The sequence below is a fragment of the Bradyrhizobium sacchari genome (assembly GCF_002068095.1).
GTDB lineage: Bacteria > Pseudomonadota > Alphaproteobacteria > Rhizobiales > Xanthobacteraceae > Bradyrhizobium > Bradyrhizobium sacchari.
Genome location: NZ_LWIG01000033.1, coordinates 162,742 through 206,105 on the forward strand (window position 1 = coordinate 162,742; position 43,364 = coordinate 206,105).

39 protein-coding genes and 2 pseudogenes are annotated in these 43,364 nt (G+C 64.6%); 11 read left to right on the plus strand and 30 right to left on the minus strand.

All coding sequences use genetic code 11. The features are described 5' to 3' along the window. From A5906_RS28780 to A5906_RS28795, 4 genes are all read right to left on the minus strand, one after another. Positions 1–640: methionine ABC transporter permease (locus A5906_RS28780; protein WP_080138815.1), on the minus strand; the 640-nt coding region annotated here is incomplete at its 3' end. After that, the gene (locus tag A5906_RS28785) at positions 630–1,760 is read right to left on the minus strand and encodes a methionine ABC transporter ATP-binding protein (protein WP_167523407.1); all 1,131 of its coding nucleotides are present in this window, start codon (positions 1,758–1,760) and stop codon (positions 630–632) included. The genes A5906_RS28780 and A5906_RS28785, both read right to left, overlap by 11 nt. 219 nt (positions 1,761–1,979) lie before the next feature. Then, positions 1,980–3,464 (minus strand): DASS family sodium-coupled anion symporter, encoded by a 1,485-nt coding sequence (locus A5906_RS28790; protein ID WP_080138590.1) that lies wholly within the window; start codon positions 3,462–3,464, stop codon positions 1,980–1,982. 143 nt (positions 3,465–3,607) lie between these two features. Then, complete coding sequence (locus tag A5906_RS28795) at positions 3,608–4,366, minus strand: hypothetical protein (protein WP_080138591.1); 759 nt, start codon at positions 4,364–4,366, stop codon at positions 3,608–3,610. A 62-nt stretch (positions 4,367–4,428) separates the two neighbouring features. Here A5906_RS28795 and nthA point away from each other — a divergent pair, with 62 nt between their 5' ends. The 4 genes from nthA (at position 4,429) to A5906_RS28815 (ending at position 7,481) form a co-directional block, all read left to right on the plus strand. Then, positions 4,429–5,055, plus strand: coding sequence for a nitrile hydratase subunit alpha (gene nthA, locus A5906_RS28800; protein ID WP_080138592.1), 627 nt, complete (start codon positions 4,429–4,431; stop codon positions 5,053–5,055). Continuing rightward, the gene (gene nthB, locus A5906_RS28805) at positions 5,052–5,711 is read left to right on the plus strand and encodes a nitrile hydratase subunit beta (RefSeq protein WP_080138593.1); all 660 of its coding nucleotides are present in this window, start codon (positions 5,052–5,054) and stop codon (positions 5,709–5,711) included. The genes nthA and nthB overlap by 4 nt, the downstream gene beginning before the upstream one ends. After that, positions 5,711–6,088: a nitrile hydratase accessory protein gene (locus A5906_RS28810; RefSeq protein WP_080138594.1), complete on the plus strand. Its 378-nt coding sequence runs from the start codon at positions 5,711–5,713 to the stop codon at positions 6,086–6,088. The genes nthB and A5906_RS28810 overlap by 1 nt, the downstream gene beginning before the upstream one ends. A 226-nt stretch (positions 6,089–6,314) precedes the next feature. Then, positions 6,315–7,481, plus strand: coding sequence for a hypothetical protein (locus tag A5906_RS28815; protein WP_080138595.1), 1,167 nt, complete (start codon positions 6,315–6,317; stop codon positions 7,479–7,481). A 100-nt stretch (positions 7,482–7,581) separates the two neighbouring features. On the opposite strand, the gene queC is transcribed toward A5906_RS28815, so the two are convergent. Continuing rightward, positions 7,582–8,295: a 7-cyano-7-deazaguanine synthase QueC gene (queC, locus tag A5906_RS28820; protein WP_080138596.1), complete on the minus strand. Its 714-nt coding sequence runs from the start codon at positions 8,293–8,295 to the stop codon at positions 7,582–7,584. Between the two features lie 125 nt (positions 8,296–8,420). On the opposite strand from queC, the gene mazG reads away from it, so the two are divergent. Further along, a complete protein-coding gene (gene mazG / locus A5906_RS28825; protein ID WP_080138597.1) occupies positions 8,421–9,281 on the plus strand; it encodes a nucleoside triphosphate pyrophosphohydrolase in 861 nt (286 codons plus the stop codon). 54 nt (positions 9,282–9,335) lie between these two features. Here mazG and hflX read toward each other — a convergent pair whose 3' ends face one another. The 13 genes and pseudogenes from hflX to A5906_RS28885 all read right to left on the minus strand — a co-directional run bounded on the left by hflX (position 9,336) and on the right by A5906_RS28885 (position 23,613). Beyond that, positions 9,336–10,715 carry a GTPase HflX gene (gene hflX, locus A5906_RS28830; RefSeq protein ID WP_080138598.1) on the minus strand — a complete coding sequence of 460 codons (1,380 nt, stop codon included), beginning with the start codon at positions 10,713–10,715 and terminating at the stop codon, positions 9,336–9,338. Positions 10,716–10,726: 11 nt separating this feature from the next. Further along, positions 10,727–10,975 (minus strand): RNA chaperone Hfq, encoded by a 249-nt coding sequence (gene hfq, locus A5906_RS28835; protein WP_007591126.1) that lies wholly within the window; start codon positions 10,973–10,975, stop codon positions 10,727–10,729. A gap of 292 nt (positions 10,976–11,267) precedes the next feature. Continuing rightward, a complete protein-coding gene (ntrX, locus tag A5906_RS28840) occupies positions 11,268–12,638 on the minus strand; it encodes a nitrogen assimilation response regulator NtrX (RefSeq protein WP_080138599.1) in 1,371 nt (456 codons plus the stop codon). Between the two features lie 17 nt (positions 12,639–12,655). Beyond that, positions 12,656–15,046, minus strand: a complete 2,391-nt coding sequence (locus A5906_RS28845; RefSeq protein WP_080138600.1) for a sensor histidine kinase NtrY-like — start codon at positions 15,044–15,046, stop codon at positions 12,656–12,658. A gap of 205 nt (positions 15,047–15,251) precedes the next feature. After that, positions 15,252–15,716, minus strand: coding sequence for a hypothetical protein (locus A5906_RS28850; protein WP_080138601.1), 465 nt, complete (start codon positions 15,714–15,716; stop codon positions 15,252–15,254). Then, the gene (locus tag A5906_RS28855; RefSeq protein ID WP_080138602.1) at positions 15,700–16,620 is read right to left on the minus strand and encodes a DUF2950 domain-containing protein; all 921 of its coding nucleotides are present in this window, start codon (positions 16,618–16,620) and stop codon (positions 15,700–15,702) included. Before A5906_RS28855 ends, A5906_RS28850 begins: the two co-directional genes overlap by 17 nt. Further along, positions 16,617–16,995: tail fiber domain-containing protein (locus tag A5906_RS45240; protein WP_245326958.1), on the minus strand; the 379-nt coding region annotated here is incomplete at its 5' end. The genes A5906_RS45240 and A5906_RS28855, both read right to left, overlap by 4 nt. 1 nt (position 16,996) lies before the next feature. Further along, positions 16,997–18,325: pseudogene (locus A5906_RS28860) on the minus strand (DUF3300 domain-containing protein); the annotation flags it as partial. A 116-nt stretch (positions 18,326–18,441) separates the two neighbouring features. Further along, positions 18,442–19,437 carry an ABC transporter substrate-binding protein gene (locus A5906_RS28865; protein WP_080138603.1) on the minus strand — a complete coding sequence of 332 codons (996 nt, stop codon included), beginning with the start codon at positions 19,435–19,437 and terminating at the stop codon, positions 18,442–18,444. A 110-nt stretch (positions 19,438–19,547) separates the two neighbouring features. Then, positions 19,548–21,425 carry a sensor histidine kinase gene (locus A5906_RS28870; protein ID WP_080138816.1) on the minus strand — a complete coding sequence of 626 codons (1,878 nt, stop codon included), beginning with the start codon at positions 21,423–21,425 and terminating at the stop codon, positions 19,548–19,550. A gap of 101 nt (positions 21,426–21,526) precedes the next feature. After that, positions 21,527–21,937 (minus strand): hypothetical protein, encoded by a 411-nt coding sequence (locus tag A5906_RS28875; RefSeq protein WP_080138604.1) that lies wholly within the window; start codon positions 21,935–21,937, stop codon positions 21,527–21,529. Between the two features lie 22 nt (positions 21,938–21,959). Then, positions 21,960–23,192, minus strand: coding sequence for an HlyD family secretion protein (locus tag A5906_RS28880; RefSeq protein ID WP_080138605.1), 1,233 nt, complete (start codon positions 23,190–23,192; stop codon positions 21,960–21,962). Continuing rightward, complete coding sequence (locus tag A5906_RS28885) at positions 23,185–23,613, minus strand: hypothetical protein (protein ID WP_080138817.1); 429 nt, start codon at positions 23,611–23,613, stop codon at positions 23,185–23,187. The genes A5906_RS28880 and A5906_RS28885 overlap by 8 nt, the downstream gene beginning before the upstream one ends. Before the next feature lie 164 nt (positions 23,614–23,777). On the opposite strand from A5906_RS28885, the gene A5906_RS28890 reads away from it, so the two are divergent. Then, positions 23,778–24,233, plus strand: coding sequence for a hypothetical protein (locus A5906_RS28890; RefSeq protein ID WP_080138606.1), 456 nt, complete (start codon positions 23,778–23,780; stop codon positions 24,231–24,233). 23 nt (positions 24,234–24,256) lie between these two features. Next, a complete protein-coding gene (gene ppk2, locus A5906_RS28895) occupies positions 24,257–25,057 on the plus strand; it encodes a polyphosphate kinase 2 (protein ID WP_080138607.1) in 801 nt (266 codons plus the stop codon). Between the two features lie 69 nt (positions 25,058–25,126). Here the strand turns inward: ppk2 and A5906_RS28900 are convergent, their stop codons facing one another. From A5906_RS28900 to A5906_RS28920, 5 genes are all read right to left on the minus strand, one after another. Beyond that, the gene (locus tag A5906_RS28900) at positions 25,127–25,561 is read right to left on the minus strand and encodes a hypothetical protein (protein ID WP_080138608.1); all 435 of its coding nucleotides are present in this window, start codon (positions 25,559–25,561) and stop codon (positions 25,127–25,129) included. 15 nt (positions 25,562–25,576) lie between these two features. Beyond that, positions 25,577–27,277, minus strand: a complete 1,701-nt coding sequence (locus A5906_RS28905) for an aspartate:alanine exchanger family transporter (protein WP_080138609.1) — start codon at positions 27,275–27,277, stop codon at positions 25,577–25,579. An 18-nt stretch (positions 27,278–27,295) separates the two neighbouring features. Continuing rightward, positions 27,296–30,049, minus strand: a complete 2,754-nt coding sequence (locus A5906_RS28910; RefSeq protein WP_080138610.1) for a beta-eliminating lyase-related protein — start codon at positions 30,047–30,049, stop codon at positions 27,296–27,298. Positions 30,050–30,198: 149 nt separating this feature from the next. Further along, complete coding sequence (locus A5906_RS28915) at positions 30,199–31,902, minus strand: SulP family inorganic anion transporter (RefSeq protein WP_080138611.1); 1,704 nt, start codon at positions 31,900–31,902, stop codon at positions 30,199–30,201. Beyond that, positions 31,899–32,579 (minus strand): YoaK family protein, encoded by a 681-nt coding sequence (locus A5906_RS28920; protein WP_080138818.1) that lies wholly within the window; start codon positions 32,577–32,579, stop codon positions 31,899–31,901. The genes A5906_RS28915 and A5906_RS28920 overlap by 4 nt, the downstream gene beginning before the upstream one ends. Positions 32,580–32,716: 137 nt before the next feature. Between A5906_RS28920 and A5906_RS28925 the strand changes: the two genes are divergently transcribed. Beyond that, positions 32,717–34,405, plus strand: coding sequence for an aspartate:alanine exchanger family transporter (locus A5906_RS28925; protein ID WP_080138612.1), 1,689 nt, complete (start codon positions 32,717–32,719; stop codon positions 34,403–34,405). A 123-nt stretch (positions 34,406–34,528) separates the two neighbouring features. Beyond that, on the plus strand, positions 34,529–35,113 hold the full coding sequence (locus A5906_RS28930; RefSeq protein WP_080138613.1) for an invasion associated locus B family protein: 585 nt from the start codon (positions 34,529–34,531) through the stop codon (positions 35,111–35,113). Between the two features lie 12 nt (positions 35,114–35,125). Here A5906_RS28930 and A5906_RS28935 read toward each other — a convergent pair whose 3' ends face one another. After that, entirely contained in the window at positions 35,126–35,449 is a 324-nt protein-coding gene (locus tag A5906_RS28935) for a response regulator transcription factor (RefSeq protein ID WP_245326959.1), read from the minus strand. A 196-nt stretch (positions 35,450–35,645) separates the two neighbouring features. Beyond that, a complete protein-coding gene (locus tag A5906_RS28940) occupies positions 35,646–36,269 on the minus strand; it encodes a response regulator transcription factor (RefSeq protein WP_167523440.1) in 624 nt (207 codons plus the stop codon). 303 nt (positions 36,270–36,572) lie between these two features. Here A5906_RS28940 and A5906_RS28945 point away from each other — a divergent pair, with 303 nt between their 5' ends. Next, the gene (locus A5906_RS28945) at positions 36,573–37,256 is read left to right on the plus strand and encodes a helix-turn-helix domain-containing protein (protein WP_080138616.1); all 684 of its coding nucleotides are present in this window, start codon (positions 36,573–36,575) and stop codon (positions 37,254–37,256) included. Positions 37,257–37,265: 9 nt separating this feature from the next. On the opposite strand, the gene A5906_RS28950 is transcribed toward A5906_RS28945, so the two are convergent. Next, the gene (locus A5906_RS28950; RefSeq protein ID WP_080138617.1) at positions 37,266–37,718 is read right to left on the minus strand and encodes a potassium channel family protein; all 453 of its coding nucleotides are present in this window, start codon (positions 37,716–37,718) and stop codon (positions 37,266–37,268) included. Positions 37,719–37,743: 25 nt separating this feature from the next. Beyond that, positions 37,744–38,855 (minus strand): annotated as a pseudogene (locus tag A5906_RS28955) (AI-2E family transporter). A gap of 233 nt (positions 38,856–39,088) precedes the next feature. On the opposite strand from A5906_RS28955, the gene A5906_RS43270 reads away from it, so the two are divergent. Beyond that, positions 39,089–39,235 carry a hypothetical protein gene (locus A5906_RS43270; protein ID WP_167523411.1) on the plus strand — a complete coding sequence of 49 codons (147 nt, stop codon included), beginning with the start codon at positions 39,089–39,091 and terminating at the stop codon, positions 39,233–39,235. 186 nt (positions 39,236–39,421) lie between these two features. On the opposite strand, the gene ntrC is transcribed toward A5906_RS43270, so the two are convergent. The 3 genes from ntrC to dusB are packed head-to-tail and all read right to left on the minus strand — an operon-like array spanning position 39,422 to position 43,047. Then, the gene (ntrC, locus tag A5906_RS28960) at positions 39,422–40,864 is read right to left on the minus strand and encodes a nitrogen regulation protein NR(I) (RefSeq protein ID WP_080138618.1); all 1,443 of its coding nucleotides are present in this window, start codon (positions 40,862–40,864) and stop codon (positions 39,422–39,424) included. Between the two features lie 9 nt (positions 40,865–40,873). Beyond that, the gene (locus tag A5906_RS28965; protein WP_080138619.1) at positions 40,874–42,049 is read right to left on the minus strand and encodes a two-component system sensor histidine kinase NtrB; all 1,176 of its coding nucleotides are present in this window, start codon (positions 42,047–42,049) and stop codon (positions 40,874–40,876) included. Beyond that, positions 42,046–43,047, minus strand: coding sequence for a tRNA dihydrouridine synthase DusB (gene dusB / locus A5906_RS28970; protein WP_186465138.1), 1,002 nt, complete (start codon positions 43,045–43,047; stop codon positions 42,046–42,048). Before dusB ends, A5906_RS28965 begins: the two co-directional genes overlap by 4 nt. Positions 43,048–43,364 lie beyond the last annotated feature (317 nt).

Genomic DNA, 43,364 nt, shown 5'->3' on the forward strand with positions numbered 1-43,364 from the left:
CCCGCCGCGCCAGATAATCTCCGGCGCTCTGCACGAGCTGCACCAGCGCGATCAGCACGACCACGACGGCGAGCATCATCTCCGGCATGAAACGCTGGTAGCCATAGCGGATGCCGAGATCGCCCAGTCCCCCACCGCCGACCGCGCCGACCATGGCGGAGTAGCCGAGCAGGCTGACCACCGCGAGCGTCAACGCCAGCAAGAGACCGGGCAGCGCCTCGGGGATCAGCACCTTGAGCACGATCTGCATGGGCGAGGCGCCGAACGAGGACGCAGTCTCGATCAGGCCGCCGTCGACCTCGCGGATCGCGGCCTCGACGAGGCGCGCAATGAAAGGCGCCGAGGCGATGGTCAGCGGCACGATCGCCGCGGTCGAGCCGATCGAGGTGCCGGCAACGAGCCGGGTGAACGGGATGATGGCGACGACGAGGATGATGAAGGGCGTGGACCGCGTCGCATTGACGACGGCGCCGAGCACGCGATTGACGAGTGGCGCGGCAAACAGCTCGCCTTTCCGGCTGGTCGCGAGGAAGACGCCGAGCGGCAGGCCGAAGGCGGTGCCGAGAGCTGCCGCGATGCCGACCATGTACAGGCTCTCGCCCGTGGCCTGGATGATCAGATTGATGAGTTCAGGCGACATAGCCGAGATGCTCCGCCGAGAATTGATATTGAGACAGCCAGCCAAGGACCCGCGCCTGCACGTCCTCGCTGCCGGGGACACCGAGAACGAGCGAGCCGACGTGCTGGCCGCCGATCTCGTCGATGCGGGCCGACAGCAGCGCGACGTCGAGACTGAGATCGCGCGCAAGGCGCGCCACCACCGTGTCGCCGGCCCCTGCCCCGCGCACTTGGATGCGGATCACGGCCTGCCCGCCAGCGGATCGCTCCGGAACGATCCGGCTCGCCAGCGACACCGGCAGGCTGTCGCCGATCACCTCCGCCAGGAAGGATTGCGTGATCGTGTGCTTGGGATGAGTGAAGATGTCGGCGACATGGCCGCTCTCGACCACATGCCCGGCGTCAAGCACGACAACTTCCTTGGCGAGCTGGCGCACCACGGACATTTCGTGGGTGATCAGCACGATGGTCACCCCCAATTCGCGGTTGATGTTGGCGAGCAGGTCGAGGATCGCGCGCGTGGTCTGCGGATCGAGCGCCGAAGTCGCCTCGTCCGACAGCAGCACGCTCGGTCGCGTGGCGAGGGCTCGCGCGATGCCGACGCGCTGCTTCTGGCCGCCGGAGAGTTCCGACGGATAGCGATCATGCTTGTCCGCGATGCCGACGAGCGCGAGCAGCTCAGCGACGCGCGCGCGGATGTCGGCCTTGGTCCAGCCGGCGATCTCGAGCGGCAGCGCGATGTTGTCGGCGGCGGTGCGCGAGGACAGCAGGTTGAAGTGCTGGAAGATCATCCCGATCGAGCGCTGCGCCAGCCGCAGCTCGCGGCCTGCGAGCGCCGAGATGTCCCTGTCGTCGACGATGACGCGGCCCGTGCTCGGCTTCTCCAGCCCGTTGATCAGGCGCACCAGGCTCGACTTGCCGGCGCCGGAGCGGCCGATCACGCCGGTGATGGAGCCGCGCGGAATCGCGAAATCGATGTTTTGCAGCGCGTTGACGCCGGGCTTGCCGCGATAGGCCGGATAGGTTTTCGAGACGCCTTCGAAACGGACCATGGCGTCCGGTTCGGCGGCGATCGCCGGGCGTGTCTCGATCGGCTCTCCGACCAGCAGCGATGGGCGCGCGTTCATGGAAACAGCTTTCATGCACGATATCTAGCTCGCCTGCCCCGAAGGCGCACAGACGAGGTCGCAGCAGCGACGGGGGTGGAACAGCAGCAGGATCGTCGGGGGCGGCGCGCTGCACTGCAACACACTATCGCCTTTTCTGATCTTTCTTGCAATTTCAGACATTTGCGGGGAGTTGGACGAAGTTTCCCCAATCCCTCCCCGGAGAAGAATATTCTCCCGCGAGGGGGTATCAGCCTAGGGGCCGGCTGAGCGGACCTGCAACCAGGGCAGCACGATCAGCAGAAGCCCGGCGAAATAAAGCACCCCGAAGATCAGCCCAAAACCCCAGAACTGCCCTTTCCCGATATAGCCGCTGCCGAAATACATCGGCGCCGGTCCAGTCGCATAGGGCGAGATCACGCCCATCAGGCCGAGCGAATACATGCAGAGCATGGCCAGCGTCGTGACCGGCAGACCGGGGATGCCGGAGCCGACCGCGAGCACCACCGGCAGCACGGCGGCGGCATGCGAGGTGATGCTCGAGAAGAAATAGTGGATCCAGAAGAACAGCGCGACCAGGAGGATCATCGCGGTCGCCGGCGACAGCCCCGCGAGCGGTTTGGCGTATTCGGTCGCGAACCATTTGATGAAGCCGATCTCGTTGAGGCCCGAGGCCAGCGTCAGCAGCGAGGTGAAATAGAAGAACACCTCCCAGGCGCTCTTCTCGCTGACGATGTCGGCAAACTCGATCACCCCCGTGACCAGCATCAGGGAGATCACGATGAAGACGACGGTGGTGGCGTTGACGAAGTTCGAGCCGAGCACCGGGACATGGATGTCCGGGCTCGAGCCGGCGATCCACAGGAACATCGCGAGCACGATCAGCGCCAGCATGATCCATTCGTTGCGCGACATCGGCCCCATGGCCGACAATTCCTTCGCTGCCCATTCGGAAATCTCCGGGCTGCGCTTCACCTCGGGACGACAGACCAGATAGCTGAGCAGCGGAACGAGCACCATCAGCAGGATGCCGAGCGGTGCAAAACCCATGAACCATTGCGCCCAGCTCACCTCAACGCCCGCGGTCTTCTTGGCGATGGCCAGCGCCGCCGCATTGGGGGCGAGCGCGGTGAAGAACAACGAGCTGGTGATGGCGGTCGCAGCAAAAGCCGTCCACATCACATAGGTGCCGATCTTGCCGGCGGTCGGACCCGGCTCGGATCCGTAGATGCGCGGGATGTTGCTGATGATGGGGTAGACGATGCCACCGCTGCGCGCGGTGTTGGACGGCGTTGCCGGCGCGAGCAGGAAATCCGACATGGCGACGGCATAGCCGAGGCCGAGCGTGTTGCGACCGAGCCGCTGCACCAGCACCAGCGCGATGCGGCGGCCGAGCTGGCTCTTGCGATAGCCGATCGAGAACACGAAGGCGCCGACGATCAGCCAAACCGTGCTCTCGGCAAAGCCCGCCAGCATCCAGCGCAATGATTTACCGGGATCGGGATCGACATAGCCGGCGACGCCCGCGACCGTCAGGCCGATGAAGCCGACCGCGCCGACCGGCATCGATTCCAGGATGAGCCCGGTGATGACGGCCGCGAAAACGGCAAAATAGTGCCACTGATTGAGGTTGAGCCCCGTGGGAACGGGCCACAGATAGATCGCCAGCCACACCACGAGCGGCGCGATCAGCTTCCAGCGGAACCCTTGTCCCTCGGGCGCCTGCGAGCTAGCGGCCATGGGCCCTCCCCCTCGATTGTCGTCGTATTGTGCGAGCCCGTTGGCCGGGCCGCTTTGTCCCAACTCGGCGTATACGAACTGTCCGCAGCGCGATCAATGGCCTGACGCGGGTTCGGTCGTTCCGCGCCCGATTTTCCGCAGGCTCACAAATGTCCGGTGCGCCGATGCTCCGGCTCGCTGCCATGGGCCGGAAACCGGATGGTGGTGCCGATGGTGATCCAGTTGGCGTTCTCGCCGGTGATGTTGCGGCCGTAGATTACGTCGACGGAAAAGATCTCGTTCGGCCTATAGCGGACGCCGGTCTGGAAGCGCGGCTGCACGACGCTCGCGACCTCGGATGCGCCGGCCTGGCCAAAGGCCTCGATCGTCCACTGCAACGTGTCGGTGAACTTCCAGTCGAAGCCGATGCCGTAGGTCAGGTAGTGGCGATCGACCGTGCGATCCCAGAGCCAGCCGCCATTGACGTTGATGCGCATGGTCTCCGACAGGCGATAAGTCGCGGGGATGACAGCAAAGGCGGACAGCGCCTCGCCGGTCGCCGCGTCGAATGATCCGCCGCCAAAGGCCGACAAACCCCAACGGCCGACACCGGTCGGGATGAAATTGGTCTTGGCTTTCGGCGCGACCGTCGTGCTCCAGTCGCCATCGCTGCGGGCGCGGATGGTCTGCATGCTCAGCTCGATCGGCCTGAAGGGATCGACGACGCAGGAGGGATTGGCGACCGCCAGGAAATCGCTGTTGGCCGCCGCCGACATCCAGCTTTCGACCTTGCAGGATCCGACCTCGGAGATGTCGGCGGCATCCACCGCATAGGCGCCATTCGCGGCGCGCGCATCCTGCGCCGCAAGTGCGACAAGAGCCGCGATTGCGGCGGCTATTCCGGTTCGTCCAGCCAAGCCCATGGGGCGATGTTAGCAGAGTCTTCGCCTCGACAAGGCCCGGATTCTAGGACTATCTTCGCGCCATGAGCGAGCATCATCACGACCACGATCACGACCATTCCGAGCTGTCCGAGACCGAGCTGCGCGTGCGCGCGCTCGAGACGATCCTGACCGAAAAAGGCTATGTCGAGCCGGCCGCGCTCGATGCCATCATCCAGGCCTACGAGACCAAGATCGGTCCGCACAACGGGGCGCGCGTCGTCGCCAAGGCCTGGACCGATCCGGCCTTCAAGAAGGCGCTGCTGGAGGACGGCAGCAAGGCGATCGGCACGCTCGGTCATGTCAGCCGCGTCGGCGATCATCTCGTGGTGGTCGAGAACACGCCTGAGCGACACAACATGGTCGTGTGCACGCTGTGCTCCTGCTACCCATGGGAAATGCTGGGGCTGCCGCCGGTCTGGTACAAGGCCGCGCCCTATCGCTCGCGCGCGGTGAAGGATCCGCGCGGCGTGCTCGCCGATTTCGACGTGACCCTGCCGAAGGACATGGAGATCCGGGTCTGGGACTCGACTGCCGAGACCCGCTTCCTGGTGCTGCCGATGCGCCCCGCCGGCACCGAAGGCTGGAGCGAGGAGCAGCTCGCCGAGCTGGTCACGCGTGACTCCATGATCGGGACCGGATTCCCGAAGACGCCGGGAGCGCCGTCATGAACGGCGTGCACGACATGGGCGGCATGGACGGGTTCGGCAAGGTCGAGGCCGAGCTCAACGAGCCGATGTTTCATGAGGAGTGGGAGTCGCGTGTGCTGGCCATGGTGCGCGCGATGGGCGCGGCCGGTGCCTTCAACATCGACACCTCGCGCTTCTATCGCGAAACGATCCCGCCGCATGTCTACCTCTCGAGCTCCTACTACAAGAAGTGGTTCCTCGGGCTCGAGGAGATGCTGATCGAGAAGGGCTACCTCACGCGGGAGGAAGTCGCCGCCGGTCACGCGATGCAGCCGGGAAAGGCGCTCAAACACGGCAAGTTCGATCTCACCCAGGTCGAACGCGTCATGGTGCGCGGCAAGTTTGCCCGCCCTGCCCCTGAACCGGCGAAATTCAACATCGGCGACCGCGTGCGCGCGAAGAACATTCATCCGGCGACGCACACGCGGCTGCCGCGCTATGTGCGCGGCCATGTCGGCGTGGTCGAGCTGAACCATGGCTGCCACGTGTTTCCTGACACGGCGGCGATGGAGCGCGGCGAGAATCCTCAATGGCTCTACACCGTCGTGTTCGATGGCCGCGATCTCTGGGGCGAGGATGGCGACCCGACGCTGAAGGTGTCGATCGACGCGTTTGAGCCGTATCTGGACCCGGCGTGATGAGCAGCACGGCTGCTGCCGCCGCGACGGCGGCCATTCCGAGCATTCCCCGCGACGACGACGGCCCGGTGTTTCGCGCGCCATGGGAGGCGCATGCCTTTGCGATGGCGTTGACGCTCCACGAGCGTGGCGTGTTCACCTGGCCCGAATGGGCCGCAGCGCTCGCTGACGAGATCAAGCGCGCGCAGGCCGCCGGCGATCCTGATACGGGCGAGACCTACTACCTGCACTGGCTCGCCACGCTGGAAGGCCTCGTCGCACGCAAAGGCGTCGCGTCACCGGAGACGCTGCATCGCTATCGCAACGCCTGGGACCACGCCGCGGATCGCACGCCGCATGGCAAGCCGATTGAGCTCAGGCCGGAAGATTTTGGCTAGCTGGTACGCCCGGCCACTTCAGATCGCAAAAAAACCTCTTCAAATCCATATCGGCGGTTGTATCATCCTGGCGCTTGCCAACAGTCTATTGCAATCAATAGTTGCGTATTTTCGAGCGCTTCGCACGGCAGTTTGTCGATCGCGCGTGGTCCGTCGGGCTGCTGTCCCAAAATCGTGAATTCGCTCTTTCGGTCGACCTCGAAGTGCCATCCGCATCCTTTCGAAAGTGCTTGGTTTCGTTTTTGCGGGACCGGTCGGCGCGGTGATTGCCGCGGAAGCCACAAAGATCAGCGACGCGATCAAGGATAATAAGAGAGATATTGACGAGATCGCCAAGGCGTTCGACGAAGTCAACACGCAGCAGCCCCAGACCACGTTCGACGTCAATGAACAGAGCGTGACCCTCATCCTCTCCGACAATTCGAAATTCACGATATCCCGGATTGGCAAACGTTCTGCCTTCCTGACGTTCACCGGCCCGAAACTGAACGCGCCAGGCGCTCCCCTCCAGAAGCTCATATCCGAGAAGACGGGGATCGACATTGCTGCCTATCTGACGACAAAGGCAGGCAACTGGGACACGATGGTCATCAGCAAGGACGTCGACACGTCGAGGACAGGATGCGGCAAGATTCGTGAGGCGCTCGGATATCTCTTCACGAAGGAAGAGATTGCCAAGGAGTTCGACAAGTTCGGAGACGATACAGTCAAGGATCTGAAGGATCCCTGCTTCAGGGCGATCGAACGCGAGGCCCTCAAGACCATGGGACTGACAGATCCCCTCGGCGCCCGCGCAATGCCGCAGGAGAACAGCGATCTCCCGCGAGATCCGGCAAAGGACGCCACGGATCCGATCCGCTGGAGCGCGATCAAGGAGTTTCTCAACGAATTTGGTCGCGCGCTCAGTTCGATCTCCGCGACGAACCTCTCACCCGAAGCTCGTGCCAAAAAGCTGGCGCCGTACTTCGATGCAAGGGTCGCGACCGAGTCGTTCGACGCGGCTGATCTCTTGCCACCCAGCCCCGGGGTGCTCAAGGATTCTCTCGCGGCGAAGATCGCGGGCTGGCCGATCGGTGCGTCGATCCGGTATGGATGTTTCCTCGCGCCGGACAAGCAGCTACTCACCAAATATTCGGCGCAGATGCTGGTCTTGCTCGATTCCGGAGGTGGTAACCAGAGACTCGTCAATCTCATTGTGGGCTTCACGGACCCCAAGGCGACCAATGTCGAAGGACTTCTGGTCGGGAATATGCTGATCGAGAAGCCGACCGCGGCGAGCCTGTCTGCCGTGTCGACGGCCTACAAATCAGGCTGCGGTGACCGTTCGGATCCGTGGAGACCCTGGGAGCAAATCAAGACAAGCTTTGTGCTTCGGACGCCGCCCTTCGGCTGATGTTCATGCCCTTGGGCAAGTGACGTGAAAGCCCTCGACAAGGTCGGCCCCGGAACGCGCGATCGATCCGTTGCCTGTGGCCATTGTTTGGGGGTGAACGCTACTTCCCGGCCACGAACTCCCGCCATCCCTTTGCCCGCAGGCTGCAAGCCGGGCACGCCCCGCAGCCGTAACCCCAGTCGTGTTGCGCGCCGCGTTCGCCGAGATAGCAGGTGTGCGACTGCTCGCGAATGAGATCGACCAGCCCGTCGCCTCCAAGGTCGTGGGCCAGCTTCCAGGTCGCGGCCTTGTCGATCCACATCAGCGGCGTATGCAGTTCGAATTTGCGCGCCATGCCGAGCGAGAGCGCGGCCTGCATGGCGCGGATGGTCTCGTCGCGGCAATCGGGATAGCCGGAGTAATCCGTCTCGCACATGCCGCCGACGATATGGGTGATGCCGCGCCGGTAGGCCAGCGCCGCGGCGAAGGTCAGGAACACCAGGTTGCGGCCCGGCACGAACGTATTCGGCAGGCCGTCGGCGCCCATCGCGATCGCGACATCGCGCGTCAGCGCCGTCTCGGACACCGCCGCCAGCGTCGGGATCGATAGCGTGTGGCTCTCGCCGAGCCTTGCGGCCCAATCGGCGCGGAGGCCCTTGAGGCCGTCGAACAGGCGGTCGCGGCAGACAAGCTCGATGGCGTGGCGCTGGCCGTACTCGAAGCCCAGCGTCTCCACCCGGGCAAAGCGGCTCAGCGCCCAGGCGAGGCAGGTGGTCGAATCCTGGCCGCCGGAGAACAGCACCAGCGCGGTGTCGGAGGAAAATGCGTCACTCATGGCCCGCGCTTTAGCACCGCAAAACGTATCAGCCAATCGGTGGAAATCGGCCTGTTCCGCATGCCGGCGCTGGGATCGGCGGCCCGCTTTTGGCATAAGGTTTCGGACCCAGGAGACGCCCCGCAATGACCCCTTCCCGCGACATTTCCCGCCTGATCGAGATCATGGCGGCACTGCGCACGCCGGTGACAGGCTGTCCCTGGGACCTTGAGCAGGATTTTGCGACGATCGCCCCCTACACGATCGAGGAGGCCTACGAGGTGGTGGATGCGATCACCCGCGGCGACCTCGACGACCTCCGCGAGGAGCTCGGCGACCTCCTGCTCCAGGTCGTGTTCCACGCCCAGATGGCCTCAGAGCAGAACGCCTTTGCGTTCGGCGACGTGGTCGAGGCCATCACGCGAAAAATGATCCGGCGCCATCCCCACGTCTTCGCCGACAAGAACGGCAATCTCGCCCCCCACCACGTCAAGGAGGTCTGGGACCGCATCAAAGCCGAGGAGAAGGCCGAGCGCGCCGCCCGCCGGCCGCCGGAGAAGACGCCGGCGCACAAGTCGCTGCTATCGGGCGTGAAGGCCGGCCAGCCGGCGCTGACCCGCGCCATGGAGCTGCAGCGCAAGGCTTCCACCGTCGGCTTCGACTGGAACGACCCGCGCGCGGTTCTGCAAAAGATCCGCGAGGAAGCCGATGAGATCGAAGCGGCGCTCGACCGCAATGACAAGCAGGAGCTGGCGGAAGAAACCGGCGACCTCATGTTCGCGCTGGTCAACCTCGCCCGCCACGTCGACGCCGATCCGGAAGCCGCGTTGCGCGCAACCAACGCAAAGTTCGAGCGACGCTTTGCGTTCATCGAGCGGGCGCTGGAGGCGCAGGGGCGGACGCTGGAGCAGGCGTCGCTGGCGGAGATGGACGCGCTGTGGAATGCGGCCAAGGGCGAGGAGCAACAGCTGACGACAGCCGAGAGAACCAACCAGGCCCGCCGCTAACTCCGCGGTCGTCCCGGCCAAGCGCGCGCAGATCCGGGACGATCACGGAGATAGTCACGCCACGCGCGGCACGGCATCGAACCTGTTCACCACGATATCCCGCTTGGTCTCGTCCACCCGCACCGTCATGTCGAAGCGGCCGTCGTGCAGTTCCTTGGCCAGCACCTCGGAATTGCGATGCAGCCAGCTGATGCCGGCGCCGTCGGCGGCGTCGATGGAGAGATCGAGCGTGGTGCGCTTGGCGGCGAGCCGCTGCTCGATCGCGGCGAGCAGCGCGTCGATGCCCTCGCCTGACACTGCAGAGACCAGCATCGCCGGATGATCCTCCGGCCGGCGCGCGGCGACGTTCAGAAGCTCCTCGCGCTGTTCGGGATCGTAGCGGTCGATCTTGTTCCAGACCTCGATGATGCGGCCGCTATCATCCGGATTGATGCCGAGCTGGCGCAGGACGGCGTCAACGTCGCTCTGTTGCGCCTCGGCATCCTCATGCGAGATGTCGCGCACGTGCAGGATGACGTCGGCCTCCAGCACCTCTTCCAGCGTGGCGCGGAAGGCGGCGACGAGCTGTGTCGGCAAATTGGAGATGAAGCCCACAGTATCGGACAGCATGGCCTTGCCGCCATGCGGCAGGTTGAGCGCGCGCAGGGTCGGATCGAGCGTTGCGAACAGCATGTCGGCGGCCTGCACGTCGGCGCGGGTCAGGCGGTTGAACAGCGTCGACTTGCCGGCATTGGTGTAGCCGACCAGCGCGACGACGCGATACGGCACGCGCTGGCGGCCGGCGCGATGCAGCCGGCGCGTCGCCTGCACCTTCTTCAGCTCGCTCTCGAGCTTGGTGATGCGCTCCTGAATCAGGCGGCGGTCGGCCTCGATCTGGGTCTCGCCCGGACCGCCCATGAATCCGAAGCCGCCGCGCTGGCGTTCGAGATGGGTCCACGAACGAACCAGGCGCGAGCGCTGGTAGTTGAGATGGGCGAGCTCGACCTGGAGCGAGCCTTCCTTGGTCTTGGCGCGGCGGCCGAAGATTTCCAGGATGAGACCGGTGCGGTCGAGCACCTTGGCGTGCAGCTCCTTTTCGAGATTGCGCTGCTGGATCGGCGCCAGCGCGCAATCCATCACCACGAGGTCGACGTCGAGGCTCTTGGCCAGCGCAGCGATCTCCTCGACCTTGCCCTTGCCGATATAGGTGGCGGGCCGGATCTGGCTGATCGGCGCGATGATCGCATCGGCAATGACAAGGTCGATCGCGCGCGCGAGGCCTGCGGCTTCATCGAGCCGGGCCTCGGCGTCTCGCACGACATGGCTCTCCGACTGCGCGTCGGCACTTCCCGCGCGCACCCGCAAATAGGGGCCGACGACAAGCACCCGCCCCGTCTGCTTAGCCCCTGCCGGCCGCGGACGGTCGGCATCCCCGTCGAAATTCCGGGGTTCCAATCAGATCACTCTCAAGCCGGCTGATCCTCGCCGCCTTCGAACAACTGGATCGGGGCGCCCGGCATGATGGTCGAAATCGCATGCTTGTAGACCAGCTGCGAGTGACCGTCGCGCCGAAGCAGCAAACAGAAATTGTCGAACCAGGTCACGATGCCCTGGAGCTTCACTCCGTTGACCAGAAAGATCGTCAGTGGCGTCTTGGTTTTGCGAACGTGATTAAGGAAGGTGTCCTGTAGGTTTTGTGCGCGGTCTGCCGCCATTGTTTTTTTCTCGCTTTGAGTTTCTTTTTATTGCGCCGGATGCGGCCCTCTTTGTGAAATTCGGAGCCTCTTCCGGTTGCCGCTCCTCATGAGATCCCCCTCGGAAGGAACAGCGGTTCGATTAGAGGACAGGTCGGGATATTAGGCAAGCCGCTTCACGCGGCAGCCCATGCCCTATTGCCCCGAAAAACTACGGAAATCGATGATTTTCCTCGTTTATCCCTGACGAGCCGCCGCGACGTCGCGGCGCTGGCCTTCTTCGTTTTGCGCGTTTTCTGTATGCGGGCCGGTATTAACCGACGCCGAGTGCCTTCAGCTTCCGATGCAGCGCCGACCGTTCCATGCCAACGAACTCGGCCGTTCGAGAAATATTTCCTGAGAAGCGGCTGATCTGTGCAATCAAGTAGTCGCGCTCGAACACTTCGCGTGCCTCCCGCAATGGCAGGCCCATGATGTGTTCGCCGTTGTTGCTGGTCGGCATCGCCGGCACCATCGAGCCGACGTCCTGCGGCAGCATGTCGGCGGTGATGATGACCTCCGGTCCGCCCGCGGCCAGAATCATGACTCTTTCAACATTGTTGCGGAGCTGGCGCACATTACCGGGCCAGACATGCGATTGCAGCACCGCCATCGCGTCCTGCCCGATCTGGCGCTTGGGGAGGCCGCTGCCGGCCGAGATCTGCTCCATGAAATAGTCGATCAGCTCCGGAATGTCCTCGCGACGCTCCGACAGCGCCGGCACGCGGATCGGCACCACCGAGAGGCGATGATAGAGGTCCTCGCGGAAATGGCCGGCCGCGATCTCCTCTTCCAGGTTGCGCGCGGTGGACGAGATGATGCGCACGTCGACCTGCACCTTGGCGGTGCCGCCGACGCGCTGGAACGACTGCTCGACCAGCACGCGCAGGATCTTGTTCTGGGTCTCGCGCGGCATGTCCGCGATCTCGTCGATGAAGAGCGTGCCGCCATGCGCCTCTTCGAGCGCGCCGGGCTTGCGCGGCTGCTCGCCGTTGGACTGCTCGATGCCGAACAGCTCGTGCTCCATCCGCTCGGGCGTGATCGCGGCGGCGTTGATGACTACGAAGGGACCGTCGGCGCGGCCCGAGGCCGTATGCAGCGTGCGCGCGGTCAGCTCCTTGCCGGCGCCGGCGGGGCCGACGATCAGGATGCGGCTATTGGCCTTGGCGGCGCGATCGATGGTCTGGCGGAGCTGGTTCATGCTGGGCGAGCGACCGACGAGCTGGCTTGCGCTCGGCGCGAGCTGTTTCAGCTCCTTGACTTCGCGCTTCAGCCGCGAGTTCTCCAGCGCGCGATTGGCGACCAGGATTAACCGGTCGGCCTTGAACGGCTTCTCGATGAAGTCATAGGCGCCGCGCTTGATCGCGGCGACCGCGGTCTCGATGTTGCCGTGGCCGGAGATCATCACGACCGGCAGGTCGGCATTGTCCTTCTTGACCTGCTCCAGGAGCTGCAGGCCGTCGAGCTTGGAGCCCTGTAGCCAGATGTCGAGGAACACCAGATGCGGCCGGCGATTGGCGATCTCGGCGAGCGCCGTGTCGCTGTCGCGTGCGGTCCTGGTGACGAACCCCTCGTCTTCGAGAATGCCCGCGACGAGATCCCGGATATCGGCCTCGTCATCGACAATCAGAATTTCACTAGCCATGGGTCGCGCCTGTCTTGTCAGCTGCCTGTTGAGGCTTCGATTTTCGTTGAATCATTGGTCTTTTCGTCCGGCTCTTTGGTTCCGGCCGCCGGCTCTTTTGTTTCCGGCGCCATGTCCTTGACCGGATCGCTGGCCTGTGCTCCGGCCGCGTCCTTCGCGACCGGTGCCGGCTCGGCTCCCTCGGCCTTCTTGGCCTGGCCGGAAATCGCAAAGCGCATCCGCATCCAGGCGCCGCGCTGGCCTTCGCGGAAGTCGGAGGCGTCCTTCAGCTCGATGCGCCCGCCATGGTCTTCCAGCACGCGGCCGACGATCGCAAGGCCAAGGCCGGTGCCCTTGGCGCGTGTGGTCACGTAGGGCTCGAGCAGCCGCGAGCGCGCGACCTTGGGCAGGCCGATGCCGTTGTCGATCACGTCGATCAGCACGTCCTCGCCCACGCGCGAGACCACGACGTCGATACGGCCTTTGCCAAGCTCCTCCGGCGGGACCTGCTCGATCGCCTCGGTGGCGTTCTTGACGATGTTGGTGACGGCCTGGGAGATCAGCCGCCGGTCGAACTGAGCGCGGAGCGGATCCTCTTTGAATTCCGCCTCGATATCGAGTTCGGGATGGGCGACCTTCATCAGGAACACCGCCTGCCGCACTGTGTCGGCGACGTCCTCGCCCTCCATCACGGGCTTGGGCATCCGCGCAAAGCGCGAGAACTCGTCGACCATGCGGCGGATATCGTCGACCTGGCGCACGATGGTGTCGGTGCACTGATCGAAGATCTGCTTGTCCTTGGCCTCGGTGATGTCCTTGCCGAACTTGCGGCGGATACGCTCGGCGGAGAGCTGGATCGGCGTCAGCGGGTTCTTGATCTCGTGGGCAATGCGGCGCGCGACGTCGCCCCAGGCCGAGGTGCGCTGCGCCGAGACCAGCTCGGTGATGTCGTCGAGCGTGATGATGTAGCTGTCGTGCGGCTGGTTCTTCTCGGCGCTGACGCGGACCGAGAGGTTGCGCTCGGTGCCGTCGCGGGTGATCGTGATCTGGCCCTGCACCAGGCGCTGGGTCCCTTCCCGCGCCGTCTTCATCATCTCGTCGAGCTCGGGCAGCACGTCGGACAGCGGATGGCCCAGCGTCTCCGCTTCGGAGTGCCCGATCAGCTTCTCGGCGGAGCGGTTGAGGATGCCGACGCTGCCCGAGGTATCGACGCCGATGATGCCGGCGCTCGCCGACGACAGCACGGCCTCGATGAAGCGGCGGCGGCTGTCGATAAGGTCGCTGGCGTTGACGAGCTCGTCGCGCTGGCTGCGCAATTCCTGCGTCATCTTGTTGAAGGTCTCGCCCAGCTGGGCGAGGTCGCCCTCCGACTGGTGCACCGGCACCTTCACGTGGAGATCGCCGGTTGAAACCGTATGGGCGGCGTTCATCAGCCGCCGGATCGGCGCCACCAGCGAGTTGGCGAAATTCAGCCCGATCAGCACCGAGGCCATCAGGATGGTCAACGCGATCACCGCGAACATCAGCGCGAAGGCGACCTGGATGCCGAGCCGTCGCGACTCGATCTGGGCATATTCGGCGACGCTGATCTCGGTCTGCTTGAGCTGGTTGACCACCTTCGGATCGAGCGGCCGCGCGACATAGAGGAACGTTTCGTTGAAAGCCCGCAGCCGGATCACGGCGGCGACGAAGCTCGCATCGGGCAGGACCGCGATTTCCGGCTCAGTGTCGCTGACATTGCTGAGAAAGTCCGGCGCCGGCGGCGAATAGGCCAGCCGCATGCCGGTGTCGGCGGATTCTAGGATGTTGGTGTTCTTGTCGATGATCATCGCGCCCGGCAGGTTGCGGGAGCTGGCACTGGCGGTCAGCATTTCTCGGAACGAGCGCCTGTCCTGGTCGTAGAGCGGCCTCGCGTGGGCGATGTCGTTGGCCATGCCGAGAATGTCGCCGCGGATCAGCTGCGCATGGTCCTGCATGTAGGCCCGCGCGATATCCAGCGAGTTCTGGATCACCTCCTTGGTCGGCCCGGAGAACAGCCGGTCGAGGCCACGCTCGAGGGTGATATTGGCGACGACCGAGACCAGCACCGCCGGCAGCACGGCGACGATCGAGAACAGGCTGACGATCTGGACATGCAGGCGCGCTGCCGCCCTTCCCCGCCGCCGCGCCAGGATCAGCTGCCAGAGTTCCCGGACGATGATCCCGACCAGCAGCAGGATCGTGCCGGCGTTGATCAGGTAGAACGAGCGGACCACCTCCGGCGTCGGGTCGATCCGCGTGAGGCCAGTCAGGACGAGGAAGGTCAGCAGGCCCGACAGCAGAGCCAACGCCACGGCAAAGGGCGCCAGCCAGCGCCGGGGCGACCAGCGCCGCGGCTCTTCGGCTGGGGCCGTGTCAAAGGATGCGGCCGAGGTATCTGCGCTGGTCATTCCGGCAATGGGTGCTGAAAACGGGTCCGCGGCGGGCGGAGACTGATGTATTCGTACCACATTGTTGCCGAGACACTACAGTGTCAAATAACCACGTGATCTCAGTAGCTTATGGAATTCAACTTCTTCTTTTGGCCACGATTTACCAAATCGGGGACGATAGGATTCGACGGCGACGGGCTGCTCGGCGGGGTCCCGGACCGTCTCATTTCAGCGAGATCGTGATCTGGCTGATATTGGCCGCGAGCTCCAGGCCGGCTTTTGGCCCTTGCAGCACCAGCGTCACGCCCTTCTCGTTGCGCAACTGAATGCCATTGATGCCGCCAACCAGCGCGAAGCCGCCGCCGACGGAACTGTACGTCCCGCTAAAGTCGGCGACCTCCCGGATTCCCGACGCCCGCCCTTCGAACCGGCCGACGCTCGCGCCGGCCGTGATGCCCAAGCTGAGGCCGGCGATGCTGAAAGGATAGTTCCGGCCGCGATAGGTCAACACGCCGCTGCCCGCCCCGCCGCCGACCAGAAGACCGGCCTTGACGAACTTGACGCGGACTTGCCCGCTCGCCTGTGCAAACGATGGCGTAGCCGGCATCGCAAGCAGGACTAGCGTCAGCGCTGCGAGGCCGGCTGCGATGGCGCGCAGGACGCGGTCTGGTCTAAGGCTTCTCGGCATCGACCTTCTTCCACGTCTGGTCGGGATCGAACAGCGTCATGCGCGGCGCGATGGAGCCGGTCCGCGTGCCGAGATCCTTCTGGTAGACGGTGCCGGCATGGTTGACCAGAAAGGTCATCACGCCGGAATTGCCGTACTCCGCAGGCCACGCGATCAGCGCAAAGCCGCCGATCATCTTGCCTTTGACGACGTAGTTGAGTGCGCCGCCGGGCGCATCGGCCCCCTGTCCCTTCAGGATGCGGAAGAAATAGCCATGATAGGGAGCCGGCTCATCGCCCGCGCCTTGCTTGTAGCCTTCCGCCGAAGCCTCCGCGACCAGCGCGCCGAGCGGACTCGGATCCGCATCATCGCGCCAGAACAGGCCGTCCTTCTTGCCGGGCGTGGAAACGAAGCGTTGCGCGTAGACGCCGACGCCCTCGCCGCGATCCTTGTCGGCATATTCGTTCTGCGCGTCGACATAAGCGAGCGCGGTCTGGATCGCGTCGAGCTCGTTGCGGCCGATGCGGCGGCGAAGCACCTCGATGCGGCCTTCGTCGGTGTCGAACTCCCAGCCGTTCTTGTTGTTGACCAGCGGAATCGGGAACGGGAAGTCGTCCGGCCCGAGCAGCAGCGTGGCCGTCTTGTTGCCTTCGGCCTTGATCGCGTGCTTGGCCTCATACATCGAAACGAACCGCGCGCGGATGTCGGCGTCGGCGACCTCGTCGCCGGACGAGACGATGTCGTCCGCTGCCCGGCCCAGCACCTTCAGGAGGTCGCGCGGACCGCTCTTGGCCGCAGCAGCGAGGGCCGCGGCTGCATCCTCCGGCGTCTTGTAGGATTCCTGCGCGTGTGACGCCGATCCCAGCAGTGCCAGCACCACGATGCCCGGCAGTACCGCGCGATAGAGCGACTTCAGACCGATCATGGCGCGACCTCCGCAGGAATCTTCGCGCCGCCGGCGAGCCAATCGCTGTAGGTGCTGAATTTCAGACCAAGCTTTTCGTAGTGGACGCGCAGATAGCCGTCGCTGCCGCGCGTCACCGCATCGGGCATCACGCTTTCGACCTCCTGCGCCATGACGCCGACATAGGCCTTGTCGCTGCCGATATAGCTGAAGCGATAATAGCCGAGACCGTTGCCGAGATGGCCGAGCAGCGCGATGTCGTGCTTCAGGGCGATATCGGAGCGCCGGCCACCGCCGCCGCGGAAACCACCTCCTCCGCCTCCCCCGCGGAAGCCGCCGCCTCCGCCGCCACGCATCGCCATGCCGCCCCCGCCACCGCGACCGGCAAAGCTTGGCNGCCGCCACCGCGCGGCATGCTCGCCATGCTGGCGCGTCCGCGCGCCGAAGCTGCGGCCGCCGCCCGGCCGGAGGAGACGTTCATTGCGCCCCCGCGATTGCCGCCACCGCCACGATTGGCCGCACCGCCGCCGGCCCGATTCGCGGCCTTGGCGCGATCTCCGCCGCCTTTGGCGCGGTCACCGCCGCCCTTGGCACGATCCCCGCCGCCCGGCCGATCGCGCGTTCCCGCACTGGGGCGATCTCCGGCACCAGGACGATCGCCGCGGTTGCCAGCGCGGTCACCGGGGCCTCCACGATCACCTGCACGATCACCTGCACGATCACCTGCACGATCACCTGCACGATCGCCGGCGCGATCTCCAGCGCCCTGGTTCGGACGCAGCACCTGGTTGCCGTCGCGGCCGCGGAAATCCATCCGGTCCGATACGCCGGCCTTCAGATTGTTGTTGCCAAAGCGCTGCTGCACATTGGTGTTGCTGTAGCGCACGCCCTGGCGGTGCGCCGGATTGTGCTGCCAGCCGGCATTGATGTTGGTGGTGCGATGGTTGACGTAGACGTTGCGGTTGCCCCAGTTGCAGCCGCCGCCCCAGTAATTGCCCCAGCGTCCGATCGCCCAGGCCGTGCCGAAGGCGAGCCCGGCCGCGACGACGCCGGCGCCGATATAGGAGGGATAGCCCCAATAATACGGCGGATATTCCGCATAGGGCCAGGTGCCGTAGACCGTCGCTGGATCGTAATACGGCACGTACATTTCCGCCGGATTGGCCTGCTGGATGACGACGACCTGCTTGCCCTCCTGTGACTGGACGCTGACCTTCTGCTGCTTGGTGGTGACGAGCTTCTTGTTGTCATAGGCCTTGTTGCGCAGACGCTGGATTGCATCCATCACGTCGGGCTGCTGAGCGAGAAAGGCATCACCCAGCTTCTGGGTCCAGTCGAGCTTGTCGCTCATCATGGCAAGGACTTCGGCCGTGCTCGCGAGCGCCTTGACGCTGTCGTCCCAACCTTGCTTGTCGACCTCCGTCTTCAGCGCGTCGCCCTTCAAGTTCTTATGCTCCTTCAGCCAGCGATCGGCCTGCACCACTTCGAGCGGATAGGTCGAGGCGGCCAGCACGTTGGCGAGCAGCTCGTCGGGATAGAGCGCGATCGGTGCAACCAGCGCCTCGAGCTGCTCCGGCTTCAACAGCTCGGCTGCCGGCGCCGGCGGTGTAGCCGGCTGTGCCTGCGCGCTCGGCGTCGCCGGCTTGTCGGCCGTCTGCGCCATGGCCGCTACCGGCATCGCCAGCATCAGCATAACCGCGATCAGGGTTTTGCTGCAGCGAGACATTCCACCCTCCATCCAACTTTCCGCCCGCGAAGATCGGGGCCGTGGCATGGGTGTTTGTTGATCGAGATCAACGAAACCGGAGGCTGCGCATCTGTTGCAACGCGAGAGCGAAGGCTTCACTCGATCAGCTCGGCTTCCATCAGAAGCCGGCCTGGCACCGTCAGCCCAAGCGCATTGGCCGCCTTCATGTTGATGACGAGCTCGAACTTGCTGGCGAATTGCACCGGAAGCGTGCGGATGTCTGCGCCTCGCAGGATGCGATCGACATAGCCGGCACCATCGCGAAACTGCTGGGTCAGATCGGCGCCATACGACATCAGGCCGCCATTGGCGGCATAGAAGCGAACTGCGAAGATGGCCGGCACGCGGCGCTGTGCCAGCAGGGGAATCGTTATCGCGCTCTGTGCGCCGAAGAAACCGCCGTCCGGCAGCACGACAAGGCCTGCTCCATTGCGCGCCGCCGCCTCGATCACCCCGGCGATGTCGGCTCCGCTTCGAACGCTCGCGCCGGCGATCTTCATGCCGAGGCGGCTTTCCATCTGGTGCGCGGCCTCGATGTAGAATGGCGCATAGGGTGCCGAGTCCGGATTGAACAGGACCGCGGCATGAGTCATGCCGGGCACCATGTCCTTGAGCAGGCTAAGCCACTTCCCGCTCATCGAGTGCTCGTAGAGCGAGAAGCCGGTCAGATTTCCGGTCGGTCGCGCCAGATTGGCGACCAGGCCAGTCCCGACCGGATCCGAGAGCCCGACGAAGACGATCGGAATCCTCTGGGTCGCTTCGCGCAGTGCCCGGGTCGTGCCCGTGCTGGTCGCAAACAGGACGTCCGGCATGGCGGCCACGAGCTCGAGCGCCTCCAGTTTCTGCCGCGCCGGATTGGGACCCGGCCAGCGAATTTCAAGCCGGTAGTTCTGGTTGGCGATCCAGCCGAGATCGGCCATCCCCTGCTGGAATGCATCGACACGCATCTGGGCGCCGGGATCGCCCGCAACATTGCCTGTCAGCACACCCACCGACGGCATCGACTGCCACGGTGCCCTCTCCTGCCCCCGCGCCGCGACCGGAAACGCAGCCGTCGCGCCAAGCAGAGCCATGAACTCGCGGCGTTTCATGATCAAACCATTAACCCCCACCATGCCCGCGCCCAGCCCGGCCATGACGCAACCGCGAAAGGAAACGGCTTCAGTGGGACGGAGGTTTGATCGAGATCAAGATACCGCTGTCAGCGAATGAGCGGCAGCCGGATCGTGAACAGGGCACCGCCCCAGGGCTGGTTCTCAGCGGCAATCGTGCCGTGATGGGCCTCGATGATGGTCTTCACGATCGCAAGTCCCATTCCCATGCCCTGCGGCTTGGTCGTGAAGAACGGATTGAAGACGTTTCCGAGATCCGCCGAGGCAATGCCTGGACCAGTATCGGAAATCCTGATCTCGGCCTGGTTTTCGGCGCGCATGGTCGAGACCGTGATTTCGCGCTTCTTCATGCCGGCGTCCGAGACTGCATCCATCGCGTTGATGACCAGATTGAGCACGACCTGCTGAAGCTGCACGGGATCGCCCTTGACATGCAGATCCGCAAACGCAGGCATGTAGGTGAGCGCGATGCGGCGGCCGTCGGCGACGGCGCTCACCAGCCCGATCGCTTCCCGCACCGTGTCGTTCAGCTCGATATGCCTGACCTCGAACGGCGTCTTCTTCAGGACGCTGCGCAGCCTGCGGATCACCTCGCTCGCCCGATGGTCGTCACGTCTGATGTCGGCGAGGATCTGCCTGATCTCGTCGATATCGGGCGGAGTCGCCTTCAGCATCAGCTCCGCGGTCTCCGCGTTGGTCAGAATGGATCCGAGCGGCTGGTTCAATTCATGCGCCATCGAGGTCGTCAACTCGCCTATGGCCGAGTACCTGTTCACGTGGGCGAGTTCCGCCAGTCGCTGGCGCGATTCCACTTCGGCAAGCCGGCGGCGGCGGCGCTCCTGCAGCAGCCCGCTGATGAGCCCGGCCTGCACCAGGAATACGGCCGAGATCATCAGCATCTGCCAGCGATAGCGCTCCCAGATATTCGGTTCGCGAAACAGGATCTCGCTGCCGTCAGGCAAGCGACTCTCGCTGATGCCCCAGCGCTGCAATTCCCGCCAATCATATCTCGGCGCTGCGAAACCGAGCGGCTCATAGCTGATGCTCGCGGGTTTTTCCCCTCCGAGGACACGGAGAGCGACGCTGATGGTCCTCGAGCTCGTTTCCGCAACCGAATGCATGGGGCCGCCGACGGTGCTGCCCCCGAAGAACGGGTCCTGGTAGGAAAAGATCGGCGCATTCGCAACCGCGTGCAGGCTGCGCAGGGCGATGTCGCTCTCGTGGACGATTCCGGCTGCGTCGACCGACATCAGGCCCCAGAACAGCACCGTGTGCGGGGGGAGCCTTGCCGCACGTTTCAGGATCTCCTCGAATGACAGGTCCGAATACCAGATGAGCTCCAACCGCTCCTCCAGCGGCTTCAGCTCGCGTTTCAGCTCCTCTATCCAGAACTTCTCGAGCGGCGAGGCACCGATCACGATTGCGACCGCCTTCGTATCCGGCAGCACCTGAAGAATGTTGTCGAAGGCAGCCACGAAATCGTTGCGGATCGCCACGACGACGTCGTTGTCGGTGAGATTGGCGCGGTCGATCAGCCGGTACTCGACCGCGGAAAGTATCAACGGCGCATCGGGAAACAGTCTCGCGCGGTATTTCTGGGCAAAGCGGGCGGCGGGCGCGCCAATGGTGAGCACAATATCGGGCAACGCCCCCTGGTAGAGCGAGTGCAGATACTCGACGAAGGGCGCCTCGGGACCGGGATTGTTGAACCGCGCCGTGAGCAGCGCATGCTCCTGGATGTCGAGCGGCCATGGCGATTGCCGCTCGAGCCCGGATTTGATGTCGCGTGCGTATTCGCTCCACGGCCGAAACTCGCGGCCGAATGAATGCAGCACCAGCACGCGCTTGAGCTCGCCGCGCAGGCTTCGCTCGGCGCCATCGGCACGATCAGGCGACATGCACGTGGCGACGAACAGGCCCAGGCAGAACAGTGCGGCCGACCACGACCTGACCGAGTCAGAGGACATGCGTCCGCTCAGCTCCAATCCCCGCAGCTTCCGGCGGCTGCTTTCCGGGCAATTCTAGCGACAATCGTCGCGCTCGGACAGCCCGCGAGAGCGACCTCTTGTTAAGAGGCCGGGCAACGGTGATAGCGGATCTCCATGTCCTCCATGCCCGGGAACAGCCGGACGATGCTGTTTGCGTCGAGTTCCTTCAGGCTGAACTGAATGCTGGAGAGCATCATGTCGGTGGCGCAGGCCGCAACCAGGTTGACGTTCGGGCCGTTGTCCTTCCGCGCCTTGATCCGGCAGCGCGCGAATTTGCCGACAATCTGATCTCCGTCGACGATGAAGCCGCCGCCATAGACGTCCGACATATCGGTGAAGCCGAGCTGCGCGCCTGTGCGCGCGAACACCTTGCTGCAATTGTCGGCATCGCTGGCCCAGGCGCCGTTGAGATCGAGGGCCTCGGCGCTGGCGGCTGCAACGACCAGCGAGATGACCGTCGCGCCGAGCGTGCCCCATTTCCGTGAAGCCATGTGATCCGTCCTTTCTCGCCGTTCAATGGCCACTCAGCACAAGTGTCTGGATCGGCAGCAGCAGCGCCTGGATCCGCAGCAGCAATGCGTGGACAAGGCCGACGCCATCCACGACGTGCAGCGCGATCTTCCGGCTGGTCGGCGTATCCTTGGCGGAGATCTCCTCGTGGTTGCTGGTGTAGGCATTGACGATGCAGCTCGAGCCCGGCGTCAACCCCTCCAACCCTCCCTTGTAAAGCGGCTCCAGGAACACGAGGATCGTGCCGGGACGAACGGCGTTCTGCGCTTCCAGCAATTGCTCGCCGGACCGGAATTGCCCGGCGGCGATGTAGTCCTGCACGGTCGTGATCACCATCGGGATGATCACCCACGGTTTGGAAATGCAGGTCGCCTCCGCCACCATGCCGGTCCTCATCACCTGCGCCTCGATCTGGCCGAAGCCGGCCTGGAGAACCTTTCGGCCGGCCTCTTCCGGAATCAGGACGCCGGCCGGGCGCATCAGCTGGTTGACGACGTCACCGGGGCGAACCAGGAACTGCTCGACCCGCCCGTCCACGCCGGCACGGACGACAGTCTTGTCGAGATCGACCTGGGCCTGATCCAGCGCGGCCTCGGCGCTGGCCTTTTGCGCCGGCAGCAGGGTGGAGATCTGCAAGGATGCGGATTGCTTCGCGGCGGTTGCTGCATCGACACCGGCCTGGCGCTGATCGACCAGGACCTGGAGCTTCTCGATGTCACGCTGCGGCACGATGCCGGGGTTGCGGCGCTGCAGTTCGCTCTTGACCTCGAGCTCGTCCTTGGCCTGCTGGTAGTTGGCTTTCGCCTCTCCGATCTGCGCTTCCGCCTTGACCACGTCGGCCTGCGCCGTCTGGATGGCGGCATCGACCTCTGCAATTTTTCGCTTGGCGGTCTCGAATGCAGCCTGCTGCTTCGAGCTGTCGAGCGTGAACAGCACGTCGCCCTTCTTGACCGGCGCGCTGAAGCCGACCTTGACTTCGGCAACACGGCCCGAGCCTTCGGGAAGGATGGGCACCGTGCGGAAGTACAACGTGGCCGACGACGTCGTCGGGTGGAAGTAGAAGATCATGGTGATCAGCGACACCGTCAACATCAGGCAGCCGGTGATGCCCCAGCGCAGCTCGTACCAGACCGAGAAGAAGGTGATCTCCTTGCCGAAGCGTTTGCCCTGGGCGTAACGGCGGTAGAGGTAGTCGGGCAGGATCGTCAGCAGCGAGCAGAACATCAGCTCAAACATGGCTGTGCTCCTTCTCCCGGGCGGATCCCGGCTTGTCAGCCGGAGGCGGCGCCGCCGCAGCCTCGGCCGGAACGTCCCCGCCGCCATCGGCAGCCGGCGTCGCGTCGGCAATCTTCTCGACAGACCCGGCTATGCTGCGCAACGGCGTGCCGAAGTCGGGCAGATCGATCAACGCAAGCAGAAGACCCGCGACCCAGAAGATGTGCATGTGCGTGAACAACGAGATCAGGCCGAGCACGGCGACAAACTCGAACTGCAGTTTCTGCGATTTGTGCGCCATCCGCTCCGGCAGGCTATGCAGTTTCCAATAGAGCGTGCCGACCCAAAGGATTGTGCCGATCAGAAACACGCCCATCACCACCATCAGCGTATCGGTGCCGCTTCCCGGCGCGAGATAGAACGGCAGATGGTGCGGGGCCATCGGATGAAGCTGGTCGCTCAAACGTCTCTCCCGGGCAGCAAACGAGCACTTTCGGTACTGTGTTCAGGTCGCCTCCCGATTTGCTTGATTTGAATCAAGGGAATGCCCGCCGTCGGACATAGCGTCCCCGAAAGCCGAATGCACAATCCAAGGGAGCCGCAGCCATGCCCGGCCTCGACGAACTCATTCCCAGCGCCACGCAGATCCGCAAAGAGGCCGCGCTCAAGGAGGCCGAGAAGGCGGAAGAGTATGTCCGCCTCGCCGCGGCGGCCGAGGCCGAAAAGCGCGCCCTGATCGAGCGCCTGAGCAAGCCTTCCGGCAAGACCGAAGAGGAAAAGATCAAGCTCGCCTCCACGATCATCCAGCGCGCAGTGCGAAATGGGCTCACCGAGGTCATGGTGTATCGTTTTCCCAACACGCTCTGCACCGACAAGGGACGCGCCATCAACCAGATGGAAAAGGGCTGGGAAGATACGCTGACCGGCATCCCCAAGGAGATCTTCCAGCTCTGGACCGACTATCTGAAGCCGCGCGGCTATCGCATCGCCTATCAGGTCATCGAATTTCCGGGCGGCATGCCTGGCGATATCGGCGTGACCATTTCCTGGGGCGACGAGTAGCGCGCAGCCGCGGAAGGACGGGCATGGCCAAGGACGATACTGCCGAGCGGATGAAGCGCAAGGACTACGAGAAGGAGCTGGAAAAGCTCCAGGTCGAGCTGTGCCATCTTCAGGACTGGGTCAGAACCCAGAAGCTGAAGGTGATCATCATCTTCGAGGGCCGCGATGCCGCCGGCAAGGGCGGCACCATCAAGGCATTGACCGAAAAGGTCAGCCCGCGCGTCTTCCGCGTCTGCGCCCTGCCCGCGCCCTCCGACCGGCAGAAATCCCAACTCTTCCTGCAGCGCTATATCGAGCAATTTCCGGCCGGCGGCGAAATCGTGATCTTCGACCGCAGCTGGTACAACCGCGCCGGCGTCGAATATGTCATGGGCTTCTGCTCGCCGGCCGATCACAAGCGGTTCCTGGAATTGTGCCCGCTGGTCGAGAAATTCGCCGTCGACGCCGGCATCATCCTGATCAAGCTCTGGCTCGAGGTCGGGATGGAGGAGCAGGAGCGCCGCTTCATGGCGCGCATCGAGGATCCACTGCGGCAGTGGAAGCTGAGCCCGATGGACACCGAGTCGTTCGGGCGCTGGTACGACTATTCGCGCGCGCGCGACATGATGTTCGAGGCGACCGACACCAAACATGCGCCCTGGCGACTGATCCGCTCCGACGACAAGCGGCGCGCACGGCTCAACGTCATCTCGCACATCCTGAGAACCATCCCCTACAAGAAGGTCAAGCGGGAGAAGGTCAAGCTGCCACCGCGCTCGCACAAGGGACGCTACAACGACCAGGCCAGCCTGCGCGGACTGAAGTTCGTCGAGGAACGTTACTGAACCGCGCGATATCGAAAGCGGAACGGGCTGCGGCGACGCAGCCCGTTTGCGTCGAGACTCTCGTCGAGCCTACTTCAGCCGGATCGTCACGCCGCCGACCGCGGCCGACACCTCTGCGCCGACCCTGGGACCGGTGAGCTGAAGGATCACGCCATTGCCGTTCTGCAACTGGACCGCACCGGCGCCCGCTGCGACCGCTCCACCGGCTCCGCCCACCGCATAGGACCCTTCGATGGACGCGGGCCCCTTCAGATTGAAGGCCTTGCCGACGAACTTGCTGGTCGATGCGCCGATCGTGAAGCCGACGCTCATGCCCGATACAGTGAAGGGATATTTCTTGCCCCGCAGAAGCAGCACGCCCTCCCCGCCGCCGACGCCGACCACGAATCCGCCCTTGGTGAAGACGACCGCAACGTCGCCGGTCTCGGCACGCGCGAGCGTGCTGGATCCGGCAACGGCTGCCAGCGAGGCGACAAGGACGGCGCCGATGGTGAACTTTCTCATGACGTTTTCTTCCCCCTATTGAGCCAGGATCATGGCGAAGTAGCCAAACACGGTGAGCAGGATGCCCGAGACGGCATAGCCGACCGGGAATCCGATCCAGGGCACCGAGCTCTGGATTTCGACGGCCGCCTCGCGGCACGGGCCGGAATGCGAGCGGGCGCCGGCGACGCCGCCCATCAGCACGGCCGGATTGATCTTGAAGACGTGATAGCCGATCGCCCAGACGATGAACGGCGGGATCGTGCAGGCGATGAAGCCGACCAGGAAGATCTTCAAGGCAACCGCGCCGGTGAGCTGTGCCAGAAGGCCCGCGCCGGCATTGATGCCGACGATGGCGACGAACACCACGAGGCCGAGATCCTCCAATACGTTGCGCGCGGCATTCGGCGTATTGCCGAAGAAGCGCAGCCGCGACACGACCGAGGACACGATCACGCCCGACAGCAAGAGGCCGCCGGCGTTGCCGAGGCCGACCTTGGCGCCGAAGGCCGGGAACTCGATCATGCCGATCAGGAAGCCGACGATCATACCGACGGCCAGCGTCAGCAGATCGGTCGAAGTGTTGGCCCGCGCAATGCGGCCCCACATCTCGCCGAGCTCGTTGACCGCGGACTTCAGACCGACCACCGAGACGATGTCCATGCGCTCGAGCTTGGTCTTCAGGCCAGCCGGAATCTGCACGCCGCCGCGCTCCACCTTGGTGACCTGCAACTGGCCGGCGATCGCGGTATCGCGGAACGACTCGAAGGTGCGGCCCACGACCTCCTTGTTGGTGATGAGGATCTCGGCCTGGTCCATGGGAATGCCGAGCGTCTTGGCATCGGCGACCTCCGGGCCGATCAGGCCCATCTTCTCCGTGAGATGCTCGGTCGAGCCGCCGAGCGCGACGATGTCACCCTTCTGCAGCACGAGCTCGGGATCGGCCCCTTGCGGCTCGCCGTTCCGTCCGACATTGACGATCCGGTATTCCGGATTGACGGCGCGGAATTTCGCGATGCTCATGCCGACCGTCGCCGGATTGTCCAGCCGATAGGCACGCAGACCGAACTGCCGATAGCCGGTCAGGCCGCCGCCTTCGAGATCCTTGACTCCGAACTCCTGCTCATACTGCTTCGCGGCAGCCCTGGCATCGACGCCCCACCAGCGCGGCAGATATTTGCAGATCAGGATGATGCCGACGGTGCCCCAGATGTAGGTGATGCCGTAGGACAGCGCGATCATGCCCGAGGCTTCCTCGGGCTTCATTCCGGCTGGCAGCTTGACCACGCCGGAGCTGACGGCCTGCTCGGCCGAACCGATCGCCGCCGACATGGTTTGCGAGCCCGCCAGCATGCCGCCGGCCGCGCCGGGCGGGAGCGAGAACATCTTGGCGCCGATCACGACCAGCGCGAGGCCGATGACACTCGACACCAGGGCCAGCAGACAGAATTTGAGGCCGTCGCCCCTCAGGCTGTTGATAAAGGACGGACCGACCCGCAAGCCCACGCCGTACATGAAGAGGTAATAGAACAGGCTCTTGGCAAAATTGTTCAGCTCGAGCTTTACGCCATAGGTGGAGGCCCACACCGACAGACCGGCGCCGACCACGATGGCGCCGGCGACCATGCCGAGGCCATAGCCCTTGATGCTGGCCCGCCCGATATAGACGGCGAGCCCGACGACGAAGAACAGCAGCAGATACGGGTTCTGCTGCAGGAACGTGAAGAACGCCTGCATGTTCGTCCCCTCCAAGCCTTATGACGCGGCTTTCAGCTTCGGCTGAGCAGCGGGCTTCGGCCGGCCGAGTTTCGCCAGGGCTTCCGTGCGCACGAGCTTCAGTCCCTCCTTGGCGTCGTAGCCATGGATCTCCTTCACATCGAGCTTGCGCATGAAGTCGATGGTTTCCTGGGTGATCACCTGGCCGGGCACCATGATCGGGAAGCCCGGCGGATACGGGATCACGAAATTGGCGGAGACGAGTTCCGGCCCGGCCTTCAGCCGCCGGTCGATCTCGGGATCGTTGAGGCGGATGTGCTCGCAGCCGGCCACGTCGTAGGCCGTATAGAAGCCGGTGCGGATGTCGCCTTCGTTGGTCTTGGCGCCGGCATCGCCACGGAAGCTCGGGTGGAAATGCGAGAAGTTCGGCAGATCAGGCACATCCTTCATCAGGCTCGTCACCCGCGCCTCGAAGGTCTTCCTGGCATTGGCGCCGCCCTGGGCAAGGCCGCGGTCGATCTCGCCCGCGATCTCGGCGAGCACACGGATCAGATGCGCGACGTCGCTGCGGGTGTTGTTGATGTTGGACTGCACCAGCACCGAATTGCGCGAGGTCTTGTTGACCTGGATGTTGTACTCGTTGGCCAAAATGCCCTTGAACTGGGTGCCGTCAAAGCCCGCCATGCCGCACACCAGCGTCATGCGGGTCGGGTCGAGGCAGAACTCGTCCTCGTCCAGGCTCTTGAGCGTATTCGCCCAGTTGACCCCATCGGCGAGATAGTCGGTGAAGCCGCTCTGGCGGTATTGCGCCGGCACCATGGCGTCGGCGCCGAGGATGCGGAAATATTTCGAGATCAGCGGATTGGTGTTGACCGCCTGTCGGATGGCGAAGGCGATCTCAATCGCATTAGCGACGAGGCCATAGCCTTCCAGCTCCATCTGCCGCCGCGAGATGTCAAGGCTCGCGATCAGCTGCTGGTTTGGACTAGTCGATGCATGCGTGAACACCGCCTCCTTGAATTGCTGCTCAACCGTGTGGAATTCCACGTCCTTGACCGACAGCATCGAGCCCTGGCGGATCGCCGACATCGATTTGTGTGTCGAGTTGGTCTGGTAGACGCGCAGCCGGATCTGCCTGGGATCGGGGATCAGTCGGATCTTCAGCAGCGCCTCGTCGGATGGGTTCTTGCCGAGCTCGGCCTGCTGTTTCTCATAGGCGGCGACCGATCTGGGATCGCGCATCCACGCCTCGATCTCGTTGGCGGCGCCGAGGCCAGTGCGGCGGCGCAGGAACGGCGAGAAGCGCGCGAAGCCGAACCAGGCTTCGTCCCACAGGAAGATCAGGTCCGGCTTGATGGCGAGGCACTCCTCCATCACCCGGCGGGTGTTGTAGATGTGGCCGTCGAAGGTGCAGTTGGTCAGGTCGATCATCTTGACGCGGTCGAGCCGGCCGTCGGCCCTGGCGTTCAACAGCGCCTGCTTGATCGTCTTCAGCGGCACGGCGCCATACATCGAATATTCCGTCATCGGGAAGGCTTCGACGTAGATCGGCTGGGCACCGGCGAGCACCATGCCGTAGTGATGCGACTTGTGGCAGTTGCGGTCGACGATCGCGATGTCGCCGGGCGCGAGCAGCGCCTGCACCGCCATCTTGTTCGACGTCGAGGTGCCGTTGGTGACGAAGAAGACGCGATCGGCGCCGAGCGCCCTCGCCGCCTTCTCCTGTGCCTTCTTGATGTTGCCGGTCGGCTCCAGCATGCTGTCGAGGCCGCCGGTGGTGGCGCTGCTCTCGGCCAGGAACAGGTTCGGGCCGTAGAACTCGCCCATGTCGCGGATCCAGTCGGACTTGAAGATGGACTTACCGCGGGCGATCGGCAGCGCGTGGAACGTTCCGATCGGGCGCTGGGCGTATTTTTTGAGATTGTCGAAGAACGGCGTGTCGTAGCGGTCCTGGATGCCTTCGAGGATCGACAGATGCAGCTCCAGCAGCTCCTCGACTGAGTAAAAGATGCGGCGGACGACATCGGCGTCGGGATTTCCGGCAAGTTCCTCCACGTCGCGGTTCGAGATCATGTAGAGATCGAGCTCAGGCCTGACCCGCTTGATGATCTGCGCGAGCCGCAGCGCCGACGCATCGGATTCCTCGTTGAGACTGGCCGAGGCCATGATCGAGCGCAGCACCGGCGCATTGTGCCGCGAACGCAGCCCAAAGCCCTCGTTGATGATGACCGCTCCGATGTTCGGATTGAGCATCGTGGCACAGAAGGCGTCCTCCAGGCTGCCGACGATGACGGGTTCGTAGACGAAGGCATCGACCGGCCGCCGCAGCTTGCGCCATTCCGCGGCCAGTGCCGGCCATTGGCTGGGTGATACGCCAGTGACAATCAGCGTCTCGAAATAGGGCCGGCGCACCGCATGCGCACCGAAGCTCGGCGGCACCAGCTCGGGCGCGTCGCCGTTGCCGTCATCCTTTGCGCTCCAGTCGCCGGCGTGCTGACGGAAGGATCGCGTCGCCAGGGCCTGGGCAATCTTCGTCGCAAGAGCGAACGATGTCGCGCCGTCCCCTGCGGCCGCGGCTTCCCGCAGCGCGGCCATCAGCTGCAGACCGGGATAGCCGTGATATTCCTCCGTGATCGAGAGCTCGGCCAGCGCCGCGTCATAGGCGGCGCGATTGCCCCCGCGGGCCCACGCCTTCGCAGCCTCCACCAGGTCGCGCCAATCGTCGGCCCGTCCGCCGGGCCCGGAGAAGAACTGGTCGATGCGCTTCTGTGCGGGGTTGGCGTCCTTGGACATGTCTCTCTCCCGATCCGTGCCGGCCATTGGGCGAAGGTGATGGCGGATCGTGAGTGCGCAGGCCGAGGCTCCATTGATCCAAGTCAACGGTCTCGCGTTATGATTGACAGCCAATCCAGCCGCCGCTCTTTGCAACGCAGCACAGCTCGTCAGGCGGTGCGTTGCGCCGTTCCGACATGATCCTCGCCGAGGACGCTGTCGAGCGAACGCAGCCACTGGCCGCTGTCGGTCCTTTCCGCCAATCCCTCGGCGCGCAGGAGGTCGCGCAACTGCCCGTGTGCGCCGACGATGCAGAAGGCGATCTTGCGCGCGGCAAGCTCATCGGTCAGATCGTGCAGCATGCGCGCGCCGGCGAGGTCGATATAGGGCGATGCCGAAAGGTCGCAGGCGACCAGCCTGGTGCCGTCGGAACTACGCAGCACGCCCAGCACGGTATCGAGGACCGTCTCGGCGTTGATGTAGAGCAGCGAGGCCTCGGGGCGGAATGCGATGACGCCGACCAGCGGCTCGACGCCCTGATGCCTGGCGCTGTCGGAATAGCGGCCACTGCCCGGCAGCCGGCCGAGAAACGCCACGTTCGGCCGCGAGGCTCGCGCCAGAAGCAGGAAGATCGATGCAATGGACGCCAGCAGAACGCCCTGGAGAATACCGAGCAGCAGCACCGCGACCAGCGCGATGGATGCGGCAAGGAAGTCGATCCGGCTGACCTGCCACATCCGCATGAGCGCGCCGACATCTACGAGCTTGTAGACTGCGGCAAAGACGATCGCTGCGAGCGCCGCCTTGGGCAGATTGGTCAACAGTCCTGTAAAGAACAGCAGGCAGAGCCCAAGCGTCACCGAGCAGATCACCAGCGCCAGCGGCGTTCGCGCGCCGGCGCTGTCGTTGACCGCGGATTGCGACAGGCCGCCGGCGACGGGATAGCCATGGCCGAACGCCACAGCCAGGTTCGCGGCGCCCAGCCCCAGGAATTCCTGCCGCACGTCGAGCGCATAGCCGTGCTTGGCCGCAAAGCTGCGCGCGGCGGAGACACCTTCGATATAGGCCAGCAGCACGCAGCCGGCCGCGAGCGGAAACAGTTCGTCGAACTCCAGCAGGCCGAAGGTCGGCATCCCTACCGCCGGTAGCCCCTCCGGTATCTTCCCGGTAACGGGCACACCCATCGCCGCAAAGCCGAGGATCGTCGCAACCAGGATCGCCAGCGCCATGATGGTGATGCCGACCGGCTTGCCCGGCAGCCGCCGTTCCCCGAACAGCAGGAGCAGCAGCGCGACCGCGCCGATCGTAAGCACCAGCGGATGGATCTGGCCGAGCTGCCCGATCAGCTTGATGGCCCGGTCGAAGAAGTTATGACCGCCACCGGCGACGCCGAGCAGGCTCGGCAACTGGCTCATGATGATGGTGAGCCCTGCCCCGGCCTTGAAGCCCACCAGGATGCTGTCGCTGACGAGGCGAACCAGCACGCTGAGCTTGAAGAGCCAGGCGATGAAGCACAGCACCGCCACTGCAAACGCCGCAAGGCTCGCGATCTGCGCATAGCGCGCGGTGTCGCCGCCCGCGAGCGCGCCGACAGTGCCGGCGATCATCAGCGAGATCGCCGAGGTCGGGCCGATCGCAAGCTGCCTGGACGAGCCGAGCAAGGCATAGCCGAGGCCGCCGAGCATGTAGCCGTAGACGCCGACCTGCGGCGGCAGTCCCGCGAGCGCGGCATAGGCCAGCGAGACCGGGATCGCGTAGGCAGCGAGTGTGATGCCGGCGACGGCGTCGGAGACAAGCCATTCACGGCGATACTGGGCGAGCCAGCCTGCCGGCGGAAAGAAGCGCATCCAGTTCACGTCAAGCGGCGCGTTCATCTGATGGCCCCACGTGGCGTTGCTTCGCAGCGCAGCAGGACAATCAGCAGCGCAACCACGGGAATGCCGAGCGCGAGGTCGGGAAAGGCCTTGGTGGCGAAGGCGCCGGCAGCAGCGCCGCAGCCGAACACCGCACATAGTGCGAAGAAGATGCCGGACTTGCGCAGCGTCCCGGGCGGCGCCCCTCCATAGACGACCGCAAAAATGGTTTCGACAGACTGACGCAGGTTGCCGGTGATCATCACCGTGCTGCACACGGAGCCCTCGACCTTCACGAACATTGCCGCCTGCATCGCCGCCACCAGGGAAATGCCGAGCGTGCCGGCCAGATCCGGGAGCCGGTTGTGCAGGACGCCGACCGTGATCAAGAACACGATCTCGACGAGGATGCTGAGCGCGCCGGCGCGGTCCCCGGCAACACGGCGCAGCCAGGCGGCGATCACGATGCCGACGGTGAAAGCCAGGATCGGCGGTGCGAAGTGAACTGCCTGCATCCAATCACCGGCCATCGCGTAGACCCAGAGCAAGACCACGTTGGCGGTCTGGGCATTGGCCATCACGCCATGGATGATCCAGGTATAGGCGTCGATATAGCCGCCGGCGAAAGCGAGCAGCATCACGATTTCGACCGTCTCATCGCGGCGGATCGCGCCGGCTGCGACGTCCAGCGTACTCATGTCGGCAACGGATGCTGTCGCGAACACTTCATCACAGCATTGGCGGCGGCTTGCCCGCGGCAAGGCTTGATCTGGATCAAGCAATCTTCGCCGCGCCACAATCAAATCCGCCGCAATGCGCCGGGGGAAATGCGACCATGGACACCGTCAGGTGGATCGTCACCACCGCACCGGAAATCTTCCTGCTGCTGGCAATTGCGATCGGCACCATCCTCGGCCGCATCAGGATCCGAGGCTTTTCGATCGGCACCACGGCCTGCATCCTGATCGTCGCGGTGCTGATCGGACAGCTCGGAAGCTTTACGTTCCCGCCGGTCCTCAGGGCGGTCCTGTTCAGCCTGTTCGTCTTCACCATCGGCTATCGCTCGGGGCCGGAGTTCTTCGCCTCCTTGAGCGTTCGGACCCTGGCCCAGGTCGGCCTGGCGCTGGTGATCGGAGCCACCGGGCTCGTGCTGGTGCTCGTCTTCGCCCGCGTGTTCACGCTGGACACCGGCACAGCGGCAGGACTGACCGCCGGCGCGCTGACCCAGTCCTCCGTGATCGGCACGGCCTCGGGTGCGCTGGCCCAGCTCGGCCTGCCGAGCGATGTGCTGAAGCAGCAGGAAGCCAACATTGCGGCGGGCTATGCGGTGACCTACGTGCTCGGCTACATCCTCACGCTGCTGTTCGTGCCGTTCGTCGCGCCGCGGCTGATGCGCATCGATCTGAAGGCGGAGGCCAAGAAGCTCGAGGCGGAGCTCGCCGGCGGCGCGCCGCCGAAGACGGAAAACCTTTCGTATCGCAAATTCCAGGCCCGCGCCTATCGCATCTCGGCCAGCGCCGGCCGCTCCGTCGCGGCGATCGAGGCCGAGATCGGCAGTCGGACGGTGGTGGAGCGGATCGTGCGCGGCGGCACCGACGTCAAGCCGCAGCCGGACACCGTGCTTGAGACCGGTGACGACATCGTTGTCACAGGTCCGACCGCCGCAATCGTTGCGGCCAAGCCCGTCCTCGGGGCCGAGATCGATGCGGGAGAGTTGCTGCGCAATCTGCCCGGCAATGTGATCGAGGTGCTGGTGGAGAACCGCGATCTGCACGGCCGCTCGCTCCGTGAGATCGTCGACCGGCTGGGTGAAAATACGCGCGGCGTATTTCTGCGGGCGCTCACGCGCATGGGGCGCGAGGTGCCGCTCAGTCCCGACACGCGTGTCTATATCGGTGACGTCATGACACTGGTCGGCAGCGCCGGCAATATCGCGCGGGCCACGACCCAGGTGGGACATGCCCTCAATACCAGCGACCGGACCGACATCGCCTTCCTTGCGGTCGGCATCGCCGCCGGTTTGCTGGCAGGTCTTGCCAGCTTCAAGGTCGGTACTGTCGCGCTGACGCTCGGTGGCGGCGGTGGCGCGCTGATCGCCGGGCTCGTCTGCGGCTGGCTGCGGACGCGCAAGCCCGGCATCGGAGCGATGCCGCCTGCCGCACAGCAGACACTGAGCGATCTCGGGCTCGGCGGCTTCATCGCGGCCGTTGGGCTTGGCAACGGGCTCGCCGCCTGGTCGGCGATCCAGGCGCACGGCCTCCTGCTGGTCGGCATGGGCATCGTCGTCACACTGGTCCCGATGACGGTCGGAACGCTCGTTGCCTATTATGTGCTGCGCATGAACCCGGTCGTGACCTGCGGGGCGCTCGCCGGCGCCATGACGGTCGACGCCGCCGTCACCGGTGCCTGCGACGTTGCCGAAAGCCAGACCCCGGTGCTCGGCGTCGCCGTCCCCTACGCGGTCGGCAATGTCGTTCTCACCGTGCTCGGTCCGATCGTGGTGGCCGCCACGTTCACGGGTTGAGGAGGCCGGGATGCGCTTTGGTCCAGCTGCAATCGTCCGCATCTCTGCAATCGTTCTGTGCCTTCTCATTGGCCTCGCGGCGCCGGCCCATGCCGAGGACGAACCAGCCCTGGAGGCGCAACCATGTCCCCTGTCCGTGATTGTCTCCGTGGCCTCCTGGTTGCCACCGTCGTCGTAGCGGCGACCTATCCTGCCATCGCCGCGCCGAAAGCCGCACGTGCCGATAAACCTCCCGAGGTCGCCACGCGCGGCCAGCGCGAAGCCAAGGACATCACCTATGGTGACTGGCAAAAGCTCTGCTTCAAGGCGGGCGGAGCGCCGATGTTGTGCCGGACCACCATCACCGGGACATTCCCGACCGGCCAGATGGCCGTGCGCGTCGACCTGATCGAACGCGAAGGTAGTCCGACGGCCCGGCTGCAACTCTTTGTGCCCGTCGGCATGTACCTGCAAAGGCCGGCCAAGCTGTCGGTCGACCAGGGCAGGTCGTTCAGTGTTCCCTATAGCTGGTGTCTGACCAACGCCTGCATCGCAGCCGACGTCGCGCCTGCCGGCATCATCAAGGACCTGGAGTCCGGGAAGACGCTGACGCTCGAGGTCGTCGATTCGAACCTGCTGGCGCTGACAACGACAGTGCCCCTGGCGCAGTTCGCTGCGGTCCGCAAGGGCGCCCCCACCAAGACGCTGGAGCAGTATGTCGATGAGTGACCGGCCCTGCCCCTATGCCGCGGCCGCACGAGTCACCGACTCGATCAATGACTGCGCCGTGAACGGCTTTGTCAGATAGGCGACGCATCCGGACGAAACGGCGGCCGACCGGTTCACCGCGCTGTCATCGCCGGTGATGTAGATCACGGGCGCCGTGACGCCCTCCTCCGCCAGCTTGCGGCGCAGATCGACGCCGGACTTGCCGTCGAGATTGATGTCGAGGACGATGCAGATCGCCGTGTCGAAATCGCCGTGATCAAGCAAGGCCTCGGCGGAATCGAACAGCGTCACCGCGAAGCCGTGCGCGCGCAGCAGCCTGCTGATGCTGACTCGCATGGATGGGTCGTCGTCGACGATGAAAACGGATTCGCGCATCGGCAGGAAAGCGCCCTCGAGGCCTCGGCACGATGGTGACGCGACGGCTGCAATCACTGGCTGTACCGCGATCGCATCGCATCACCACGTCAACGCGCTTCATATTGTCCTTTAGGGCAGTGACGCCGCAGGAATTGCGTTCGAAGCGACGTGGCAGCTAACCGCCGTTCGAATCCAGCATCCCAAGCCGTTCCGCGATCGAGACGAGCTCGGCTAGCGAATGAACCTGCATCTTCTCCATCACCTGATGGCGATGCGCTTTCACGGTCCGCTCGGTCGTTCCGAGCTCGTACGCGATCTGCTTGTTGATCTTGCCGCGGACGATGAGATCGAACACCTGCCGTTCGCGCTGCGTCAGCGTCGCCAGGTGCGCGCGAAATGCTTCGAGCTTGCCGCGATGGCTGCGTGCGGCATCCTGTCTCACCAGCGCACGCGCGATCGCATCGAGCAACAGCTCCGACGAAACCGGTTTGGTCAGGAAGTCTTCCGCTCCCGCCTTGATCGCCTGGACGGTCGTCGGCGTATCGGCGTGCCCCGTCAGGAATATGATCGGCAACGTCGAGCCCGCGGCGATCAGGCGGTTCTGCAATTCAGGCCCGCTCAAGCCCGGTATCCGCACGTCGAGCAGGATGCATCCCGGCTGCTCGTCATCCAGCGCTGCGTCCAGGAAGTCCTGCGCCGACGCGTAGGTTACGACGTCATAACCGGCAAGCTTCAGCCTGCGCTCGATCGCCGTCCGGAACGATGCGTCGTCATCGACCACATGGACAAGGCCGGGCACCATTCACCTCGCGCGAAATTCCACAAGCCGCAATCTTTAACCGAGGCCGCGTGGTTGCCAACGGTTCAACAAACCAAACATATGCTTCGCAACAAAATACTCTTCCGCCCCCATCCAGAACTTCTCACTCCGCGCAGCGAGTGCCCCCCGCTGTCCCTTGGGACAATGACCCTTGGGACAATGGATTGGAATACCTCGTTAGTCGTAAATCAACCTCGGCGGGAGCGCGATTGCGCGGCGCATTTCCGCGGCAAGAGATTTTGTCTCAAAGACCAATTCGGCGGCAAGCTGAGGAGCTGGCCCATGTTCGTTCGCATCACCACCGATTCCGCGCTGCGTCCCAACTCCCTTCGCGACCTCGGCATGACGAGCGATTCAAATGCGCTCGTCAGTTTAATCGAATTTTCCTACAAGAAAGGCGCCGAGATCTATGGCGAGAAAGAACCCGCCGAATATGTCTACCAGGTCAAGTCCGGCGCGGTGCGGAGCTACAAGCTGCTCTCGGACGGTCGCAGACAGATCGGCGCCTTTCACCTGACTGGCGACATTTTCGGATTGGAGAACGGAAACGAGCACCGTTTCACCACCGAGGCGATCGTCGACACCACGGTGCGTCTCGTAAGGCGGCAAAGCCTCGAGATGGTGGCCGAGAACGACGTCATGGTGGCCAGAAACCTGCTCAGCATGACCACCAACAATCTCCAGCATGCGGAAGATCACATGCTGCTGCTCGGCCGCAAGACCTCGCTGGAGCGGGTCGCGGCTTTCTTGCTGGAAATGGACAAGAGGCTGACCGCTGCGGGCGTCCTCGCGCTGCCGATGTCGCGGCGCGATATCGCCGACTATCTCGGCTTGACGCTGGAGACCGTCTCTCGCGCCCTCTCGCGGCTGCATGACCTCGGCATCCTCGGCTTCATCGGCAACACCCAGCGCCAGATCGTGCTCCTGGACCGAGACCAACTCGCGAACCTCGATCTTCAGCCCTGAGCGGCATGCTCATTGCCCGTTCCTGCCCGGGAGCCGTTCGATCGCTTCGAGATGCTCGAGCGTCTTGCGCAGGACCTCGAACAGGATGGCCGCCGACCAGCCGAACAGCAGGATGCCGTTCATGGCCGTCAACGGCCCGATCAGCCGCCATTCGGACACCGGCGTGATGTCGCCATAGCCGAGCGTGGTGTAGTTGACGAAGGCGAAATACAGCATGTCGCTCCCCGGCGGCGCCGCCTGGACGAGCCAATACGTGCAGACCCAGACCAGCACCTCCAAGGTGTGCGCGACGCTCAGCGCTGCGGCCGTTGCGACCATCACCCCCATCAAATGCAGCCGGGGACTGTTGGTGTGGCGCAGACCGGCGGCTCGCGCGATCGACACGGCAAAGACCGTCGCCAACGCATGGATTCCGATATTGATCGCGCTGACCAGCGCGCCGACGACGACTTGAAGCAGCATCAGGGGTTGCCCCGCGAGCGTGGACTCATCTTTGGACGGCAGTCGACATCTCGGACTCGTCCTGCGCCTGCAGCGCTGCGGAACGGTCGATCCGGATCCAGGCAGCCGCGAGCTCCCAGGCAACCGCCAGAATGATCGGGCCGATGAAGAGACCGATGATGCCGTGCGCCAATGTGCCGCCGATGACCCCGATCAGGATGACGAGCGTCGGCGTGCTCAGGCCGCGGCCCATGACCAGCGGCTTGAGGATGTTGTCGAGCAGACCGACGACGACGAGGAAGATCGTCAGAGGCACCGCCGTTGTCACGTCCTTGTCCATCCAGATCCAGATTACCACGGGCACGAGGACGATCGCAGCGCCGATCTGCACGATCGACAGCAGCAGAACGAGGATGGCGAGCAGGCCGGCGCTCGGGATGCCCGCAAGCTTGAGGCCGATGCCGGCGAGCAGCGCCTGGATGATCGCAACGCCGATCACGCCTTGCGAGACCGCCCGGATCGTCGCGCCCGCCAGCTCGAGAAAATGCTCGCTCTGCTCCGGCACGACGCGGAACAGGAAACCGCGGACCGCAGCAACGAGCTGCGGTCCGTACGGAAACAGGAATCCGGCGACCAGCACCGACAGCAGGAACTGCAGCGTGCCGACGCCGGCGCTGCCGGCGAAGGACAGCATCACCCCCGCCAGCGGTTTCAGATACGGCGCCACCTCGCGCAGAACGGCGCGAATGTTGGTATAGGCCAGCGTCCAGAGATCGAACAGCTGGGGGCCGATCAGCGGCCAGCCCTTGAGCCATTCCGGCGCCGCCTGCAGCACGAGATCGCCCGTGCCGATCTGGGTGGCGAGGTCCTTGATGCCTTCGACGGCGCTCAGCCCGAGCCATGCCGCCGGACCGATGACGATGCCAAGCGTCGTCAGTGTGAGGATGGCTGCGGCCGTCCGGGGCCGGCCGCCGAGGCGTTTGGCGAGCCAGCTGAAGGCAGGATGGAACGCAACCGCCAGCACCGCGCTCCAGGTAGGATCGGCACGAAGGGGCGGATGATCAGAAACGTCCACGCGATCAGGAGCGCCAGCAATCCGAGACGGATCACAAGCTGGACGATCTGCTCCGCGGAGAGAAGCTTGCGAAGTGTGTTCAAGACGACGCTGTCCTTCCCGGAGTGCGGCAATGCAATGGACGTAGCGGCCTCCGTCACACGGCCTTCTTGATCCAAATCAAGCGGCCGCGGCGAAGGCTGGCATGTCTCAACCTCATAAGGTATTGCAATATATAAGTAATTTATGCGCCCCAGGATTTGGCGCAATCCACAGGGATAGGCCTGATCGGCCCTCGTTGCCGGGAACGGATTGCCGTGTCTCCGGATTGACCGGGATGGAGAGGCTCTTTCTTGCGACGATAGTTTCGGCCGTGCTGCTGCTGATCGTGGCCGCCGACCTTCTGGTCAACGGCGTCGGCCTGCAGCCGCCGCCGACGCAATTGGCCAACGTGCCACCCGTGTCCAGCCGTCTGGTGAGGTAGGTGCGACTCAGCGCCTAGCGGCCGAACGACCGATTTGGATGTTCCGGCGGAACATTTCGGCCCTATCAGGACTTCTGCTCACCGCGTCAGCCACAACGGCCAGCGCGATCCGGACAGGCTCAGCTCCGCTGTGGTAGGGGAGCTGAGCCACCCCGCGCCAACGCGTTTAGCGTTTGTCGCGAAAAACTAGCCCCCGCTCCTGTACACCTGGATATCGAGGTCCCGGATCTTCTTCCGCAGCGTGTTGCGGTTGAGGCCGAGCAGATCGGCGGCGCGGATCTGGTTGCCGCGGGTGGCGGCGAGCGCTGCCGTGAGCAGCGGCACCTCGATCTCCTTGAGGATGCGGTGATAGAGGCCCGGCGGCGGCATGCCGTTCGGAAAGCCCTGGAAGTGCGAGGACAGATAGGCCTCCACGGCGCCGCCGAGATTGTCGACACCCTGCTGGACCGCGGCGCCCGGACTGACCGAGGGCGGCGCCAGCTCGCCGTCGATGACGGAGGCCGTGATCACGTCCTGCGGATAGAGCGCGGCGAGGCGCCGGGCGAGGTTCTCGAGCTCGCGCACGTTGCCGGGCCAGCGGTGCTGCTTCATCCGCTCCAGCGCCAGCGCGTCGAGCTTCTTCGGCGGCAAGCCGTCCTTCTCGGCCAGCGCGAAGAAGTGCCGCACCAGATCCGGCAGGTCCTCGATGCGTTCGCGCAAGGGGGGCAGGCGCAGCGGCACGACGTTGAGGCGGAAGAACAGATCTTCGCGGAACAGGCCCTGCTGGATCAGGACGCGCAGGTCTTTGTTGGACGCCGCGACGATGCGAACGTCGGTCTTGATCGGGGTGCGGCCGCCGACAGTGGTGTATTCGCCCTGCTGCAGGACGCGCAGCAGGCGGGTCTGCGCCTCCATCGGCATGTCGCCGATTTCGTCGAGGAACAGCGTGCCGCCCTCGGCCTGCTCGAACCGGCCGGAGGCGCGGGTGTTGGCGCCGGTGAAAGCGCCGCGCTCATGACCGAACAGTTCTGATTCAATGAGGTCGCGCGGAATCGCCGCCATGTTGACGGCGACGAACGGGCCGTTGCGGCGCTTGCCGTAATCGTGCAGCGCGCGCGCCACCAGCTCCTTGCCGGTGCCGGACTCGCCCGTGATCATCACGGTGAGATCGGTCTGCATCAGGCGCGCCAGCACGCGATAGATTTCCTGCATCGCCGGCGAGCGGCCGACCAGCGGGATCGCCTCCATCTCGGCGTCCTCGTCCGGCGTCGAGACCCGCTCCTTCGGCTCGGCCAGCGCGCGGCCGACGATCGCGATCAGCTCCTTCAGGTCGAAGGGCTTCGGCAGATATTCATAGGCCCCGCGCTCGGAGGCGCGGATCGCGGTCATGAAGGTGTTTTGCGCGCTCATGACGATGACGGGCAGATTCGGCCGCATCTTCTTGATCCGCGGCAACAGGTCGAAGGCGTTCTCGTCCGGCATCACCACGTCGGTGATGACGAGATCGCCCTCCCCCTGGCTGACCCAGCGCCACAGCGTTGCGGCGTTGCCGGTGAGCCTGACTTCATAGCCGGCGCGGGAAAGTGCCTGATTGAGAACCGTGCGGATGGCGGTGTCGTCATCAGCGACGAGAATGCTACCTGCGGGCATCGTTAATCCTCATTTTGCCCCCTGTGACACAGACGACGACTTCCCGGCAGAGCCGTCGCGACTGCTTTGATCGGCATGTTTAACCGATGTGGAATACATCGGCATCAGCACGCGGAAGGTGGTCTTGCGCGGCTGAGATTCGCATTCGATGATGCCCCCGTGATCGCCGACGATCTTGGCGACCAGGGCAAGACCGAGGCCCGAGCCGGTCTGCTTGGTGGTCACGAAGGGATCGAACAGGTTGGGCAGAAGGTCGTCAGGCACGCCTGGTCCATTGTCCCTCACGCAGAATTCGAGCGGCAGGGATACCCGGGATTTTTGACCGGGGACTGACAGGCGCACGCCGGGGCGGAACGCGGTGGTGAGCTGGATCTCGGCGTCGGGCACGTCGATCAGCGCTTCGGCGGCATTCTTCACGAGGTTGAGGAACACCTGGATCAGCTGATCCTGGTTCGCCAGCACCGGCGGCAGCGAGGGATCGTAATCCTCGATGAAACGGATGTTGCGGGCAAAGCCGGACTGCGCCAGCCGCTTCACATGGTCGAGCACCGAATGGATGTTGACCGGGCCACGCACCACGGGGCGTTCGTCGCCGAACACCTCCATGCGGTCGACCAGCGTCACGATGCGGTCGGCCTCGTCGCAGATCAGCCGCGTCAGCATGCGGTCCTCGGACGAGGCCTGCTGCTCCAGGAGCTGCGCCGCGCCGCGAATGCCCGACAGCGGATTCTTGATCTCATGCGCGAGCATCGCTGCCAGCGCGATCACCGAGCGCGCAGCGCTGCGATGGGTGAGCTGGCGATCCATCTTGTCGGCGATGGTGCGCTCCTGGAGCATCACCACGATATGGCCGGGCCGCTCGGTGAGCGGCGCGACATGCAGATCGACCTGGCGGTCGCCGCCCATGCGCGGCGTGCCCAGATCGACCTTGTATTCGTTGACCGGCGAGTTCGAGGAGCGCACCTGGTCGATCAGCGCCAGCAAGGGGCTGCCGAACGGCACCAGCTCCTTCAGCGATTGACGCTTCAAGAACTGCGTCGAGATCTCGAAAAAAGCTTCGGTCGCGATGTTGGCGGCGACGATCTTGCCGTCCGGCCCGATCATCAGCACAGGATTGGGAAGCGCGTCCAGGATCGCGTCGCTGTCGGACGGAAGCGGCCGACGATGTTCAGCGGCTGAGCTCATGCAGCAGCGCTCCATGCGAAGTCGTCGAAGGCATCTTGCAGTGAACCGTGAACGAGGCGCGGATCCTCGGCGGTAAGGATCTTCTGGCGCCAGGATTTCAGCTTCTCGGCCGGCGCGCGGCTCGCATCGGCCGCGACGTCGAGCGCCCAGCCCAGATGCTTGCGCGCGTGCCTGAGACCGACGCGCAGGCCATAGAGCGCACAGACGCCCTCATAGAGCGTACGGACGTAATGGAGCTGCCTCTCGAGCGACGGCGCGGCTTCGGCCGCCCCGCCCATGAGGCGGCGGCCGATCTGGCCCGGCAGCCAGGGCTGGCCCTGCGCGCCGCGGCCGATCATCACGGCATCGGCACCCGATGCTTCGAGCGCCGCGAGGGCTGTTTCGTAGGACGTGATGTCGCCATTGACGATGAGCGGGATAGAGATCGCCTCGCGCACGGCCCGGATCGCATCCCAATCGGCCTCCCCCTTGTAGAACTGGCAGCGGGTGCGGCCGTGAACGGTGACGAGCTTGACGCCGGCGGCTTCCGCGCGCCGCGCCAGGTCCGGCGCATTGCGGCTGCGGTCATCCCAGCCGAGCCGCATCTTCAGCGTCACCGGAACCTTCACCGCCGCGATCGTCGCATCGATCAGGCTGACGGCGTGGTCGAGATCGCGCATCAGGGCCGAGCCGGATTGACCGCCCGTGACGTGGCGGGCCGGACAGCCCATGTTGATGTCGATGATATCGGCGCCCTCGGCTTCCGCGATCCGGGCGCCCTCGGCCATCCAGTGCCCCTCGCAGCCGGCAAGTTGGACCACATGCGGGCCGATTCCCGTTGCTTCGCAGCGCAACCGCGACATCCGATGGCCGTTGGCAAGCTCATCGCTTGCGGTCATCTCGGACACGACCAGACCGGCCCCGAGCTCAGCCACCAGCCGCCGAACGGGCGAGTCCGTCACCCCCGACATGGGCGCCAGGAAGACCGGGGTGGCGACTTCAATATCGCCTATTTTCAACGGCTTAGAGCCGGATACTGCCGGGCCGGTCACAGGGGTCTCGTCAACTAGGCCGCGCCTCATCGCGCTGGCCATGACCTATCTTGCGCACAATTCTTGTGCAGTCAAGCGTCATGCCTACAGTTTAGACAGTTCTGCAGATCTTTCAAGTGCAGTGCAGCAAAATGCTGTTTCCCACAATCCGGGGAAACCCCCTTTTTTTGCGGGCCTGCCGTGCTAGAGGCATGCCGGCAAATCACCCCCTGCTCTTTCATTGGCAACTGAGTATTTGAGTCCTATGGCGAAATCACAACGCACCGCTGTTGTCCTTGTGGCGG

Bases quoted from the DNA above. Each gene is read 5' to 3' on its own strand.
- ppk2 (WP_080138607.1), top strand. From the start codon at position 24,257: ATGGCCAAGGACGATACTGCCGAGCGGATGAAGCGCAAGGACTACGAG.
- A5906_RS28795 (WP_080138591.1), bottom strand. From the start codon at position 4,366: ATGGGCTTGGCTGGACGAACCGGAATAGCCGCCGCAATCGCGGCTCTT.
- A5906_RS28845 (WP_080138600.1), bottom strand. From the start codon at position 15,046: ATGACCAGCGCAGATACCTCGGCCGCATCCTTTGACACGGCCCCAGCC.
- A5906_RS28925 (WP_080138612.1), top strand. From the start codon at position 32,717: ATGGACACCGTCAGGTGGATCGTCACCACCGCACCGGAAATCTTCCTG.
- A5906_RS28930 (WP_080138613.1), top strand. From the start codon at position 34,529: ATGTCCCCTGTCCGTGATTGTCTCCGTGGCCTCCTGGTTGCCACCGTC.
- ntrX (WP_080138599.1), bottom strand. From the start codon at position 12,638: ATGGCTAGTGAAATTCTGATTGTCGATGACGAGGCCGATATCCGGGAT.
- A5906_RS28965 (WP_080138619.1), bottom strand. From the start codon at position 42,049: ATGAGCTCAGCCGCTGAACATCGTCGGCCGCTTCCGTCCGACAGCGAC.
- A5906_RS28890 (WP_080138606.1), top strand. From the start codon at position 23,778: ATGCCCGGCCTCGACGAACTCATTCCCAGCGCCACGCAGATCCGCAAA.
- hfq (WP_007591126.1), bottom strand. From the start codon at position 10,975: ATGGCGGCAGACCGCGCACAAAACCTACAGGACACCTTCCTTAATCAC.
- A5906_RS28875 (WP_080138604.1), bottom strand. From the start codon at position 21,937: ATGGCTTCACGGAAATGGGGCACGCTCGGCGCGACGGTCATCTCGCTG.
- A5906_RS28915 (WP_080138611.1), bottom strand. From the start codon at position 31,902: ATGAACGCGCCGCTTGACGTGAACTGGATGCGCTTCTTTCCGCCGGCA.
- A5906_RS28945 (WP_080138616.1), top strand. From the start codon at position 36,573: ATGTTCGTTCGCATCACCACCGATTCCGCGCTGCGTCCCAACTCCCTT.
- A5906_RS28920 (WP_080138818.1), bottom strand. From the start codon at position 32,579: ATGAGTACGCTGGACGTCGCAGCCGGCGCGATCCGCCGCGATGAGACG.
- A5906_RS28910 (WP_080138610.1), bottom strand. From the start codon at position 30,049: ATGTCCAAGGACGCCAACCCCGCACAGAAGCGCATCGACCAGTTCTTC.
- A5906_RS28870 (WP_080138816.1), bottom strand. From the start codon at position 21,425: ATGTCCTCTGACTCGGTCAGGTCGTGGTCGGCCGCACTGTTCTGCCTG.
- A5906_RS28905 (WP_080138609.1), bottom strand. From the start codon at position 27,277: ATGCAGGCGTTCTTCACGTTCCTGCAGCAGAACCCGTATCTGCTGCTG.
- A5906_RS28850 (WP_080138601.1), bottom strand. From the start codon at position 15,716: ATGCCGAGAAGCCTTAGACCAGACCGCGTCCTGCGCGCCATCGCAGCC.
- A5906_RS28885 (WP_080138817.1), bottom strand. From the start codon at position 23,613: ATGGCCCCGCACCATCTGCCGTTCTATCTCGCGCCGGGAAGCGGCACC.
- A5906_RS43270 (WP_167523411.1), top strand. From the start codon at position 39,089: ATGGAGAGGCTCTTTCTTGCGACGATAGTTTCGGCCGTGCTGCTGCTG.
- ntrC (WP_080138618.1), bottom strand. From the start codon at position 40,864: ATGCCCGCAGGTAGCATTCTCGTCGCTGATGACGACACCGCCATCCGC.
- A5906_RS28950 (WP_080138617.1), bottom strand. From the start codon at position 37,718: ATGCTGCTTCAAGTCGTCGTCGGCGCGCTGGTCAGCGCGATCAATATC.
- A5906_RS28810 (WP_080138594.1), top strand. From the start codon at position 5,711: ATGAGCAGCACGGCTGCTGCCGCCGCGACGGCGGCCATTCCGAGCATT.
- queC (WP_080138596.1), bottom strand. From the start codon at position 8,295: ATGAGTGACGCATTTTCCTCCGACACCGCGCTGGTGCTGTTCTCCGGC.
- mazG (WP_080138597.1), top strand. From the start codon at position 8,421: ATGACCCCTTCCCGCGACATTTCCCGCCTGATCGAGATCATGGCGGCA.
- nthB (WP_080138593.1), top strand. From the start codon at position 5,052: ATGAACGGCGTGCACGACATGGGCGGCATGGACGGGTTCGGCAAGGTC.
- A5906_RS28790 (WP_080138590.1), bottom strand. From the start codon at position 3,464: ATGGCCGCTAGCTCGCAGGCGCCCGAGGGACAAGGGTTCCGCTGGAAG.
- nthA (WP_080138592.1), top strand. From the start codon at position 4,429: ATGAGCGAGCATCATCACGACCACGATCACGACCATTCCGAGCTGTCC.
- A5906_RS28935 (WP_245326959.1), bottom strand. From the start codon at position 35,449: ATGCGAGTCAGCATCAGCAGGCTGCTGCGCGCGCACGGCTTCGCGGTG.
- A5906_RS28865 (WP_080138603.1), bottom strand. From the start codon at position 19,437: ATGAAACGCCGCGAGTTCATGGCTCTGCTTGGCGCGACGGCTGCGTTT.
- A5906_RS28785 (WP_167523407.1), bottom strand. From the start codon at position 1,760: ATGAAAGCTGTTTCCATGAACGCGCGCCCATCGCTGCTGGTCGGAGAG.
- A5906_RS28880 (WP_080138605.1), bottom strand. From the start codon at position 23,192: ATGTTTGAGCTGATGTTCTGCTCGCTGCTGACGATCCTGCCCGACTAC.
- A5906_RS28855 (WP_080138602.1), bottom strand. From the start codon at position 16,620: ATGATCGGTCTGAAGTCGCTCTATCGCGCGGTACTGCCGGGCATCGTG.
- A5906_RS28900 (WP_080138608.1), bottom strand. From the start codon at position 25,561: ATGAGAAAGTTCACCATCGGCGCCGTCCTTGTCGCCTCGCTGGCAGCC.